The 57,671-nt window shown below is 48.5% G+C and carries 51 protein-coding genes (2 of these 51 only partly in view); 34 read left to right on the forward strand and 17 right to left on the reverse strand.

The window, feature by feature from the left end:
- The 4 genes from D0Y50_RS14930 to D0Y50_RS14945 all read left to right on the forward strand — a co-directional run.
- A protein-coding gene (locus D0Y50_RS14930; RefSeq protein WP_117317688.1) for an SDR family oxidoreductase crosses the window boundary here: on the forward strand, positions 1-604 show its 3' portion. The gene continues 71 nt to the left of window position 1, outside the view; 604 of the gene's 675 nt are visible here — the last part of the coding sequence; its start codon lies beyond the left edge, outside the window; the stop codon is at positions 602-604.
- 424 nt (positions 605-1,028) lie between these two features.
- Complete coding sequence (gene aceK / locus D0Y50_RS14935; RefSeq protein WP_408640701.1) at positions 1,029-2,747, forward strand: bifunctional isocitrate dehydrogenase kinase/phosphatase; 1,719 nt, start codon at positions 1,029-1,031, stop codon at positions 2,745-2,747.
- A 135-nt stretch (positions 2,748-2,882) separates the two neighbouring features.
- Positions 2,883-3,557, forward strand: a complete 675-nt coding sequence (locus D0Y50_RS14940) for a response regulator transcription factor (RefSeq protein ID WP_117317690.1) — start codon at positions 2,883-2,885, stop codon at positions 3,555-3,557.
- On the forward strand, positions 3,554-4,945 hold the full coding sequence (locus D0Y50_RS14945; RefSeq protein ID WP_117317692.1) for a sensor histidine kinase: 1,392 nt from the start codon (positions 3,554-3,556) through the stop codon (positions 4,943-4,945). The genes D0Y50_RS14940 and D0Y50_RS14945 overlap by 4 nt, the downstream gene beginning before the upstream one ends.
- Positions 4,946-5,331: 386 nt before the next feature.
- Here D0Y50_RS14945 and D0Y50_RS14950 read toward each other — a convergent pair whose 3' ends face one another.
- Positions 5,332-5,871, reverse strand: coding sequence for a DUF3833 family protein (locus tag D0Y50_RS14950; RefSeq protein WP_117317694.1), 540 nt, complete (start codon positions 5,869-5,871; stop codon positions 5,332-5,334).
- On the reverse strand, positions 5,868-6,386 hold the full coding sequence (locus D0Y50_RS14955) for a chalcone isomerase family protein (protein ID WP_108567493.1): 519 nt from the start codon (positions 6,384-6,386) through the stop codon (positions 5,868-5,870). Before D0Y50_RS14955 ends, D0Y50_RS14950 begins: the two co-directional genes overlap by 4 nt.
- A gap of 93 nt (positions 6,387-6,479) precedes the next feature.
- Between D0Y50_RS14955 and D0Y50_RS14960 the strand changes: the two genes are divergently transcribed.
- The 4 genes from D0Y50_RS14960 to nspC all read left to right on the forward strand — a co-directional run bounded on the left by D0Y50_RS14960 (position 6,480) and on the right by nspC (position 10,518).
- Positions 6,480-7,409, forward strand: coding sequence for a 1-aminocyclopropane-1-carboxylate deaminase/D-cysteine desulfhydrase (locus D0Y50_RS14960; protein WP_117317697.1), 930 nt, complete (start codon positions 6,480-6,482; stop codon positions 7,407-7,409).
- Positions 7,410-7,539: 130 nt separating this feature from the next.
- The gene (locus tag D0Y50_RS14965; protein WP_108567491.1) at positions 7,540-7,941 is read left to right on the forward strand and encodes a hypothetical protein; all 402 of its coding nucleotides are present in this window, start codon (positions 7,540-7,542) and stop codon (positions 7,939-7,941) included.
- A 228-nt stretch (positions 7,942-8,169) separates the two neighbouring features.
- Positions 8,170-9,372 (forward strand): saccharopine dehydrogenase family protein, encoded by a 1,203-nt coding sequence (locus D0Y50_RS14970; protein ID WP_108567490.1) that lies wholly within the window; start codon positions 8,170-8,172, stop codon positions 9,370-9,372.
- A gap of 15 nt (positions 9,373-9,387) precedes the next feature.
- Entirely contained in the window at positions 9,388-10,518 is a 1,131-nt protein-coding gene (nspC, locus tag D0Y50_RS14975; RefSeq protein ID WP_117317700.1) for a carboxynorspermidine decarboxylase, read from the forward strand.
- Between the two features lie 224 nt (positions 10,519-10,742).
- Here the strand turns inward: nspC and D0Y50_RS14980 are convergent, their stop codons facing one another.
- Together D0Y50_RS14980 and rsmI are read right to left on the reverse strand one after the other, a co-directional pair.
- Positions 10,743-11,009 (reverse strand): hypothetical protein, encoded by a 267-nt coding sequence (locus tag D0Y50_RS14980; protein ID WP_108567488.1) that lies wholly within the window; start codon positions 11,007-11,009, stop codon positions 10,743-10,745.
- Between the two features lie 53 nt (positions 11,010-11,062).
- A complete protein-coding gene (rsmI, locus tag D0Y50_RS14985) occupies positions 11,063-11,911 on the reverse strand; it encodes a 16S rRNA (cytidine(1402)-2'-O)-methyltransferase (RefSeq protein WP_117317702.1) in 849 nt (282 codons plus the stop codon).
- On the opposite strand from rsmI, the gene D0Y50_RS14990 reads away from it, so the two are divergent.
- From D0Y50_RS14990 to prpF, 10 genes are all read left to right on the forward strand, one after another.
- Positions 11,886-13,991: a penicillin-binding protein activator gene (locus tag D0Y50_RS14990; RefSeq protein ID WP_170145522.1), complete on the forward strand. Its 2,106-nt coding sequence runs from the start codon at positions 11,886-11,888 to the stop codon at positions 13,989-13,991. The genes rsmI and D0Y50_RS14990 overlap by 26 nt on opposite strands.
- Positions 13,992-13,994: 3 nt before the next feature.
- Entirely contained in the window at positions 13,995-14,339 is a 345-nt protein-coding gene (locus D0Y50_RS14995) for a YraN family protein (protein WP_108567485.1), read from the forward strand.
- 27 nt (positions 14,340-14,366) lie between these two features.
- The gene (locus tag D0Y50_RS15000) at positions 14,367-14,963 is read left to right on the forward strand and encodes a phosphoheptose isomerase (protein WP_108567484.1); all 597 of its coding nucleotides are present in this window, start codon (positions 14,367-14,369) and stop codon (positions 14,961-14,963) included.
- Between the two features lie 19 nt (positions 14,964-14,982).
- Entirely contained in the window at positions 14,983-15,561 is a 579-nt protein-coding gene (locus tag D0Y50_RS15005; RefSeq protein ID WP_108567625.1) for a BON domain-containing protein, read from the forward strand.
- 266 nt (positions 15,562-15,827) lie between these two features.
- The gene (locus D0Y50_RS15010) at positions 15,828-17,240 is read left to right on the forward strand and encodes an MFS transporter (RefSeq protein WP_232366274.1); all 1,413 of its coding nucleotides are present in this window, start codon (positions 15,828-15,830) and stop codon (positions 17,238-17,240) included.
- 695 nt (positions 17,241-17,935) lie between these two features.
- Positions 17,936-18,616, forward strand: coding sequence for a GntR family transcriptional regulator (locus D0Y50_RS15015; RefSeq protein WP_108567483.1), 681 nt, complete (start codon positions 17,936-17,938; stop codon positions 18,614-18,616).
- 7 nt (positions 18,617-18,623) lie between these two features.
- The gene (prpB, locus tag D0Y50_RS15020; protein ID WP_117317706.1) at positions 18,624-19,511 is read left to right on the forward strand and encodes a methylisocitrate lyase; all 888 of its coding nucleotides are present in this window, start codon (positions 18,624-18,626) and stop codon (positions 19,509-19,511) included.
- Positions 19,512-19,565: 54 nt separating this feature from the next.
- Entirely contained in the window at positions 19,566-20,687 is a 1,122-nt protein-coding gene (gene prpC / locus D0Y50_RS15025; protein ID WP_117317708.1) for a bifunctional 2-methylcitrate synthase/citrate synthase, read from the forward strand.
- Between the two features lie 59 nt (positions 20,688-20,746).
- Positions 20,747-23,347 carry a Fe/S-dependent 2-methylisocitrate dehydratase AcnD gene (acnD, locus tag D0Y50_RS15030; RefSeq protein ID WP_117317711.1) on the forward strand — a complete coding sequence of 867 codons (2,601 nt, stop codon included), beginning with the start codon at positions 20,747-20,749 and terminating at the stop codon, positions 23,345-23,347.
- 52 nt (positions 23,348-23,399) lie between these two features.
- Positions 23,400-24,575 (forward strand): 2-methylaconitate cis-trans isomerase PrpF, encoded by a 1,176-nt coding sequence (gene prpF, locus D0Y50_RS15035; protein WP_117317713.1) that lies wholly within the window; start codon positions 23,400-23,402, stop codon positions 24,573-24,575.
- Between the two features lie 41 nt (positions 24,576-24,616).
- Here the strand turns inward: prpF and D0Y50_RS15040 are convergent, their stop codons facing one another.
- From D0Y50_RS15040 to arcB, 3 genes are read right to left on the reverse strand one after another with little or no spacing between them, the layout of a single operon-like run.
- Positions 24,617-26,230 (reverse strand): PH domain-containing protein, encoded by a 1,614-nt coding sequence (locus D0Y50_RS15040; protein ID WP_117317715.1) that lies wholly within the window; start codon positions 26,228-26,230, stop codon positions 24,617-24,619.
- 15 nt (positions 26,231-26,245) lie between these two features.
- Positions 26,246-26,803, reverse strand: coding sequence for a PH domain-containing protein (locus D0Y50_RS15045; protein WP_108567477.1), 558 nt, complete (start codon positions 26,801-26,803; stop codon positions 26,246-26,248).
- A 5-nt stretch (positions 26,804-26,808) separates the two neighbouring features.
- Positions 26,809-29,169 (reverse strand): aerobic respiration two-component sensor histidine kinase ArcB, encoded by a 2,361-nt coding sequence (gene arcB / locus D0Y50_RS15050; RefSeq protein ID WP_117317717.1) that lies wholly within the window; start codon positions 29,167-29,169, stop codon positions 26,809-26,811.
- A gap of 1,089 nt (positions 29,170-30,258) precedes the next feature.
- Between arcB and gltB the strand changes: the two genes are divergently transcribed.
- From gltB to D0Y50_RS15095, 9 genes are all read left to right on the forward strand, one after another.
- Positions 30,259-34,722 carry a glutamate synthase large subunit gene (gltB, locus tag D0Y50_RS15055; protein WP_108567475.1) on the forward strand — a complete coding sequence of 1,488 codons (4,464 nt, stop codon included), beginning with the start codon at positions 30,259-30,261 and terminating at the stop codon, positions 34,720-34,722.
- A 14-nt stretch (positions 34,723-34,736) separates the two neighbouring features.
- Positions 34,737-36,152: an FAD-dependent oxidoreductase gene (locus D0Y50_RS15060; protein WP_108567474.1), complete on the forward strand. Its 1,416-nt coding sequence runs from the start codon at positions 34,737-34,739 to the stop codon at positions 36,150-36,152.
- A 284-nt stretch (positions 36,153-36,436) separates the two neighbouring features.
- Positions 36,437-36,817, forward strand: coding sequence for a hypothetical protein (locus D0Y50_RS15065; protein WP_108567473.1), 381 nt, complete (start codon positions 36,437-36,439; stop codon positions 36,815-36,817).
- A gap of 250 nt (positions 36,818-37,067) precedes the next feature.
- Entirely contained in the window at positions 37,068-37,652 is a 585-nt protein-coding gene (locus tag D0Y50_RS15070; protein WP_117317719.1) for a DUF2726 domain-containing protein, read from the forward strand.
- A gap of 143 nt (positions 37,653-37,795) precedes the next feature.
- Positions 37,796-38,497, forward strand: a complete 702-nt coding sequence (locus D0Y50_RS15075; RefSeq protein ID WP_117317721.1) for a 5'-methylthioadenosine/adenosylhomocysteine nucleosidase — start codon at positions 37,796-37,798, stop codon at positions 38,495-38,497.
- Between the two features lie 23 nt (positions 38,498-38,520).
- Positions 38,521-39,477, forward strand: coding sequence for a cobalamin biosynthesis protein CobD/CbiB (locus D0Y50_RS15080; RefSeq protein ID WP_117317723.1), 957 nt, complete (start codon positions 38,521-38,523; stop codon positions 39,475-39,477).
- An 83-nt stretch (positions 39,478-39,560) separates the two neighbouring features.
- Complete coding sequence (locus D0Y50_RS15085) at positions 39,561-40,292, forward strand: helical backbone metal receptor (protein WP_232366275.1); 732 nt, start codon at positions 39,561-39,563, stop codon at positions 40,290-40,292.
- Positions 40,293-40,446: 154 nt separating this feature from the next.
- Positions 40,447-40,857, forward strand: a complete 411-nt coding sequence (locus D0Y50_RS15090; protein WP_232366276.1) for a rhodanese-like domain-containing protein — start codon at positions 40,447-40,449, stop codon at positions 40,855-40,857.
- A gap of 145 nt (positions 40,858-41,002) precedes the next feature.
- Positions 41,003-41,386 (forward strand): DUF2721 domain-containing protein, encoded by a 384-nt coding sequence (locus tag D0Y50_RS15095; RefSeq protein ID WP_108567467.1) that lies wholly within the window; start codon positions 41,003-41,005, stop codon positions 41,384-41,386.
- Between the two features lie 94 nt (positions 41,387-41,480).
- On the opposite strand, the gene tyrS is transcribed toward D0Y50_RS15095, so the two are convergent.
- Positions 41,481-42,683 carry a tyrosine--tRNA ligase gene (tyrS, locus tag D0Y50_RS15100; protein ID WP_108567466.1) on the reverse strand — a complete coding sequence of 401 codons (1,203 nt, stop codon included), beginning with the start codon at positions 42,681-42,683 and terminating at the stop codon, positions 41,481-41,483.
- A gap of 190 nt (positions 42,684-42,873) precedes the next feature.
- On the opposite strand from tyrS, the gene D0Y50_RS15105 reads away from it, so the two are divergent.
- Both D0Y50_RS15105 and D0Y50_RS15110 read left to right on the forward strand, forming a co-directional pair.
- The gene (locus tag D0Y50_RS15105) at positions 42,874-44,193 is read left to right on the forward strand and encodes an OapA family protein (RefSeq protein ID WP_117317728.1); all 1,320 of its coding nucleotides are present in this window, start codon (positions 42,874-42,876) and stop codon (positions 44,191-44,193) included.
- 1 nt (position 44,194) lies between these two features.
- Positions 44,195-45,412: an anhydro-N-acetylmuramic acid kinase gene (locus D0Y50_RS15110; RefSeq protein ID WP_108567464.1), complete on the forward strand. Its 1,218-nt coding sequence runs from the start codon at positions 44,195-44,197 to the stop codon at positions 45,410-45,412.
- A 5-nt stretch (positions 45,413-45,417) separates the two neighbouring features.
- Here the strand turns inward: D0Y50_RS15110 and D0Y50_RS15115 are convergent, their stop codons facing one another.
- From D0Y50_RS15115 to D0Y50_RS15130, 4 genes are all read right to left on the reverse strand, one after another.
- The gene (locus D0Y50_RS15115) at positions 45,418-45,852 is read right to left on the reverse strand and encodes an SRPBCC family protein (RefSeq protein WP_108567463.1); all 435 of its coding nucleotides are present in this window, start codon (positions 45,850-45,852) and stop codon (positions 45,418-45,420) included.
- A 203-nt stretch (positions 45,853-46,055) separates the two neighbouring features.
- Positions 46,056-46,994: a transposase gene (locus tag D0Y50_RS15120; RefSeq protein ID WP_147318249.1), complete on the reverse strand. Its 939-nt coding sequence runs from the start codon at positions 46,992-46,994 to the stop codon at positions 46,056-46,058.
- An 83-nt stretch (positions 46,995-47,077) separates the two neighbouring features.
- Positions 47,078-47,296, reverse strand: a complete 219-nt coding sequence (locus D0Y50_RS15125) for a VF530 family protein (protein ID WP_108567450.1) — start codon at positions 47,294-47,296, stop codon at positions 47,078-47,080.
- Positions 47,297-47,635: 339 nt separating this feature from the next.
- Positions 47,636-49,408 carry a PLP-dependent transferase gene (locus tag D0Y50_RS15130; RefSeq protein WP_117317732.1) on the reverse strand — a complete coding sequence of 591 codons (1,773 nt, stop codon included), beginning with the start codon at positions 49,406-49,408 and terminating at the stop codon, positions 47,636-47,638.
- Positions 49,409-49,517: 109 nt separating this feature from the next.
- Between D0Y50_RS15130 and D0Y50_RS15135 the strand changes: the two genes are divergently transcribed.
- On the forward strand, positions 49,518-50,474 hold the full coding sequence (locus D0Y50_RS15135; protein WP_117317734.1) for a D-2-hydroxyacid dehydrogenase: 957 nt from the start codon (positions 49,518-49,520) through the stop codon (positions 50,472-50,474).
- Positions 50,475-50,810: 336 nt separating this feature from the next.
- On the opposite strand, the gene D0Y50_RS15140 is transcribed toward D0Y50_RS15135, so the two are convergent.
- The 3 genes from D0Y50_RS15140 to D0Y50_RS15150 form a co-directional block, all read right to left on the reverse strand.
- Positions 50,811-51,383: a glutathione S-transferase family protein gene (locus tag D0Y50_RS15140; protein WP_176582459.1), complete on the reverse strand. Its 573-nt coding sequence runs from the start codon at positions 51,381-51,383 to the stop codon at positions 50,811-50,813.
- 192 nt (positions 51,384-51,575) lie between these two features.
- A complete protein-coding gene (gene erpA / locus D0Y50_RS15145) occupies positions 51,576-51,920 on the reverse strand; it encodes an iron-sulfur cluster insertion protein ErpA (protein WP_108567462.1) in 345 nt (114 codons plus the stop codon).
- Positions 51,921-52,013: 93 nt separating this feature from the next.
- Complete coding sequence (locus tag D0Y50_RS15150) at positions 52,014-52,856, reverse strand: DUF6776 family protein (RefSeq protein WP_117317738.1); 843 nt, start codon at positions 52,854-52,856, stop codon at positions 52,014-52,016.
- A 105-nt stretch (positions 52,857-52,961) separates the two neighbouring features.
- Here D0Y50_RS15150 and D0Y50_RS15155 point away from each other — a divergent pair, with 105 nt between their 5' ends.
- The 3 genes from D0Y50_RS15155 (at position 52,962) to D0Y50_RS15165 (ending at position 55,373) form a co-directional block, all read left to right on the forward strand.
- Positions 52,962-54,638, forward strand: a complete 1,677-nt coding sequence (locus D0Y50_RS15155; RefSeq protein WP_108567445.1) for a chloride channel protein — start codon at positions 52,962-52,964, stop codon at positions 54,636-54,638.
- Between the two features lie 19 nt (positions 54,639-54,657).
- Entirely contained in the window at positions 54,658-55,083 is a 426-nt protein-coding gene (gene hemJ / locus D0Y50_RS15160) for a protoporphyrinogen oxidase HemJ (protein ID WP_108567444.1), read from the forward strand.
- An 80-nt stretch (positions 55,084-55,163) separates the two neighbouring features.
- Positions 55,164-55,373, forward strand: coding sequence for a hypothetical protein (locus tag D0Y50_RS15165; protein WP_232366277.1), 210 nt, complete (start codon positions 55,164-55,166; stop codon positions 55,371-55,373).
- A 19-nt stretch (positions 55,374-55,392) separates the two neighbouring features.
- Here D0Y50_RS15165 and D0Y50_RS15170 read toward each other — a convergent pair whose 3' ends face one another.
- Positions 55,393-56,046: a UPF0149 family protein gene (locus D0Y50_RS15170; RefSeq protein WP_170145523.1), complete on the reverse strand. Its 654-nt coding sequence runs from the start codon at positions 56,044-56,046 to the stop codon at positions 55,393-55,395.
- A gap of 340 nt (positions 56,047-56,386) precedes the next feature.
- Between D0Y50_RS15170 and D0Y50_RS15175 the strand changes: the two genes are divergently transcribed.
- Complete coding sequence (locus tag D0Y50_RS15175) at positions 56,387-57,580, forward strand: Nramp family divalent metal transporter (RefSeq protein WP_117317743.1); 1,194 nt, start codon at positions 56,387-56,389, stop codon at positions 57,578-57,580.
- Here the strand turns inward: D0Y50_RS15175 and D0Y50_RS15180 are convergent.
- Positions 57,572-57,671, reverse strand: the 3' end of a protein-coding gene (locus tag D0Y50_RS15180) for a MalY/PatB family protein (protein WP_117317745.1). The gene runs 1,037 nt beyond the window's last position; 100 of the gene's 1,137 nt are visible here — the last part of the coding sequence; its start codon lies beyond the right edge, outside the window; it ends in the stop codon at positions 57,572-57,574. The genes D0Y50_RS15175 and D0Y50_RS15180 overlap by 9 nt on opposite strands.

Consider the following 57,671-nt stretch of genomic DNA (forward strand, 5'->3'; position numbering starts at 1 on the left):
AGCCGGGCATAAAGTAGCCCTGACCGCCCGCAGCGACGATAAACTTACAAAGTTAGTAGACGAGCTGGGTAGCGATAATGCTGTGGCATTCGTGGCAGATGCCACCAGCTATACTGAACAGCAACAAGTGGTTAAACAAACACTGGAACACTATGGCCACATTGATGCGGTATTTGCCAATGCCGGCAAGGGAGTATCGCAAGCGGGTACGGAAAACGGCGACCCACAAGAGTGGGACCAGTTAATTGACATTAATATCAAAGCACTTTTATGGACTGCACAGCTTACCCTGCCCCATTTACGCAGCTCCGAGGGGCATTTTATTCTGACCAGCTCTGCGGCAGGTCGTCGTCCTATTGAAGGGTCTATTTACGGGGCATCAAAATGGTTTGCCTACGGTTTTGGCCAGAATCTGGCCGAAGAAATGAAACAGTGGGGTGGCCGCTGCACCACCATATGTCCTGGTGTGGTAAATACTCCTTTCTTTGAAGAAGACAAAGCTGACAAACTGCAGCCGCAGGATGTTGCCGATGCCGTGGTTTTTGCGATTGACGCGAATCAGCGCAATAGCGTACGCGAAATTTATTTAATGCCCACCCATTAGGCGAAGAAGCAGTGCAGGCACTCTCCTGCACTGCCCTTTCTCGCACCCGCTCTCGCCTGCATTATGCTGTGGTTACTATGGCCTTATTGCGCTGGCATACCGCATAGGTACTCTCAAGTCCTCACATACTTCGCCCTTGCTTTACCCTTAGCGCCAGGCGGCTTTATCGCCCCCAGACAACCCGCGCTTACGCTATAGGCTTGTTTGCTATGCGCAGGGTAAATGATTACGTCGCCATTGGATGCTGGCCTGCGATAGCCCGTTACACTAGGCAACAGCATGGCAGCGCGCTACAGTGAAGTATAAAGCGGATAACCAGACAATTGCGCTGGGTGTATTAAATCACGATGGAAAGCCTGAATGGGCGGGATTATACATCTAAAGGCTATCTGCTATCGCCCTACTATTACTGGTATAAGAAGGAATCAACGTGAGCGAACAAGACCTGGCCGGGCGTATTGCCTATCGGATTATTCAGCATTTTGATCAGAGCTTTCGCTGGTTTTCCCGGATTACCCGCGGCGCGCAGGAGCGTTTTGAAAAAGGCCAGTGGCAACAAACCCAAAGCGCGGTAAAAGAGCGCATTACTATTTACGAAACCAGCCTGGCCGATGCCGTAGCGGATATTTACCACGATGTGGCTGTGCAGCAACAAAATGATGCATTCTGGCAAGCTATGAAAGCGGCCTATGCCCGCTTGTTAGAAGGTCATCCCCAGTTTGAGCTGGCCGAAACATTTTATAACTCGGTTATCGGGCGGATATTCCGCCACCGCAAGATTGACGACACCCTGATGTTTGTACTTCCCAGCCGTTGCTTTTTACCGGGTCAGGATCGGCACAAGGTCATTAACAGCTTTGACCCGGCGACCACGGTAAAACAAATGTACGAGGCGCTCTTCAAGGTATACCGGTTTAATGTGCCATTTGAAAATTTTACGCGGGATTTAGCTAACCTGGAAACCGCCCTGCGCAAGCGGCTTTCTACCCAGCAGTTAGCCAATGTTACTGCGGTGGAGATGTTAAAGCCCGTTTTCTACCGTTCAAAGGCGGCCTATGTGGTGGGCCGTATTTGTATGCCCGATGAAACCTTGCCCTTTGTTATTGCACTGCAAACCAATCAGCAGCAGGCAATATTTGTCGATGCCTTGCTGACCGACAGGAAGGACTTAAGCGTAATTTTTGGTTTTGCCCGCGCTTATTTTATGGCCGATACCCTTCACCCTGCCGAGGTCACCGCTTTCTTACAAGAGTTACTTCCAAATAAAAAGCATTTTGAACTGTATATGGCGCTAGGTCACTTCAAACACGGTAAAACGGTTTTCTACCGTAATTTTCTGCGCCATTTAGAACGATCTGACGATACTTTTGAAGCCGCGCCGGGAATTCGCGGTTTAGTTATGATGGTATTTCATCTGCCGTCGTACGGCGTAGTATTCAAAATCATCAAAGATGAATTTGCTGAAAGCAAAAAAATTACCCGCCAACACGTGAAAGATTGCTATCGACTGGTGAAAATGTCCGACCGGGTAGGACGAATGGCAGATACCCACGAATACGTTAACTTCAGATTTCCACTTGATAGAATGTCGCCGCAACTGGTGGAAGAGCTTCAGCAAACCTGCGCCTCCAGTATCGAACTTACTGAGAATGAACTGGTCATCAAACACTTGTATATTGAGCGGAAAATGACACCGCTCAATCTGTATCTGGAGCAGGAAACCGATCCGGATAAAATACACAAGGCGATTGATGAACTCGGCTTGTGTATTAAACAAATTGCTCTGGCGAATATTTTTCCTGGTGACATGCTACATAAGAACTTTGGCGTGACCCGCCAGGGCCGGGTTATTTTTTATGATTATGATGAGATATGCCTGATGAAAGACAGGCACTTTCGCGCCCTGCCAAAATCAGACGACCCCTACGCTATCGACACTCTGTCAGTGGCCCCAAATGATGTTTTCCCCGAGCAGTTTGAACATTTTATTGTAGGCAAAAAACATCTGAAGGCATTGCTTAAATCGTTACACGGCGATTTGATGACACCCACCTACTGGCGCGAAGTACAATTGATTGCCCAGCGCGGAGAAGTACAGAACTTCACCCCTTACAACGCTAAAATGCGCTTTAGCCGAGAGTAGCTATAGCACCCAATAAGCCAGGCCCTGCCCCCTGTAATTAGTGTGCATAAAGTGATCGGTTTACACGCTTTAACATGTAGTACATATGACGAAGTACCCAAACGGAATGTTGGCCCACGGGAAGATTTACTAATCATGAAAGCGTTGATAATAGAAGATGACAAAACGGTAGCTGAACACGTTCACAATAGCCTCACAGGAGCCGGCCATGAATGCACTATGGTAACCGATGGCGCAACCGGCTTAGACACTGCGCGGTCCGGGCAATTTGATATTATAGTACTGGATATTATGCTTCCCGGGGCCGACGGTATAGCCGTTTTGAAAACCTTGCGTGAAGAAGAAAACCAAACACCGGTATTGTTACTCAGCGCCAAAAGCCAGGTAGAAGACAAGGTGCAGGGGTTGCGCTCGGGCGCTAATGACTATCTGACCAAGCCCTTTGCTGTAGAAGAGCTGCTCGCCAGAATAGAAGGACTAGCCGGCCGGGTACAGGATACCACTACCGCCCTCAAAGTAGGCGACCTGACCTTAGATCTACTGAACCGTAAGGTCACCCGTGGTGATACTGAAATTGAATTGCAGGCCAAGGAATTTCAGTTACTTGAATGCCTGATGCGTAACCGCGGTAAGGTTGTTACCCGCAGCATGTTACTTGAACATGTATGGAATTATCACTTTGACCCGCAAACCAATGTAATAGACGTACATATTAGCCGCTTACGGCAAAAAGTAGATAAAACGTTTAATGTACCGTTAATTGAAACCGTTCGGGGAACAGGGTACCGCATAGCGGAAAATCTGGCGTGATCGCCATACGCACATTTACCCGAAGCTCCAGTTTTCGGGTAGGTGCGCTACTGACATTGCTTTCCAGTGCTGCCATGGCATTTGTTGTTTATGTGTGGTCGCTATCGAATGAAGAAACCTTGCTACGTGAAGCGCGCGCAGCTGTCGATGCCCAGGTTTGGGGTTATCAGGCCTGGTATCAGAACAATGGCCGTCAAGGTCTGATAGACGCAATCAATAAAAACCCTTTCTCGGCCACAGCCACTCTGGTTAGCCTGCAAAGTGCCAATGGCGAGTTTTTGGCGGGTAATCTTAGCTCACTTGATGGTATTGCCGTACCGCAGAATACCGACTTTTTTCAGCTGGTTTTTAGTGCAGAAATGTTGGCTGGGGCTACCCAGGATACCGCGCCGAGAGCCGTATTATTTAAAGATGTCACCTTTAGTGATGGCAGCCGTTTATTCATTGCCCGAGACATCGAAGACTTATACACCGCACAATGGATAGGCCAGTCTTTTAGCTGGGTATTTGTGGCAATATTAGGTTGTATCTCGGGGTTGAGCTTCGGGGTGGCGATCTATGTGGTAAACCGGATTAACCGTATGTCGCAAACAGCGGACTCGATAATGCAGACGGGAAATCTAAAGGAGCGTCTGGATATCGATAGCAATTGGGATGACCTGAGTAAATTAGCCGTGGTACTTAACCGTATGCTGGATAAAATAGAGCACTCGGTAGAAAATATTAAATCTGTAACCGATAATATCGCCCACGACTTGCGCACCCCGCTAAGCCGGCTTCGTTCACGGCTTGACCGACTTCCAGATGGCGATATAAAGGGCCAGGCGCAAGCTGAGGCAGACAACCTGCTCGGTATGTTCAGCGGTTTATTACGTATTGCGGATATAGAAAGTAAACGCCAGCGTCAGGGATTTACCGATGTGAATCTGGCCGATGTGGTAACCGATGTAGTAGACCTGTACGAACCCTATCTGGAAGAGCACTCCATGCAACTGGTTACCCACATTACGCCGGTACACTTACACGGCGACCCCAATTTACTGTTTCAAATGGTAGCTAACCTGCTGGACAATACGGTGAAGTATGCTGGTGATGGGGCCAGGGTAGAAGTGCACCTTGGGGTAATGTCGCAAGGCTTTTACGTCAGTATCAATGATAGCGGTGTAGGGCTCGAGGATAAGCATTACGCCCAGCTTGCCCGGCGCTTTTATCGTGCCCAACAAAGCCGCACGACGGCAGGAAATGGCTTAGGTTTATCAATGGTAAAAGCAGTGGCTGACTTACATGATGCCAGCATTTATTATACGCCCGATCCGTTACTCACCGGCAGTGGTTTTGGGGTGACGGTATCCTTTGCATCACCCGCGCTACCTTTGCCCAGCGGGTAATTACTGATTCACTACTAGTCGCTAAATGAAAAGTGAATTACCAGGGGCGACGCGACTTGCTCAGTTACCTCTCACACACGTTAATCTTCAGCTCGGGAATCTCCAGTAAGTTAATCGTACGCAAGCTAACGCGGCGCCTTACATTGCCCACAGCTTCGTTCCCCTAGCTGCACGTAGATCTGGTCGCAACTAGCAAAGACTCCTGTGGCACCTGCCTAGCCAAATTAGCCGGGCCAGTACGTTCTAAAACGATAATGAACCGGCAGTAACCAATGCCTACACGCGCGCTAGTCGCGCGTTCCGCCGTAACCTGTTATTGCTATGACGCTTGGCAAAGTGGGCATATTGCCGGATATGCGACATAGAGCCAACACACCCGTGATGGCTTATTGTTTTTGCATAAAGATGGTGACTTCAGCCACCACAATACCGAACTTCTTAATATAAGAACGGTTCATCAGGGTTGTATCATCAAAGGCAAAGAACCAATCATCAAAACTTACATGGTACGTGGTGTCATCTACCGGTAAATCCATCTCGTAGGTGAAGTTAAATGCATTGCCATAGCTGATACCTTGCGCAGGCCCATCAATATCACCGGCTCGCCCCACATAGTTGTTAGCGCCCTGAGGCGTGATTTTCCAGGTTCGCTGCAGTGGGCCTTCGCCTACCCCGTAATTAAAGGTTTCACGCATCACCAGCGTACCGTCTTCCATCGCGCCATTTATATCCACCTTAAACCGCTGCACTACATCACCGCCCCGGTTTTGCGCTATCCCCCACGCTTTTACTTCTCCGGTGAAAAATGTTTCAAGATCTAGCGCCGGCTGAACCTGTTGGTATGTTTTGCCCTCCGGCCCGCTGGCGCACCCGCCTATTAATAACGCTCCCATCAATGCACTGGCCATAATCACTTTTGTTTTCATTGCTCTACCCCACTAAGAAGCTTTTGACGAAATTCCGGTTCTGACGTGTTTTCGCTCAACCAAATAGCAAAAAACCACCGCGTAAACTCGCTATCATCTACAGTGCCAATTAAATTACCATTATGGTAGAACCGGGTAGTTTGCGCCGAAACTGCAATACCCAGCAGTTCGTCGTCTTCATGCACATCTGGAAATATTTGCGTCATTTTCTGGCGCCATATTGCTAACTTCTCTGCATCGTCAAAACCTTGCTTCTTAATTTCGTCGATGCTGCGTTGCGCTATTTTCTCGCCTTTTAAATCCCGTAAATAAGTTAAATTCAATGCATAGGGCGGTTGGTTCTTCCACTGACCTTGAGGGCTGTATAAAGTGGCGTCGTACACGTCCCACAGATAATAGGTGAAACGAGCCTCCCCGATCTGCGCAGGCGCATTCAATGCATCGGCGACGGGGTCAGGTACCGCCGCAACATTATAAAAACTGACTAAACTGCATAACAGCAGGCTCCAGCGCATAACCTTTCCTTATTTTCGGTTTTCTTTGAATACCTTGGTAACTGGCCTTATGATCATGGATTACAAATTTGTAAACCTGGCGGTTTATCCGGTATGCCAAACCAACCTCTTCGTTCTTCTGTGTTTTCCTTCGGCGAGACTTGTTTGCCCAGCCCATTACAGCGTTTTCAGCCTGACTGGGTCGGCGCAGAGCAGGTAGAGCTATGGATTAAACGTGATGATTTAATCCACCCTATTGTGTCGGGTAATAAATGGCGCAAACTGTCCGCTGTACTGGGCAGTTATGCAGACCGGATGGGCGCTTTGCCCGCCCATATTATCAGTTTTGGTGGTGGGTTCTCTAACCATCTCCATGCCTTGGGCTTTCTTTGTCATACTGCCGATATTCGGTTTACGGCGATAGTACGGGGGCATTATCAGCATAACCCCACCCCGATGTTGCGCGACCTGATGCAATGGGGCACCGACTTATCGTATGTTAATAAGACCGACTACCGGCAACGCAGCGAAGCACCATATCTGGCGGCGCTGCAACAGCGTTACCCTGAGGCCCTGGTGATACCGGAAGGCGGCAGTGCCCAAGAAGCCCTCACGGGAATGAGCCAATTGGTTGAGGAAATTCGCGGGGGTCTGGCGACGTTTGATCATATTGCCTGCCCGGTGGCTAGCGGCGCCACGCTAGCCGGTATTGCGGCTGCATTGCAAGGCCGCGAACAGGCGTTAGGTATTGCAGTGCTCAAAGGCCAGAAATATCTGGAAACCCTGGTAGAAAACCTGAGCCCGCACGCACCCGCAAATTGGCATATAGATCACGCCCACTGCGGTCAAGGCTATGCAAAAACCAGCCCCGAGCTAACTCAATTTTGTAGCGACCTGCAGTGCCAGTATGCCCTTGCCGTAGAGCCGGTCTACTCGGGTAAGTTATTTATGGGTATCAGAAAAAAACTGGCAGCAGGCGATTTTACTCCTGGCAGTCGAATTGTTTTGGTGCATACCGGTGGTTTACAAGGGGCCAGAAGGTGATCTTAGCCGGCGTTTTTTTCGTTCAAAAGGGACGGCAGGCAAGGTGTTGTATACATCATGCGTTACCTATCAACTTATAACAGTTTTACCGTGCCACCGTCTGCCGGTGTGGGCACAGGAGGTTTTTCCCGTGATAAATGGTCCGACACAACTATCTCAGCCATTGCAGCTTTTGGTTACCCGTGCATTATCTTTGTGCGAGTTGATGCTTCCCCATTGTCAGGCAATTTATCCATTTGCAGCAATTTATGAAGACGGCAAAATTGGCTGTTTGTTTACTGATGAACAGCTTAAATATCAAAACGAAAGCTATCTGATTGAGCAGTTACAATGGCGAATTATCGACACCACCACTGATTCTCACAGTTATAGTGTGCTGGTATATGCCGCCACCGTGCAAACCGAGTATCACGAAAAGCTTGATGCAATTGCAATCAATGCGTCCAGCCCGGATGGCGAAGAAGTCATGTTGCTTTATCCCTACTTTCGGGTGGGTAAAAAAATTGTCGTATCTCCGCCATTGGCTAATTAGCCGTAACGCCCCCCCTGTCAAGCGAGGGGGGCTAAACGTTTGTGAGCCGGGATGGTTTCACACACCAGGTTTGTATAGGGTAAACTACGGCTAAGAGTGGCATACTCTGCCCTTACGGCAGGGCCCGCTGTCAATAAAAATTCATCGCCGCAGACATCAACTTTGCTTGCCAATTTAATGATGTCTGCTAGGATTCAGCGCAAATTTCAACACCTTGGGAACTGACTTATGTCTCGAGTATTAATCATTGGCGCCGGCGGCGTCGCAGCAGTAACCGTTAAAAAATGTGCCCGCTTACCGGAGCAATTTGACGAAATTTTCCTGGCCAGTCGTACTGTTTCCAAATGCGAAGCCCTGCAAAAAGAAGTTGGTGAAGATCGCGTTAAGGCGGTATTCGCTGTGGATGCGGATAATGCCAGCGAAGTTGAAAAGCTGATTAACGAGGTTAAACCCGATCTGGTAATTAACCTTGCCTTACCGTATCAGGACCTGCCTATTATGGATGCCTGTCTGGCTACCGGTACGGATTACCTGGATACCGCTAACTACGAACCGAAAGATGAAGCAAAGTTCGAATACAGCTGGCAGTGGGCGTATCAGGATAAGTTCAAAGACGCCGGCATTATGGCGCTATTGGGCTCTGGTTTTGATCCCGGTGTGACCAATGTATTCACTGCCTATGCAGCTAAGCACTACTTTGATGAAATTCACTATCTGGACATTGTTGATTGTAACGGCGGCGACCACGGTCAGGCCTTTGCGACTAATTTCAACCCGGAAATTAATATCCGCGAAATTACCCAACGTGGAAAGTTCTTTGAAGAAGGTGAATGGAAAGAAACCGATCCTTTGAGCGTGCGCGAAGATCTTGATTATCAGAATATTGGCGTCAGACCGTCTTATCTGATGTATCACGAAGAGCTTGAGTCCATCGTAAAACACTTCCCTACCCTTAAGCGGGCCCGCTTCTGGATGACCTTTGGTGATGCCTATCTTAACCATCTGCGGGTACTGGAAGGTATCGGCATGACCAGTATTGCGCCAATTGACTACCAAGGCCAAAAAATTGTTCCGCTGGAGTTTTTAAAAGCGGTATTGCCCAACCCCGGCTCGTTGGCTGAAGGCTATACCGGAATGACTTGTATTGGTACCTATATCACGGGTATGAAAGACGGTCAGGAAAAAACCATCTTTATTTACAACAATTGCGACCATGCCAAAACAAACGAAGAAGTAGGTGCCCAGGCGGTATCTTACACTACGGGTGTACCGGCAATGATTGGTGCAATGTTGATGCTTAATAAGGTTTGGAAAGAACCGGGCGTTTGGAACATGGAACAGTTTGATCCAGACCCGTTTATGGATGAGCTGAACAAACATGGTTTACCGTGGCACGTGCTGGAGTGTGACAGCAGCCCTTTTACCCGCTAAGGCAGGAGAATAGCCTTGACTGATTTAACCCAGCGCAGTGAGATACCGTCGCCGTGTTATGTACTTGAAGAAGCACGCCTGGTGGCGAATCTTGAGCTGATGAAGCGGGTGCAGGATGAATCGGGCGCCAGAATTATTCTGGCGCTGAAAGGTTTTTCCATGTGGTCGAGCTTTGAAATTATCAAACCTTACTTACATGGCGCCACGGCCAGCTCAGTATGGGAAGCCAAACTGGCTAGCGAGATGGGCAAAGAAGTGCATGCTTACGCGCCAGCTTATAAGCAAGCTGATATTGCGCAACTGGCCGACCTGGTCAATCACTTGTCGTTTAACAGCTTAAGCCAGTTCAGCGCTTATCGTGAGGCATTACCGGGCGTGTCGCTGGGCTTGCGGATTAACCCCGAGCATCAAGAAGCTGATACGCCGCTGTACGATCCGGCAGCACCAGGTTCGCGGCTGGGGATTCGGGCCAGCGAATTGAATGACGCTGATTTAACTGGTATCGAAGGTTTCCATTGTCATAATTTATGCGAATGTGATTCCTACGCCACAGAGCGTACACTTAATGCTATTGAGCAGCGCTTCGGACCGTGGCTCGGCCAGCTAAAATGGCTTAACCTGGGTGGTGGGCATCTGATGACACGCCAGGGCTACGATGTGGCTCATCTTATTGCGGTTTTAACTGACTTTAAGCAGCGCTATCCGCATCTGGATATCATTTTAGAGCCTGGCTCAGCCGTGGCTTGGCAAACCGGCCCCTTAATTGCTGAGGTGGTGGATATTGTAGAAAATGACGGAAAAATTGCCATTTTGGATATTTCTGCGACCGCTCACATGCCAGATGTACTGGAAATGCCGTACCGACCTGCGATTACCCATGCAGGCTTGCCAGGTGAGAAAGCCTACGACTATAAGCTAGGGGGTAATTCGTGCCTGGCTGGCGATGTCATTGATTTATATTCATTTGATGCCCCCTTACAACCGGGCGATCGTTTACAGTTTGAAGACATGATGCATTACACCATGGTCAAAACGTCGTTTTTTAACGGGGTGGAACATCCGTCAATTGGTATCTTGCGTGCAAATGATGAATTTGAGCTAGTCCGTCAGTTTACCTATGCCGACTTTAAAGCTCGGTTATCCTAAATCTTTACAATACGCTTTACGCCGCAGGCGTCATGCCATGGCGGCGAATTACAACGCATAGGCGCAGTAGCTGAGTAAGACAGTCAATGCATTGTTAAACCGTGTTATTAAGCTGATTAGCTACCCAAAAAAGCCACACCCAGTGTGGCTTTTTTGGGGCTATCTAACTTGGTGCGCAGCAAACCCGGCTGGGTATGCACAGGGCAATAGACGTGTTTCGATAATTACACTACGCCCCGCCCGTTGGCTACGCCGCTGTCCCCTACCTCACCTTCAGCTAATATCGCGTCATCCAGCGTTAATTTGTAGCGCGTACCCGCGCTGGCTACAATATTGTACTCAAGCGCTTGAAGGTGGTTTTCATCTACCTGTATTTGCGCCTCTTTGTGCGGGTGTAACAGCTCGTATTTACCATCATCATTATGGTCATCGATGACGTTAACCATCCAGGTACCGTCACTAATATCCAATTTCAGGGTACGTGCTACCATTGAAACCTCCAATTAATTATTCATCATTGGTACGCCCGCACCAGCAAAAATGTTTAGCCCGGATCATTATTTAACGTCAGCCCGGCTTGATACAGCGCATTCTTTTTTAGCTTGTAATGCGTGGCGACAATGGCGGCAGCTTTTTTAAGGGGTAGCTCTGCGCTTAACAGGGCCAATAATTCAAGCGCCTGGGGCGGTAACTCACTGGTTACCGGCGCAGCGCCCGCTACCATCAGAACAAATTCGCCTTTTTGCCGCCCAGGCTCTGCATCCATCCAGGCCATTATGTCGTCTGCTGTACCGCTGACAAACGCTTCGTAGGATTTTGATAATTCTTTGGCCAGTACCAGTTGGCGTTCTTTACCTAACACCGTATTGATATCAGTCAGGGTATCGTAAATACGTCTTGGGGCTTCATAAAAAACGCTGGTACAGGTGCGCTCCAGTAACAGCTTGAGGGCGCTACTACGGGCCTGATTTTTGGCCGGTAAAAAACCTTCAAAAATAAACCGATCGGTGGGCAGCCCCGATCCGCTTAACGCGGTAATAGCAGCGCAGGGACCAGGCAAGGGCACTACCTGAATATTATGTTCGCGGCATTTTCTCACTAACACAAAGCCCGGATCGCTGATCAATGGTGTACCAGCATCGCTTACCAGGGCGACGGACTCGCCCCCCTGTAACCGGTGAACCAGCATAGTGGCACGCTTATCTTCGTTATGCTCGTGCAACGACATAGTGCGGGTTTTTATACCGTAGTGTTGTAACAGCTTATGCGTATGCCGGGTATCCTCAGCGGCTATCCAGTTTACCGTTTCTAACGTCTGCAGGGCCCTGGTGGTAATATCGTCCAGATTGCCAATGGGGGTAGGAACAATGTATAAGGTTGCTTGGTCGGCCATACTTACCTGGTCAGTTAACGTGAAAGGGCAAAAGTGTAACACGCCTTATGGCCTGTTTATCGCGCCAGCCATAGATTTTCCTGTGTGTTCAGATAAACTTGGCTACCAATTGGTAAAACTGGCCCAAAAGGATTCCTGCGTGTATCAGGCAAGCCCTCTTAAATTGCTTTTAAAATGCGGATTTTTCGCTGGTGCTCTGGTACTGACAGCCTGTAGCAGCCCAACGGTACAGCGCTCTTCAGTACCGGCGCAGCCTGCTCCCCAGGTAGAAGAAAAAATAGTTACGCTGTCTGCCGACGCGCTTATTCGACAGGCCCGGGAGGTATGGCAAGAACGGGCGGATAAAATCCAGCGTGATGCACTGCTGCTTGATGCCGCTACGGCATATCTGCAGGAAGATGACCACAAACGTGCCCGAAAGCTATTGCTGATGCTAAATAAAACAGGCTTAGCGCCATCTCAGCAGGCCACAGCAAATACGCTATTGGCGCAAAGTTACAGCGATGCGCCAGATGCCAACCCGCAAGCGCTTATTGATTTATTGTTACCATTAGCCGAAAACCCTGAACTGCAAGCCAGACAGCGTCGCATCCTTACCGAACTGTATGAAAAACAGGCCGACTATCTGGCAGCGGCCAATAATTATGTCCAAATCATGACCCCATCGGGGGCCTCTGTGGAGCGGGTATGGCGGTGGATAAACCAAACGCCCGTCGAAGCGTTATCCGATGCGGCGCAAACCTACCCTGCACTACAGCCTTACCTGTCACTACACCAGTTACTTGCCCGCCATGGGCTTAACAGTCAGGCATTAACGGCAGAATTAAATCAGTTTCGACAGGTTTACCGAGGCTCCGCGCTGGTTGAATTCTTACCTGAAGAGGTTACCCAGGCCTCCCGATTAACATCCGTACGCATTACGAAGGCGGCGGTGCTGCTACCATTAAGTGGCCGGTTTGCTGCTACCGGCAAAGCCATTAAAGAAGGGATACTCGCTGGCTATTATGCACGTACTGGTCAAGACTCTTCTGGGTTTGCGCAGCAGTTAAAGTTTATTGATACCAACAACAAAACGGCTGAACAGCTAGCCTCAGCGGTGGGTGATACCAAATGGCTTATCGGCCCCCTTTTGAAAGAAAATATTGAAGGATTACTTCCCCTGCTGGCACCCGATACCCACCTGCTTGCACTAAACCGGGTAGATTTGCTTCCCCAGGCCAGTATAAGCGCGTCTGCCCAGGCCTTAATTCCTGAAGACCTATATATTGCGAATTTACTGCCTAAATATGCAGCCTGGTTTGCCCTTGCCCCAGAAGATGAAGCTTACCAGTTGGCCGATGAAATTTTTGCCAAAGGTTATCGCTCGCCCATCGTGGTGGCCGCTGATGGTGCTATTTATCAGCGATTGCTCGATGCGTTTCAACAACGCTGGCAAGCGCAGGTCAAACAAACTGGAAGAACCCAGGGGCACGAACTGGATGTAGTGCGTTATACCGATAGCGCATCGCTAAAAGAAGGGATTACCGAGTCATTAGGGGTAGCGCAAAGCAAAACCCGGATTGATCAGATTCGTTACATGGTTAATGAGAAGCTGCATAACGTTACCCGAAACCGCCACGATATTGATGCTATTGTGGTGTTCGCTTCGCCAGAACAAACAGAGCTGCTAAACCCGATGGTAGAAGCCAGCCTCAGCCCATTTGATGGCAAAACGGTGCCGGTTTACGCGACTTCTCGTTCGATGGAATATGACAGCAGCAATAACCAATGGCGGGATTTACAAAATGTTCGCTTCATCGATATGCCCTGGTTATTACCCGCACATCAGTGGCAAACACTTGAAAATGAAACGCGCCAACTGTGGCCGGTACGCAGTACTTCCCAGTCTCGGTTTTTTGCCTTTGGTGTCGATGCTTTCCAAATGTTGCCTTATCTGACCAATTTATCGATAGTGCCTCAGGCGTCTTTGCACGGCCTGACCGGCATGTTATCAATGAATGCTAACGGCGAGATAAAACGCGTGTTGCCACAAGCGATAATTGATAACGAAAGAGTCAAGCCTTTGGATAAAGGCGAATAATCCATGTCGCGACGGGCAGGACAGCTTGCCGAACAGCAGGCTGTTGCCTATCTACAGCAGCAAGGTCTGCGCTTTGTTGCTAGCAATGTACACAGCCGTTTTGGCGAGCTCGACATTATTATGCGAGACGGCGGTTACTGGGTTTGCATTGAAGTAAAAGCCCGCGCCAGTAACCAGTTTGGCCATCCGGCGGAAACGGTTACCGCCGCCAAGTTGGCAAAAATGACCGTAACGTTCGAACATTTTTTAATAGCCAGGGGTCATAACCCGAACCACACACCCATTCGATTTGATGTGGTAACATTTAATAATAATAGTCTGCAATGGTTTAAAAACATTGCAGGATAAGTACCCATTGCCGAGGTAGTCATCATTATGATTGAACAAATTAAAGCCAATTTTACCGAAAGTATTCAAACTAAAATAGCCGCATCCGAAATACTGCCCGAGGCCATAGAAAAGGCCGCGATCATGATGGTAGAAGCGTTGATCCGTGGGAATAAAATATTGAGCTGCGGTAACGGTGGCTCAGCGGGTGATGCGCAACATTTTTCATCCGAAATGCTCAATCGGTACGAACGGGATCGTCCAAGCTTGCCGGCTATTGCGTTAAGCACAGATACTTCCACCATTACCTCTATTGCCAATGACTATAGCTATGACGAAATTTTTGCTAAGCAGGTACGGGCGCTTGGCCAATCTGGCGACATTCTGTTTGCCATTTCTACCAGCGGAAACTCACGTAATGTGATTGCGGCTATGGAAGCTGCGTTGTCGCGTGATATGACCATTGTAGCGCTAACCGGTAAAGATGGGGGCGAAATGGCGGGGTTTCTGAGCGAGCATGATGTAGAGATTAGGGTGCCCTCCAATCGCACAGCGCGTATCCAGGAAGTGCATTTACTGGTTATTCATAACTTATGTGAATGTATAGATGATAGTTTGTTTCCAGCCGACCACGGTGAGGCATAGTAGAATGGTAGTACGCGGTATGAAGACCTGGAAGCTGGCCTGGCCTATCGCTTTTATGCTTGCATTGAGTAGCCTGCAGGGTTGCGTGGTGCTTGCAGTAGGCGCTGGCGCTACGGCGGCCAAAGTTGCTAACGACCGGCGCACTGTAGGTACGCAACTTGATGACCAGAATGCCGAAGGTAAAGTCTCATTTCGCTGGGCAGAAAATGCCCGGTTGAAAGACGAAACCAATCTGAATATCGATATCTACAATGGCGTGGCCTTAATAACCGGCCAGGTTCCTGAACAAGCGTTAATCAGCCAGGCAGTGGAGCAGGTAAAACAGGTAGAACACGTCAAGAAAATACATAATCAGGTGCGGGTAGCCGAACCTATCGGCGCATCAGGCCAAGCATATGATATCTGGCTGGCTAACAAAGTGCGGGCGAAATTACTGGCCAATGAAAACGTACCGTCGCTGCAAATTCGGGTGGTTGTGCAAAATTCAGAAGTATTTTTAATGGGCCGGGTTAACAACCAGGAAGCCACGTATGCGGTGGATATAGCCCGCAACGTAGACGGCGTTCAGCGCGTGGTCAGAGCTTTTGAGATTATCTGACGCTGTTTGTGACTTAAAAGCGCATCAGAGTATAGCTAGCCACTTTATATAATAGCATTGCTTAATTTCACTATTTAGAATCCCTGGCAAATGTTCTGACAGCTGGTTTTCACTGGCTGTCAGATTGATCTATCCTGCCCTGCCCGCATTATAGAATAAGGCGTTCAGGCCAATAGTGGCTGCGTTTTTTTCCGGTCTCTTCAGACGCCTTGCTAGGTACCCTGCCAAGGGGCTATAGCACAACCTATAAGACAGTTTCACAACCCATGCCGAAAATTGACAATAAAACAGCGACCGCACTTTTGGTTGCTGCCGCCTTATTCATGGAAATTCTGGATGCCACGATCATAACGACCGCCTTACCGGCGATGGCCAGAGATTTCTCTGTACCTGCGGCGCATTTGTCCGTTGGGGTGAGCGCCTATCTGGTGGCCGTCACGATATTTATACCCATAAGCGGCTGGGCAGCCGACCGTTTTGGTGCAAAACGTATTTTCTCGATGGCGATTATCGTGTTTGTACTGGCATCAGTATTATGTGGCTTTAGCACTACCTTGTACGAGTTTACTGCCGCCCGCGTATTACAAGGTGTGGGCGGGGCGATGATGGTACCCGTGGGCCGCCTTGTGGTATTGCGGCATTTGCCCAAAGAAAAAATCGTAAAAGCGATGGCTATTTTAACCTGGCCAGCCTTAGGTGCACCGTTGATCGGGCCGGTACTTGGCGGATGGATATCACAAAACTGGCATTGGTCGTGGATATTCTTTATGAACATTCCCCTGGGGGCCGTGGCGCTGATATTTACACACTTATTGCTGGATAATGAAAAGGGTGAGCACCAACGCTTTGATACAAAGGGTTTCTTACTAAGTGGCGCTGGCTTTGGGTTATTCATGGCCGGTCTGGAGTCGTTTAGCAGCCGGCCAGACAATTTCTATTTACCTGCTGGTATTATGCTCGTTGGCGCTATCTTGCTATTCATCACAGTAAGGCATATGTTGCTCACCCGCCAGCCATTGTTCTCCCTTGAAGCGTTAAAATTTCGAACCTTTCGGGCCACCATGATTGGCGGCTCGGTTATACGCATAACGCTATCCAGCGCGCCATTTCTTATCCCGTTGATGCTGCAGCTAGGCATGGGGTTCTCCCCGGTTCAGGCCGGCACGGTGCTATTGTGGTTATTTGCTGGTAATTTGGTGGTTAAACCTGCTACCACTTGGATTATGAATCGCTTCGGCTTTAAAAATGTGCTTGTTTATAATGCGTTACTCATAGCGGCCGGTTTTGCCGCTTTAGCGTTGTGTGATAATCAAACCCCTGCATGGCTATTAGGGCTGATATTATTTACCAGTGGGATGACCCGCTCAATGCATCTAACTGTCCTAAATACTTTAGGCTTTGCCGATGTTCCTCAACACAAAATGCGTGATGCCAATACGTTGAGCGCGGTCATTATGCAAATGACTCGTGGGCTGGGGATTACAATTGGCGCCCTGGCACTGGCAGTAGCGACATTTTATCTTGAAGGCACCACAGAAAATCCGGGTATTATTGATTTTCAGCTTACCATGTTAATTATGGCAGGCATCGCTGTGCTTTCAATTGTCGACAGTTTAACCCTACCAACTAACGCCGGAGACGGTATTTTGAATCGACGCCACCGTCCCTCCGGCACCTGATACCGTCTTAGTGCGTGGGTTTTAAAACTATGCCAACCCACGCTTTTTGCTATCTATTTGTGTAGGTTGGCGCCTCCCGCTCCCCCACCTTGCTTCGCGTATGTGGATGCCATTAACCCTGATGGGTGTCTTCGACCTTGGTGGGTGTCTATGACCTTGGTGGGTGTCTATGACCTTGGTGGGTGTCTATGACCTTGGTGGGTGTCTATACCCTTGGTGGGTGTCTATACCCTTGGTGGGTGTCTATACCCTTGGTGGGTGTCTATACCCTTGGTGGGGGTCTTCGACCCTGGTGGGTGTCTATGTCCCTGGGGGTGGCTTCGACCCTGGTGGGTGTCTATAACCTTGGTGGGTGTCTATAAGCTTGGTGGGTGTCTATAAGCTTGGTGAGTGTCTATGCCCTTGGTGGGTGTCTATGCCCTTGGTGGGTGTCTATGCCCTTGGTGGGTGTCTATGACCTTGGTGGATATCTATGGCCTACTAGCCATTAGCTAAGTAGTTTTCTGAAGATGCATGGATGGTGCTGGGTAAGCATTACTCCCTTCACACTGTGTGCTATTACTAACTTCCTCCAAGGCAATAAGTCACAATAAATATCTCGCCGTTGTCGACAATCAATCCATGCTTCGATTGACAGACCCTAGAAAAGCCCCTACATTGTCGACATAACACAGTTAATTTACATTTTATAAACCATGTCGTTACCTGTTGAAGTTGCGAAAACCAGTGCCGAAAAAACCTTCTATAGCCTGCGAAAAGATATTGTGGAAGGGCGCATACCATCGGGTGCCAAGCTCAGTGAAGCTGAGCTGGCCAGCCGCTATGCAGTAAGTCGCGCGGTCATTCGCGAGGCGATAAGTCGCCTGATGAGCTGCCATTTGGTGGAGCGCAAAGCCAACGTTGGTGCGAAGGTGGTAACGCTATCAAGTGCAGGGTTGATTGAGCTTTATCAGGTGCGCGAAGCTCTTGAAGGTATGGCGGCACGTCTTGCTGCCAGGCACATGAATGAGACCGAGGTGGACGAGTTGCAGCAATTACTTAGCCAGCACAGCGCCCAGGTAAAACACGGACAGTCCTACTACCAGGAAGCTGGTGATGTCGACTTTCACTATCGCATTGTTCAGGGAAGTAAAAACCAACACCTTATCAATGTGCTAATCGATGGAATGTATCATTTAGTCAGAATGTACCGGGTTCAGCTTGGTATGGCCGGGCCCCGCGTAACCACTGCTTTTGATGAACACAACCAAATCGCATTAGCTATCGCTAACCGTGACGAGGAACTTGCCGAAATGTTAATGCGCCGCCATATCTTGTATTCGCGCAATAACATTAAGAATAAATTATTAACGCCATCTCACTTCCCTACCAACTGAGGTTTTTATGCAAAGTGCAGGAAAAAAATTTCGACAGGCGCTGGCCGCCAACCAGCCACTGCAGATTGTGGGCACCATCAATGCCTACACTGCCATGATGGCGCAGCAAATCGGTCATCAGGCTATTTATCTGTCGGGCGGCGGCGTGGCAAATGCTTCATTTGGTTTACCGGACCTTGGAATGACGTCCTTAAACGATGTGTTAAGCGATGTGCAGCGGATCACCAGTGCCTGCGACTTACCGTTACTGGTAGACATTGATACAGGTTGGGGCGGCGCTTTCAATATTGCTAAAACTATCCGTCACATGGAAAAAGCGGGCGCAGCGGCGGTACATATGGAGGATCAGGTAGCACAAAAACGTTGCGGCCATCGCCCCAATAAAGAAATTGTGCCCACCAGCGAAATGGTCGACCGAATTACCGCTGCGGTGGATGCGCGTACCGATCCTGACTTTTTCATAATGGCCCGAACTGACGCATTTGCCCAGGAAGGTCTGGAAGCCGCTATCGAGCGAGCGCAGGCGTACGTTGCGGCAGGAGCTGACGGAATCTTCGCTGAAGCAATTCAGACTGAGGCGCATTATCGGGCATTTGCCAAAGCCTTGGATGTACCAGTTTTAGCCAATATTACTGAATTTGGTAAAAGTGAACTTTGGAATGCCAGCGATCTGGGTCAGTGGGGAGCGGCGATGGTGCTGTATCCGTTAAGTGCATTTCGCGCCATGAATAAAGCGGCCGAACGGGTTTATCAGCATATTTTAAAAGACGGTGATCAACAAGCGGTTGTCGGAGAGATGCAAACCCGCATGGAGCTGTATGATTACCTCGGTTACCACGAGTATGAAACCAAACTAGATACCCTATTTTCGGAACAAAAGACAAAAAATTCATAAACTTACTATAAATTTAACTATCTGTACCCTACAGATAAGCAGTGGAGATAGCTCATGGCAAAACAACTCAGTGGTGCTGGCCTGCGTGGCCAGGTAGCCGGTAAAACCGCCCTTTCTACGGTAGGCAAATCCGGCTCCGGCCTGACTTATCGTGGCTATGATATTAAGGACTTAGCCGATCAGTGTCAGTTTGAGGAAGTTGCCTACCTGATTCTGAAAGGTCAGTTGCCCACCCAACATGAATTAGCCCAATATAAAACACAGCTTAAACAACAACGGGGCCTGCCCCAGGCTTTAAAAGAAGTATTGGAACGTATACCAAAAGATGCCCATCCAATGGATGTTTTAAGAACGGGCTGCTCTATGCTGGGTAACCTTGAGACAGAACATGCATTTACTGAACAGCAAGCCGTTACTGACCGTATGTTGGCGTGCTTTCCCAGTATTATTTGCTACTGGTATCGCTTTTCCCACGATGGCGTACGTATAGAGGTCGAAACAGATGATGACTCTATCGGGGCGCATTTTTTACACCTGTTGCACGGCAAGAAGCCCTCAGCACTGCACGAACAGGTAATGCATGTTTCGCTGATTTTGTATGCAGAGCATGAATTCAACGCCTCTACGTTTACCGCCCGGGTCTGTGCCTCTACCCTTTCAGACATGCACTCATGCATTACCGGCGCCATAGGTTCGTTACGCGGTCCGTTGCACGGTGGCGCAAACGAAGCCGCAATGGAACTCATTGAGCAGTTTAGTTCTCCGGAGGACGCTGAACAGAAAATGCTGGAAAAACTGGCCCGTAAAGAAAAGATCATGGGCTTTGGGCATGCAATTTATGCAGATAGCGATCCTCGTAACGAAATTATCAAGCAGTGGTCCGAAAAATTATCTGAAGAAGCCGGCGATGATTTACTCTATGCCGTTTCAGAGCGCTGCGAATCGGTGATGTGGCGGGAGAAAAAACTATTTTGCAATGCCGACTTCTTCCATGCTTCGGCATACAATTTTATGGGCATACCCACTAAACTATTTACTCCCATATTTGTGATGTCACGGCTTACCGGCTGGGCCGCTCATGTTATGGAGCAACGCGCAGATAACCGAATTATTCGGCCTTCTGCTGAATATACTGGCGAAGCACCACGCAGCGTCCCGGCTATTGAGCAGCGCTAAAATCTCCCCCTACGGGCAGAGCTGTTACTGCCCGTGCATTATCCTTGCCGGAGGCAGGCATGAATACCCAATACCGTAAACCCCTCCCCCACAGTGGGCTGGATTATTTTGATACCCGTCAGGCGGTTAATGACATTTCACCCGGCGCGTATGAAAAATTACCCTATACCTTAAAAGTGTTTGCAGAAAACTTGGTGCGTAAGTGCCCACCAGACATATTGCAGCAGTCACTTGAACAAATCGTCTATGGAAAAAAAGACCATGATTTCCCCTGGTACCCGTCGCGCGTGGTGTGCCACGACATTCTAGGCCAAACAGCATTCGTTGACCTAGCTGGCCTGCGTGATGCGATTGCCAAGCAAGGCGGCGATCCAGCTAAGGTCAATCCGGTGGTACCCACCCAGTTAATTGTCGATCATTCTTTGGCCGTGGAGCATGCCGGTTTTGAACAAGATGCATTTGAAAAAAACCGGGCTATTGAAGATCGTCGCAACGATGACCGTTTTCATTTTATCGACTGGACCAAAACCGCCTTTAAGAATGTAGATGTTATCGGCCCGGGTAACGGTATTATGCATCAGATAAATCTGGAGCGGATGTCGCCAGTAGTTCATGCCACTAATGGGGTGGCCTTTCCCGATACCCTGGTCGGTACCGACAGCCATACCCCACACGTTGATGCCCTGGGGGTTATCGCCGTTGGGGTGGGCGGACTGGAAGCCGAGAGCGTGATGTTAGGCCGTGCTTCAATGTTACGTTTGCCCGACGTAGTGGGAGTCGAGCTAACAGGGAAACCCCAGCCCGGTATAACCGCCACCGATATCGTACTCGCGCTTACCGAATTTTTGCGCAAAGAACGGGTGGTGTCGGCGTACCTTGAATTTTTTGGGGACGGCGCTGGCCATCTGACCCTGGGCGACCGGGCTACCATCTCCAATATGACGCCAGAGTATGGGGCTACCGCTGCCATGTTCTACATTGACGAACAAACCATTAAATACCTGACCCTGACCGGCCGGGAGGACAAACAGGTGGCGTTGGTAGAAAACTATGCCAGGCATACAGGCTTGTGGGCAGATGCCATGGCTAGTGCACAGTACGAAAGAGTCCTTAGGTTCGATTTATCCAGTGTAGAGCGCAATATGGCAGGCCCCTCCACGCCCCATGCCCGATTGCCCACCGCTGCGCTTAAACAGCATGGTTTGTTAAAAGAGCTGCATACTGAGAGCGGAAAAATGCCCGATGGGGCCGTTATTATTGCCGCTATTACCAGTTGTACCAATACCAGTAACCCACGTAATGTCATCGCTGCGGGTCTGCTGGCCAAAAAAGCCAATGCTCATGGCTTATTACGCAAGCCCTGGGTTAAAACGTCACTTGCACCTGGCTCAAAGGCAGTAAAACTGTATTTAGAAGAAGCCAACCTGCTCGGTGAACTTGAACAACTGGGCTTTGGAGTGGTGGCATTTGCCTGTACTACCTGCAACGGCATGAGTGGCGCCCTCGACCCGGTGATACAACAAGAGTTAGAAGAGCGCGATTTATATTCGGTCGCAGTGCTGTCTGGTAATCGCAACTTCGATGGCCGCATTCACCCGTTCGCCAAACAGGCATTTTTAGCCTCGCCGGCGTTAGTAGTAGCCTATGCCATCGCGGGAACTATTCGTTTTGATATCGAAAAAGATGCCTTAGGTATTGATAAAAATGGTCAGCCCATCACGCTAAGCGATCTATGGCCCACTGATGAAGAAATTGATTCCATGGTGGAGCAATATGTTAAACCTGAACACTTCAAAAAAGTCTATGAACCTATGTTCGACCTGAAAGTGGAATATGGAAAACATCTGAATCCGCTGTATCAGTGGCGCGAAAAAAGTACTTACATACGCCGTCCTCCTTACTGGGAGGGGGCGCTGGCCGCCGAACGTACTATGCGTAACATGCGAGCATTGGCCATTCTGCCAGACAACATCACCACGGATCATCTGTCGCCATCCAATGCAATATTACCCAGTAGCGCCGCCGGGGAATACCTCACCAGCATGGGCGTGCCCGAAGAAGATTATAACTCCTACGCCACCCACCGCGGGGATCATTTAACTGCTCAGCGGGCAACCCTGGCTAACCCTAAAATTTTCAACGAAATGGTAATGGAAAACGGTAAAGTGGTACAGGGCTCACTTACCCGGCTGGAGCCCGAAGGTAAGGTGATGCGAATGTGGGATGCAATTGAAACCTACATGAAGCGCAAGCAACCTCTGATTATCATTGCTGGCGATGACTATGGACAAGGCTCCTCCCGGGATTGGGCCGCTAAGGGCGTTCGTCTGGCTGGGGTGGAGGTTATCGCTGCTCAGGGTTTTGAACGTATTCACCGTACTAACCTCATCGGGATGGGTGTGTTGCCCCTGGAATTTAAACCAGGTACTACGCGCCATACATTGCAATTGGATGGCACCGAAACATACGATGTTGAAGGCACACCTCATCCAGGCGCCGAGCTCACCCTGACGATAACCCGCCAGGACGCCAGCAGCACAAAGGTACCTATGACATGTCGTCTGGATACATTTGAAGAGCTATCTATCTATGAAGCCGGCGGAGTATTACAACGGTTCGCACAAGATTTTCTTAAAGCTGAAGAAGCCCAAGTTCAATAGTTTTTTTACTGTGCAGGGTGGCTCACGGCAGCCCTGCGTTAGGAGTTTACGCATGTCTTTTCCTCCCCAGCTACGCATACCGGCAACGTACATGCGCGGTGGCACCAGCAAGGGCGTGTTTTTCGCGCTTAACGACCTGCCGCTGGCTGCACAAACCGCCGGCAAAGCACGCGATAGCCTCTTATTAAGTGTTATCGGCAGCCCCGATCCCTATCACAAACATACCGATGGTATGGGCGGCGCAACCTCCAGTACCAGCAAAACCGTTATCTTGGCAAAAAGTGAACGGGCCGGGTTTGATGTTGATTATTTATTTGGCCAGGTCGCCATCGATAAACCGGTGATCGACTGGAGCGGCAACTGTGGCAACCTCACCGCCGCCGTAGGCGCATTTGCAATTAATAATAAACTGATAGATCCTGCCAGAGTGCCACAAAATGGGCTGGCTGTGGTACGTATCTGGCAGCTCAACATTCAAAAAGCGATCGTCGCCCATATACCTGTCACGGATGGGCAGGTACAGGAAACGGGCGACTTTGAACTGGATGGCGTCACCTTTCCAGCCGCTGAAATAAAAGTGGAATTTATCGACCCGGCCGATGCTACCGAGCCCCTATTCCCCACCGGCAATAAGGTAGATAAGCTAAAGGTACCCAATGTGGGCGTTCTCGATGCCACCCTGATAAACGCCGGTATACCCACCATCTTCATTCGCGCTCACGACGTGGGATGTACCGGCTGTGAGTTACAAGACGCGATTAATAACAACGTGGACGCGCTCGCTATGTTTGAAGCGATTCGCGCCCATGGCGCCCTTAAAATGGGCCTGATCAATAATCTGGGTGAAGCAAGCGAGCGTCAGCATACTCCCAAGGTGGCATTTGTCGCGCCCCCCGACCGATATACCGCCTCAAGTGGCAGGGTGGTAGAGGCTACGCATACTGACTTGCTGGTACGTGCCCTGTCTATGGGTAAGCTTCATCACGCCATGATGGGTACCGCAGCGGTAGCGATTGCCACGGCCGCGGCAATTAAAGGCACATTGGTAAATGATGCAGCGGGCGGCAAAGCACGCGAATCGGTGGTATTCGGCCATCCATCCGGTACGCTTGAAGTGGGGGCCAAAGCGACCTTCACAGAAGGCCGTTGGCAGGTCGATAAGGCAGTGATGAGCCGCAGCGCACGAATATTGATGCATGGCGAAGTTCATGTCCCTGCAAAAAGTTAACTGCGCCCTGTGTAAGCTGGCTTATGCATTTGCTAGCTTGCTTACATCCACGACCGGCTGGTACTTTCAGTTTCATAAACCAGCCGGTTAACCAGCGCCTGCGCTGCGGATTCAGGTAAGAATACAATCCGTACCGAACCACTCGCCAAGACCAGTTTCACGCTGGCTATATGCCGCCGTTTCATCATAAGACTTTGCGTAAATACCACCTGCTGAAGCTTGTACAGCGGCAATATTTGGTAATCAATACCAATACAGCCGGTGCGTACGTAAAGATACTGGTCGTCTATAGCATAGCCCCAGCGCCAATAACGCAATACCACAATAAGCATAACTATCAGCGTCAGCCCGCCCACTAATGCTAGCTCGGTATAACCCTTTGCATACCATGCAAACGCGCCCAATAGCAAAGCTATAGGAAGTAGCCGCACGACCAAATTATGCAGCAGATAAAAGCGGGTAATCGGGCTATAGGTCCGCGGATAAACCTGGCTGCCAGGCAACGCGTCAGCGGCAAGTTGTTTGGCTTGTTCGCAAGTTACCGAAGGCACCAATAGCTTATTCGGGGCCATTAACTCTTGGTTCGGCTGATGGCCGGTTTTGTTCTGCTCGAAAAAAACATTCGCCCGGCGCAGTAGCTTATCCAACCAGTCCTGTTTGATGGTGACCACCTGTACCCTGCTTTGCCGCATACTCACTTCCTGCTTGCTTAATAGCCCGCTGCGCCTGATGTACCGGTCATTCACTTTGCTCAGGGTATAGCCATAGTAGGTTAACAGCGCCCCGCCCACGGATAGCAGGCCCATTATCGCCATTATCACGATTAATACCGTGAACAGGTAAAGGCTCCATTGCCACCAGGCAATAGTGTCTGAGCCTACAATTTGTTCCAGCTGCAGCCCCTGCCGGCCTAAATAACTGCCAGCCATATCGGCCAGTTCATCAAAAAAAGGCGCCATCGCACCGAGCAATATCCATACCCGGTTATTGGTAATACCATGCAGAACCAAATCTTTGATAGAACGGGTGTTGATGATTCGTTCATCCGCCGCCGGCGTGGCGGTCGGCGTGGGTTCACTCATCTCCCCTTGGGCCAGATAATCAGAGCGCTCGTTGAGAATTTGAGCGCGAAGTTGTGCCGCATAATCCCGGGTCACCGCCACAATACTGGCTTCTTCATTCGCTGAGCCTGCAGTATCAAGAATTACCACAGCGAACCTGGACAAACGGTAATACACCGGACGTTCTATTTTAACATTCTGTATCCGCCAGAAAGGCAAATTAATATGCCGGCGATGAAATACTCCGCTTTTTATTTCAACGTGGCTATTACGTACTCTGAATTGATAAAAAAGATAATCAAGCAACGCATTAACAATAATGAGCGCACAAACCACACCCAATACTGGCAGAAACCAGCGGGACTGGGTAATGGACGTGGTTTGAAAGCTAATAGCAATGGCGGGAATAGCATACAAGCCGAACTGAACCAGCTTTTTCAGGCTACTGGCCACAAAATAAATGATGGCCACCGGCGCAAGACGACGCCACTGACGACCGGTATCTATTTGAACGGTATCAGTAGGGCTAACGTCAGACCCAACATCGGGCAGCACATCATTGGCCGGTTCATCCTGGGGGTTATTTATCGACATGCTGTTCGTCCAGGTTTACTTCGCATTTAACTCTTTATGGCTAAGAATAAACTGACGTAATTTTTGCGCCTGGACCACCGGTAGCCCCGGGATTTCGAATGTGTGCACTGCCCCACCCGCTGAAAATACCTGGAGGCGCGCGAGTCCGGCAAGGCGTTCTAATGGCCCACGTTTCAATTCAATATGCTGTATACGCAGCACAGGCTGGCAGCCAATACTTTTAAATATCAGCCCCTTATGCAACACCAAATCTTGTTCACGTAGGGCAAAACGAATACAGGGATCGGCCAGAAAGTGATAGGCCAATGCCCATACGGTACCCACCGCCACCGCTGTGACCACAAAAGGATAAGTAGCTAACAGGTTTGCCGGCAAACTTAGTAACGTTTGATACCTGACTATACTAAGTAGGGCTAGCAGCCCACACCCTATCACGGCAACGATCAACATATTTAACCACCGGTAGCGCGGCGACAATGCTTCAGTTTCAAGTGTCCACAGGTCGGGTAACTGCGCCGTGGTTACCGGCGCATTATGATAGTCAGTTTCAGGCGCGTCCAATGGGGCTCCCATTAGGGTTAATCATCAACCATCTGTGCATTCAGCCACTCCTGCAACGTTTTCATATCATGGGCCACGGCCATTTGCAGCTCTTCTACCCAGTCGTGCACATTCTGCCACCAGGCCGGGTGATCGCCTTGCTGAATCTGATTGGCAATACGTTGCACGCGGGCTAAACCAACAGAACCTGCAGCGCCTTTGATTTTATGTGCTTGCGAACACACTTCTGACTTTTCATCAGCGCTTAAGCTTAGTTGCAAAATCTCCATGTATTCAGGCATTTTATCCTGAAACACTTTGACACTAGCCCGCACCATATCTTCGCCAATAGTATCCACCAGCATCTGTAACAAATCCATATCCAGAATATTGCTAAGCGATTTAGTGGCATCCGGTTTGGCTTTGCGCTGTTCGACCTCAGTCTCTGCCGGCGCCGCGGGCTCAGCAAACAATGCATTAAATACTTCAATAACCCGACTCTTTTTAATCGGCTTGGCGATAATATCGTCCATGCCGTTTTCCAGATACTCTTCGCGTTTTTTAATCACATTCGCGGTGAGCGCCACAATAGGCGTCTGCATAACCAGGTCTTCTTCAATCAACACATTAGCGACATCAAAACCGGTCATATCGGGTAATTGAATATCCAGCAGGATCAGGTCATATTCATTGGCCCGGGCTTTATCTATGGCTTCCTGACCAGTCATGGCGACATCCACCGTTTGCCCGAGCTTTTCAAGTAAGGCTTTGGCTACCATGACATTCAGCTCAATATCTTCTACCAGCAAAATGCGCAAATCGGTAACCTGCAACTTCGAAATTTGCATGGGTCTGGTAGAAATTTGTACCGGCAGATCAATTTCAAACCGGGTACCTTTGTTAACCTCACTGGTCACCCGAATCTCACCGTTCATCAACTCGACCATTTGTTTACAGATGGCTAAGCCAATACCTGTCCCGGTGGCCGACTGGTGATCAGGATGATCTACCTGATAATACATCGCAAAAATCTTATCCAGCTCGGAATCGGGTATCCCTACTCCCGTATCCTGGATAACGAAGCTTACAATACTGCCGCCCTGCACTGGCTGGGTAGCTGAAACTGACAAGCTGACCTCGCCTTTATGGGTAAATTTCACGGCATTGAACAGAATATTCCACAGAATCTGGCGCAGTCGGGTGCCGTCGACTTCTACCATTTGCGGTAAAGGCTCATTAACGGTGGTCACCAACTCCAGGTTTTTATCTGCCGCTAGCAGCCGAATAATACTCGACAGCTCTTCCGTAAAATCGCGCAGCGAAACCGTTTTCAGGCTCAGTTCAAGCTTATCCCGATCCAGCTTATCTAAATCAACAATATCGTTGAAAATGTTCCCCAGCGTAATAGCGCTGGCGTAAATAGTACTTACCCAGCTAAATTGCTCTTTCGACAAGTCCGTATCGCGTAGCATACGGCTAAGCCCTACGATGCCGTTTAATGGTGTACGCAACTCATGGCTGATGGTGGCAATAAAACGTGTCTTGTCTGTACTGGCTTTAGCCGCCGCACTCTCGGCCTGTTTGCGTTCTGTCATATCCCGGCCAAAGGCCAGTAAGCCTAACCGGTTTCCTGCATTGTCGAAGAAAGGTACCCGCTTCATTTCGAAGTAGCGCCGACGACCATCGGCAAAGCGCAACCACAACTCTTCGGTCATACTGGCATTGGTTTCCAGAACCTCGCGGTCGCTGGCCACAATTTGCGACGCCAGGTCTTCTTCAAATACGTCGTGCAGTGTTAATCCCACCAGCTCTTCTTCTGTTTTGCCGGTCAACAGCTCGGCAATTCGATTACAGCCGGCAAACCGCCCTTCTTCATTACGGTAATAAATCAGGTCGGGTGACGCGTCAATAATAGAGCGAAGTAAGGTAGATAAACGCCGTGCCTGTTCTTCTGAGGAGGACTTATCGTCAATCTCGCGTTCAAGTTCTTTAAACACCGCTTCACGTTCTTCCTGCGCGGTCTTACGCTGTTCAATTTCGTGGTTCAGCTGGCGTATATTACTTTGCAGTTCGCGGTTTAAGAACACATCCTCTTCACGCAAGCGCTCTAACTGCGTTACCACTTCTTTTAAGTTCGTTCGCGAGTTTTCCAGCTGTTTAACCAATTCGCTGAAGAAATACAGTACCCAGGGCGCGGAGAGCAGCGTAATAATAATGGCTATGATGAAGTCGTCAGGCTGTACCGGCTTACCCAGACTCACCCGCACAATGTACGACCCACCCAGTGTGAACACCAGAGTCACCATGACAAACAGAATACTCAGCTTGAGTGTGCCGAACCGTTTTACAAACTGGGCAATCCGTATAGCCCACGAATCATTAGGGGAATCCTGATGCATAACACTTAATTCACTAATAAAATTGCGGTTATCCTAGCAGGTCTTATCTCTGCGGCAAACAAACCATGTGATCAGTTATGTGCTTTTTGCAAATAAAGTAGGAACTAAAACCGCTGCATGCCGTTATTGGCAACCTGTGCACCAATAAAGCGACAGTCTGCACTTCTATTGGTCACACGCAGGCAGATTTTGGTGTTGACAGTCGCATTGAGAGGAAAAGAAATTATAGAGAGAAAAAATAAATAGTGTCGGTGTGTATCTGGTGAAAGCTACCGGGATAACACCGACCAGCGTATTGCAGTACCGTGTAAAATGAGATTAACTCTTTGAACAACAAGCTATTTAATATTATAGCCGGGGACCGCGATTCTATCGATATCTTCTTCGTCGAACAATCTTACTTCTAACATAATTAAAACCTTATTTACTAATACGTCATCCGGGATACCTTACAGGCGCATATTATGCCTGTAACCAACGTGCCTGACGTTGAACCATTACATCTTCAACAGCACTCACTCATGATTAATGCAATTGCTTTACCACTTTTGTGCGCAACAATACTTTATATAAAAGCACATGCGTGAAGGGGGTGGCCTGTGGTAATTTAGAGTAGCGCGCAGATAATCATGCAGTGCTGCAGCAATAATATAAATATATAAACGTTTTTATTGTATTTTTATTCATTTTCAGGGCCTTTTTAATGTTGCGTCATTAGTATGAATATACTAAAAAGCACAGAAACGGGGACAATCCGGGCAATAGCATTCCAACCAATAAACCCGGTAACCTATTATTAATAAAGAGCTTTTCCTTTTTATTGATTTTTCTTTAATGCCAGACTCAGAATACCAATTGATTTTGTAATCTAATATGGGTATTTTGTACGGCCCGCTTAGCAATTGTGCATAAAAATGCGGACCACATGGCTGGTATCCTCTAATAATAAATAACGACGAAAACAGGCACGGCCAATAGACGAAAATTATTCTGCTATTGATAGATGCCTGAAAATGACTGTGTCACACGAACCTCTACGTGATGAGCACAGCGCGTACCTTGCCCAGTCGAAGGTTGAAGGAGTTAAAGATGAGTTTATACAATCCCAATGATTCCCGGGATAACTGTGGCTTCGGTTTAATAGCCCACACTCACGGGGAAGCTAGTCACCAACTGGTGGAAACTGCAATCCATGGCCTGGATAGAATGCAGCACCGAGGCGGTATTGCCGCAGACGGTAAAACCGGTGATGGCTGCGGTCTGTTACTGCAAAAGCCAGATGCATTTTTCCACGAAATTGCGCAGGAAAATGGCTGGAAGCTAAGCAAAAAATATGCGGTAGGAATGATTTTCCTAAGTCGCGACTCGGCGTTGGCTGAGCATGCCAGACAGGTGCTCAATGAAGAGCTGGAAAAAGAAACCTTGTCAGTGGTGGGTTGGCGCGAAGTACCGGTAGACCATACTGTACTGGGCGAGTTGGCGTTATCTGGCGTGCCACAGATTGAACAGGTGTTTGTAAATGCGCCTGCGGGTTGGCGTAAGCGCGATTTGGAACGCCGCCTTTATATGGTGCGTCGACGGGCGGAAAAACGCCTTGAGCAAGATGAAGACTTCTATGTAGCCTGTTTATCCGGCTTGGTTACTATATACAAAGGGCTGGTCATGCCAAAAGACCTGCCCGCTTTTTATGCCGATCTGGCAGATGAACGCCTTAAAAGCGCTATCTGTGTATTCCACCAGCGCTTTTCAACTAACACCTTGCCTCGCTGGCCGCTGGCGCAGCCATTTCGCTTTTTAGCGCATAATGGCGAAATCAATACCATTAAAGGTAACCGCGACTGGTCTTTGGCGCGAACGGGCAAGTTTGCTACCCCCCTTATTCCGGATTTAAAAGAGGCTGCGCCCTACGTTAATACCGAAGGTTCAGACTCTTCGTCGCTGGACAACATGCTAGAGCTATTTTTAGCTGGCGGCATGGATTTGTTCCGTGCCATGCGTTTGTTGGTGCCACCGGCTTATCAAAATAATAAAACCATGGATAACGATCTGCGTGCATTTTATGAGTTTAACTCGATGCACATGGAACCCTGGGACGGCCCCGCCGGTATCGTATTAACCAATGGCCGCCATGTGGCCTGTAATCTGGATCGTAATGGTCTACGTCCGGCTCGCTATGTGATTACCAAAAATGGCTTTATTACGCTTGCTTCTGAAGTTGGTATTTGGGATTACAAAGAATCGGATGTATTGGAAAAAGGTCGGGTAGGCCCAGGCGAGATGCTGGCAGTAGATACTTACACCGGCAAAATCTGGCGCTCTAACGAAATTGATGATGAACTTAAAGACCGCCATCCATATCGGGAATGGCTGGATAAGCACATCCGTCACCTCACTCCGGTGGAACAGGTTGATGCCAGTCAAATAGGCCAGCGCGCTTTTGATAATGACACCATGGCGGTGTACCACAAGCTGTTTAATTACAGCTATGAAGAAATTCAGCAAATTATTAAAGTGTTGGCGAAAGACGGCCAGGAAGCCGTAGGTTCGATGGGCGATGACACGCCAATGGCGGTGATGTCTTCCCAAACACGTACCTTATATGACTATTTCCGCCAGCAGTTTGCGCAGGTTACCAACCCGCCAATAGATCCGCTGCGAGAAAATCATGTGATGTCGCTGGCAACCTGTATCGGCCGTGAACAAAATGTTTTCAGCGAAACCTCAGGTTATGCTGACCGTGTATTGTTTGAATCGCCCATACTCATGTACACCGATTTAAAGCAGCTTCGGGAATTTAACCCTGAATACTATTATTCAGAAGTTATAGAGTTGCAATACTCGCAGGAAGAAGGCTTGCGTAAAGCCATCGAACGCATTTGTAACGAAGTTGAGTACCTGGTTAAGCAGAAGCGCGCGGCATTTGTTATTTTATCAGACCGTAATATTCGCAAGAACCGCTTGCCGATCCCCGCAGCAATGGCGGTAGGAGCTGTGCAGCGCCGATTAATCACCAAAGCGCTTCGTTGTGATGCAAATATTGTGGTAGAAACCGCTACCGCACGTGATCCGCATCACTTTGCTGTATTAATTGGCTTAGGCGCAACGGCGATTTACCCGTTCCTGGCGTATGAGACAATTGAGCAACTGTGCGAGAATGGCGAATTGCCAGTTTCGCCCATGGAAGCCACCCTTAACTATCGTAAAGGTATTAACAAAGGTCTGTATAAGATCATGTCCAAAATGGGCATTAGTACTGTGGCCAGTTACCGTTCAGCGAAACTATTTGAAGCGGTAGGCATTAACAACGAAGTTATGGAGCTATGCTTTAAAGGGGTGACCTCGCGCATACAGGGAGCTGGGTTCACTGATTTTGAGCAGGATATTATGAATCAGTCCAGAATTGCCTGGCTGAAGCGCAAACCGCTTAGCCATGGCGGACTGCTTAAATATGTACATGGTGGTGAATATCACGCCTACAATCCGGGTATTGTGCAGTCGCTGCAAAAGGCGGTAATGTCTGGCGAGTATACTGATTATCAGGAATACGCTAAACAAGTGAATGAACGCAGCCCTGCCCATTTACGTGATTTGCTTGGCTTACATAGCCAGGATGAGGCTATCGATATTGAAGAAGTCGAAGCGCCAGAAAAGCTGTTCCCACGCTTTGATACCGCGGCGATGTCGATTGGCGCGTTGAGCCCAGAAGCTCATGAAGCGTTGGCAATTGCCATGAATCGACTGGGCGGACAGTCCAATTCGGGCGAAGGTGGTGAACACCCTTCACGTTTTGGAACTGAGAAAAACTCTAAAATTAAACAGGTCGCATCAGGCCGTTTTGGGGTGACGCCCCACTATCTGGTGAATGCAAATGTCATTCAGATTAAGGTAGCACAGGGTGCTAAGCCCGGCGAAGGCGGCCAGTTACCCGGCGATAAAGTAAACCGGTATATTGCGACACTACGTTTTTCTGTACCTGGCGTAACCTTAATATCGCCCCCGCCCCATCATGATATTTATTCTATCGAAGATTTGGCGCAGCTGATTTTTGACCTCAAGCAGGTTAACCCCGCAGCGTTGATTTCGGTGAAACTGGTATCTGAACCTGGCGTGGGCACTATTGCTACCGGTGTAGCAAAAGCCTACGCAGATCTGATTACCGTATCGGGTTATGACGGTGGCACGGGTGCCAGCCCATTGACGTCGGTTAAATATGCCGGTAGTCCGTTTGAGCTAGGCCTGGCAGAAACCCAGCAAGCACTGATTGAGAACGGCTTACGACATAAAGTTCGCCTGCAGACCGATGGCGGTTTGAAAACCGGCCTGGATGTGGTTAAAGCCGCCTGTTTAGGCGCAGAAAGCTTTGGCTTCGGAACTGGCCCAATGGTCGCACTGGGTTGTAAGTACCTGCGAATTTGCCATCTGAATAACTGTGCTACCGGTGTAGCAACACAAGATGAAAAGCTGCGTGAAGAGCACTTTATCGGCTTGCCTGAAATGGTCATGAACTACTTCAGATTTATTGCTCAGGAAGTGCGGGAAATTATGGCTTCGCTTGGCGTACGCAAGTTTGACGATCTCATTGGCCGAACCGATCTGTTAAAAGTTATTGAAGGTATTTCGGCTAAACAAAACCGGCTTGATTTGTCGCCGCTATTGGCGCGTCCAAAAGCAGGTGAGCATACTCGTCTGTTCTGTTCGCAAACCACTAACCAGCCGATGGATAAAGGCGAGTTGAACGGTGAACTGTTTAAAGCCAGCCAGCAAGCCATAGAAAACGGTACGGGTATCAAGCTCAATTACCCTATTCGCAATACCGATCGCTCGGTAGGCGCCATGGTTTCAGGCGAAATCGCCAAACACTATGGTAATCACGACATGGAAGATAACCCTGTCGAAGTTCAGTTCGTAGGGACAGCCGGCCAAAGCTTTGGGGTATGGAATGCGGGCGGCTTGCACATGCGTATTGAAGGTGATGCCAATGACTATGTGGGTAAAGGAATGACCGGCGGAAAGCTGGTTATTTACCCGCCTCGTGATATCGGCTTTGATGCCCACGACAGTACTATTATGGGTAACACCTGTCTGTACGGGGCCACCGGCGGCAAATTATTCGCGGCCGGACGCGCCGGCGAACGCTTTGGGGTACGTAACTCAGGCGCGATCGCTGTGGTTGAAGGTATCGGCGATAATGGTTGTGAGTATATGACCGGCGGCATTGTAGCTGTACTGGGTAAGGTGGGCGTTAACTTTGGCGCCGGCATGACCGGCGGCTTTGCCTATCTGCTGGACGATGGCGACCTAGATAACCGGGTAAATAGTGAGCTGGTAGAAATTATGCCGGTAGATGATAAAAACATTCTGGTGGAGCACTTGCGTGGTCTGATCAACCAGCACTATGAAGAAACCGGCAGTGAGTATTCGTTGAGTCTGCTAACCGATTTTGCGAATACCCTGAAGCAATTCAAACTGATTAAACCAAAAACCAGTGATGTGAAAAACCTGTTGGGCCACATCAGTCGCTCCAGCGACGAACTTCGTATTCAGGCTCAGTAGGAGGATGGTAATATATGGCTAAGAATGTCTATCAATTTGTCGACGTAGAGCGTATCGATCCGCCGAAAAAGCCGATCCAGGTACGAAAAGCTGACTTTGGCGAAATTTATCAGCCGTTGTCTCAGTCACAAACGGAAGGCCAGGCAGACCGTTGCCTGGATTGCGGCAACCCATACTGTGAATGGAAGTGTCCGGTACACAACTATATTCCACAATGGCTGAGCTTGGCTAATGAAGGGCGGATTATGGAGGCAGCTGAGCTGTCGCATAAAACCAATAGTTTGCCTGAAGTATGTGGCCGGGTGTGTCCGCAGGATAGGTTATGTGAAGGCGACTGTACCCTTAACGACGAATTTGGCGCTGTCACTATCGGTAGTATTGAGAAATACATCACTGATACTGCGTTTAAAATGGGCTGGCGCCCGGATATGTCTGATGTGGAGTGGACCGATAAAAAGGTCGCTATCATTGGCGCGGGCCCGGCTGGGCTGGCCTGCGCAGATGTATTGATCCGCAACGGGGTAAAACCTGTGGTATATGACAAGTACGAAGAAATCGGCGGCTTGCTAACCTTCGGCATTCCGTCCTTCAAGCTGGAAAAAGACGTCATCAAGCTACGCCGTGAAATCTTCACCGATATGGGTATTGAGTTTGTGCTTAACACCGAGATTGGTAAAGATGTGCAAATTGATGATCTGATGGACAAGCACGATGCTGTATTTTTGGGTATGGGAACGTACAAATCTATGCAGGGCGGCTTCGATCACGAACAGGTAGAGGGCGTTTACGAAGCTCTGCCCTTCTTGATTGCCAATACCAACCGGGTCATGGGCATTGAAAAAGATCCTGCTGATTTTATCGATATGAAAGGTAAAACGGTAGTGGTGTTAGGCGGTGGCGATACCACAATGGATTGTGTCCGTACTTCCATTCGACAAGGTGCCAAGCGGGTTATTTGCGCTTATCGTCGAGATGAAGCCAGTATGCCTGGTTCACGGCGCGAGGTGCAAAACGCCAAAGAAGAAGGCGTTGAATTTATGTTCAACTTGCAACCTCAGGATATCAGTATTGATGAGTCGGGTGTGGCTAACGGCGTCAAGCTGGTTAAAACCGAAATGGGCCCGCCGGATGTAAATGGCCGGCGCCGCCCCGTCGAAGTGGATGGCTCCGAACATGTGCTTGAAGCTGATGCTGTTATTATCGCCTTTGGTTTTCAGCCTAGTCCATCAAACTGGTTTGCTGACTTTGGTATCGTGCTGGACGAGAAAGGCCGGGTTATTGCGCCATCAAAAGGCAAGTTTGCTTACCAAACTGCTAACCCGAAAATCTTTGCCGGCGGCGACATGGTGCGCGGTTCAGATTTAGTGGTTACGGCTATCGATGAAGGCCGTAAAGCAGCTGGCGGTATCATGGACTATCTTGGGGTGTAAACCCGATAGCGCGCTGGATGCGCCTGCTATTTTATATCGACAAATGCAAAACGGGCCTTGAGCCCGTTTTTTGCCTTTCTATTGTGCCAGATTTCATCATCCTCTGGTCAGACAAACCAGCTCATACATCCTTTGCAATACTGCTAACCTTAATCACCCGGCAAAACAGGGTTGATACCTTTTAATCAACTGGCATACGCAAACTGGACCAAGGTTGGTTGCCGCTTCCAGTGACATTTTCTATAGTATCGGTGACTTAACATTAACCTGGTTAAAGGCTGACTATGAAGCTGCTCCGCGCCCTGACATTCTTATCTACCCTAGCGGTTGCCGCGCCTGGAATGGCGGCTGGCAATATCTCTCAGCCTGCCATAGCGCCTTGCCCCGGCGAGTTTTATAATGTGTCTATGCCTCAAGGGGCTACTCAGTGTCAGCGCTTCGACGATGATATGCCAGCATCACTGATATTTCACACACCGCAAAGTACCGAATCAGTATTGCAGTGGTATCAACAGCATATGCCGCAACTTCATGTAGCCAGCCAATTCAATGGCCGGGTGGTGTTGACCGGTGCCCAAAATACTATCCGCGTAGTGGTCTCGCCTGACCATAGCGGGGCGCAGGTAGATTTACTAATACTCGATTCATTGCTCGCTAGTCAGTAACTCTTCGTCGCCATCCCCTCGCCGGTACCTTTAATTCCCTAATGTACCGGCTTGTTCGCCTGCCTATTTGCCTCAGTGCGCCACCCCTGGTGCCGATACGTTTCCCACCTTACACGTTCTATTGTTCCCGGTTTTTTCAAAAAACTATTGGTATTGGCACCCTGCTTGCTATTTTCAGGTACTGACGGAAAAACCTCCATTAAACGTCAGAAAAATGACATACCTAGATCGGTTTTTTTGAGGATCCATTATGGAACTGGCAATAATATTAATGATGCTGTTAATTGTGGTCGCACTGGGCGCCATAAAACTGTCAGATGGTGGCGTGGCGTTTCCGTTCAGACGCAAACCGTCGCTGTTCACACCAGTAGAGCATACATTTTTAAATTTAATCGAGCAGTCGGTAGGACGCGAGTTTCGCGTGGTATGCCGGGTACGCTTGAACGACCTGGTACAGGTGCGAAATAACACAGCTAAAAAGCAGGCCGGCGCAGCATTAAGCCGTGCTTCGTCCCGCCAGCTTGATTTTGTATTATGTGATAAAACCGATATGACCCCGGTGTTAGCGATAGATTTGGTACACAGAGGCGCTAAAGAAGGCTACAAAACGCAACGCGACTGGTTTGTATCTGGCGCGTTAGATGCCGCAGGCTTGCCCCACGCCCGGATCAAGGTTAAATCAGGTTATACGGTGGAAGAAATTCGGGAATGCCTGGAAACCAAACTGATACCTTACCGGCGCCGTCAGCAGAAAGTCAGTCAGGCTCCGGTACATAATCCTGAGCCACCGATACGCCCGACCCGGCCTCTTCGCTCTAGCCGCGCAGCAGCGTAAAGTTTAGGGGGAAAGCCGCCCCTCAAAGGCTTTCTCCCGTGTTTGTTTTGGTGACACTGTCAGTTTTGCGTATTTCGTATTACCATTAGTCTATTCAGCTCAATTTGCGTCACCGCGTGACGCCCTCAGTGTATAAGAAGCTTATGTCTACAATTGGAATTCTCGGGGCAATGGATGAAGAAGTCGCCTTGCTACAGGCGTCACTGAAAAATGCCACTACTCGCCAATGGCACCACTTAACCTTTATTGAAGGTAAACTTAACCACCACACGGTAGTGGTAGCCAAATGTGGTATCGGCAAAGTGGCTGCAGCGCTGGCTACCACCGCCATGATTCAGTTATACAGCCCGGATTACATGGTAAATACCGGCTCTGCCGGCGGCTTTGATCAAGAGCTTGAGATTGGCGATATAGTGATAGGCACCGCCATCAAACATCATGATGTGGATCTAACCCATTTCGGTTACGCCTTAGGCCAATGTGCTGGTGATATGCCAGAAGCCTATCATAGTGATACCACATTGGTTGACGCCGCGCGCACAGCTGCCAATGATATCGCAGGTATAAAATGTAAAGACGGCCTGATTTGTACCGGCGATGCATTTATCGGTAGTGATGAAGCGGCGCAAAAAATACGTAACGCTTTCCCTGATATGAAAGCCTGTGAGATGGAAGGGGCGGCCATCGCGCAAACATGCCATATGTTAAATACCGCATTTGTGGTGATTCGCTCGCTATCAGATATAGCCGGAAAAACCTCGAGCATATCGTTTCAGGAGTATCTGGAAGTAGCGGCTAAGCACTCTGCTCAGTTAGTTATCGCCATGGTAGCCGCATTGCGCTAACGTTAGCTGAGCTGTATTGGCCTGTGAACAATTACCCCTTCTTCAGCCAGCCTGAAATTCAAGCCCTGGCAATAGCATTACTGGCAATTGTCAGTGATGCTATATGGCGCTGGCCGCGGGCATACCATCCATTAACGCTAATGCGCTATCTGGCTGAGGCGATGGCAACCCGCGTCCGGCCCGGGCACAATGATACGGCATTTCAGCACAGTATCTCTGGCTCGCTGGGCGCGATAGTGTTGGTAGCGCCCTTGGTGATTTTATTGGCTATGCTGGTGTATATGGCCGAATACCCCCTCTTTTTCGAAGCGGTTATATTATTGTCTGTGCTGGATTTTGGTCACGACCGGGCTTGCTACAACCAAGTATTACAGGCCCTGGGAAAAGAAAAAAAGGTTCTCGCCCGTCATACGCTTAAAACGATAGTAGCCCGCGATACCGATAGGCTAAGCCCGGTAGGAGTGGCCAAAGCGGCCATCGAATCGCTGTTATTACGCTTTTACTATTTGTATTGTGGGGTGTTGTTTTGGTTTGTGCTGGCCGGGCCTGTGGCGGCGCTGACTTACCGGCTACTGTTACTGCTAAGCTGGCAATGGCATCGTCGGCGCCCCGGCTTTATGCGTTTTAGCCACCCGGTAACCCAGCTGGTTCACCTTGCCGCTATTATACCCTGTATCATAGGCGCAATTATCATGGCGCTGGTCACCCATCCCGTTAAAGCATTTAAAGGGGCTCGGAAGAGCCCGCCGAAAGACGGTAGTTCTTTGCTGTTGGCCATGTTTGGTAATGCAATGGGGATCCAGCTTGGTGGCCCAGCTATTTATCATGGTATTAAATTGCGCTATCCCCGGGTGGGCGGAGGGCGTGAGGTCAGATTTTCAGATCTTACTTATACCAACCGCGCCATCACACGGGCGGTTATTTTGTTCGCTACCCTTCTTTGTTTGTTTTATCTGGCGGTATACCGGCTTACCTTATGACCCCTGTATTATATGTACGTGTTATTCTATGCCTTTGTTTAACAGGTTTTTTGCCTTTCATAAAAGCACAGGCGACAACCATTGTGACATTGTCACCCCACCTCACCGAATGGGTTTATAGCCTTGGCCAGCAGGAGCAACTACTGGCGGTCAGTGCCCATAGTGATTACCCATTACAGGCCGCAAAGTTACCCGTGGTAGCCGATTATAATGGGGTGGATATAAAAGCAATTGTGAGACTAAACCCTGACCTGATACTGGCGTGGGACGGCGGCAATAAACCCCAGGATATCGCACGCTTAAAAGCGTTAGGCTTTAACGTGTTTTTATCTTCCCCACGGAAACCGGCTGATATTAGCCGGGAAATACGGCGACTGGGAACACAGTTAGGTGTTAGCGATGCGGCGGAGGCCGTGACCCGGCCGTTTGACGAGGGGCTGGAAGGGTTGCAGGAGCAGTATCAGCAACGTCCTTTTACGAAAGTATTTTATTATATGTGGGCCCAACCTTTGATGACTATTGGCAGCGCCGCCTGGGCGAATTCATTGCTTTCAGTCTGCGGGGCCGACACTGTGTTTAGTGATTCGCCGGTAGTCTATCCCCAGGTATCAATACAAGAAGTCATACGCCGCCAGCCCAGTTTTATCATTGCTGCAAGTGGCCGGCCGTTATCCGCTGAAAAAGCCTTTTGGGACAGCCACCGTTCTGTACTGGATACGCCATTGATTCAGGTAAACCCGGATATTACCAGCCGGTTTACCTTAAGGCTGCTTCCTGAATTAACCCGTATATGTGAAGCATTACACCCTGCCTAACACCTGTATTCGGCCCTTGCTATACGGTGTACCTGGCTAACGGTGACAGCATGTTGGCTTAACGCTATACTAATAATGGTATCTGGCAGCCTGTCACGCGGTATGTTTTTGCTGGTTGGGTAAATACGTTTTCTGCTGACCATAGGTCTCTGCTATGCGTTATATTATTTTAAGCTTACTGATGGGCCTTGGCCTTACCTTTAGTCTGTTAGGCGACTGCGATCCACGCGCGGTTCCCCCTACAGCGATATCGATAAATACGGCTTCCCACATGCTGGAAAAAGTGCGCGCAAAGGAGTGGTTATTGATAGATGTACGTTCGCCAGCAGAATATGCCGAAGGACACATCCCAGGGGCGATTAACATGCCGCATAATGAAATAGATCATTATTTGGCGCGGTTAGAGCAGCATGAGGGTAAGCCAATTATTATTTACTGTCGTTCAGGCCGAAGAGCAAAATTGGCTATGGAAACACTGAAAAAGCGTGCTTATCATGATGTTAGTCATTTAGAAGGTGATATGATGGGATGGCACGGCGCCGGCTTGCCTGTTGACAGAATGTAATCAAAAGCAGCCAGAAGGTACCCGCGTATTATTAACGTCCAGTTATGTATTCATGCATCCGCTGGGGTAAAGATGACAGCATTCTCGACAGGTGCTACCGTAAAATACTTGTGTAGTTATTTATAAGAAGCGATCCCAACCTATCATGACAATAGATATTGCCACCCCTGCGATGTTGTTCCCGGCCATTTCCCTATTACTGCTTGCTTATACAAATCGTTTTTTAACGCTGGCAACCATCATACGAAATTTTTCTAAGGAAAAATGGGACCAGAACACTGAAGCGCAGATCCATAATTTACGCGTAAGAATTCAGCTTATTAAATGGATGCAAATTGCCGGTGTTGTCAGTTTTTTCTTGTGCGTGTTATCTATGTTAGCGATTTATCTAACCTACCAGATAGCCGGTAACTGGATTTTCGCCGCCAGCTTAGTATGCTTGCTTTATTCGTTGTGGACATCGGTTCGGGAAATTTTAATTTCAGTAGAAGCACTTGATGTGCACTTGGATGGAATTAAAACAAAGTAAGCAAAACGCCCCTTTCGGGGCGTTAATTTATTGCGGGCCGGAAAACCACTCAGTTTAACTTAAATGGGCTACCGGTGATGACACCAGCCTGGAGCTATGCGGTAATAGTGATCCGTGCAAATTTACGTTTACCCACCTGATAGACCGCTTCGCCAGGTTCATTTAACTGTAAACGGGTGTCGCTAACCTTTTCGCCATCAATTTTAACCGCGCCTTGTTTTATCATCCGCATCGCATCGGACGTCGAGGCCACCAAACCAGCCTGTTTTAGCACATTGCCAATGGCTAAGCCGGCCTCTTCGAGGGCAATAGAAACCTCGGGCATGTCATCTGGGATAGCATTTTTTTGAAAGCGCTGAACAAAGTCGTTGTACGCGCTGGTAAAGGCCTCGTCATCGTGAAAGCGGCAAATTAATTCTTTGGCCAGTTCTATTTTAATATCTCTGGGATTTGCGCCCTGCTCAACCTGTTCTTTTAGTTGGGCAATCTCTTCCAACGGACGGAAACTTAACAGCTCGAAGTAACGCCACATCAATTCATCAGAAACCGACATGACTTTGCCAAACATATCATTCGGCGCATCGGTAATACCGATATAATTGTTAAGCGACTTAGACATTTTTTGTACACCGTCTAAGCCTTCCAGTAAAGGTACCATAATGGTCGTTTGAGGCTTTTGACCATTTTCTTTTTGTAACTCACGGCCCATCAGCAAGTTAAACCGTTGGTCGGTGCCACCTAACTCGACATCAGCGTTAAGCGCAACAGAATCCCAGCCCTGAACCAAGGGGTATAAAAATTCATGGATGGCAATAGGCTGGTTATTCGTATACCGTTTTTTGAAATCATCCCGCTCCAGCATGCGCGCAACGGTTTGGCTGGCGGCAAGTTTGATCATACCGTCAGCGCCTAACTTATCCATCCATTCCGAATTAAAGCGCACCTGTGTTTTAGCCGGGTCCAGGATTTTGAAAACTTGCTCCTGATACGTTTTTGCGTTTTCTAATACCTGATCTTTGCTTAAAGGCTTGCGAGTCACATTTTTACCTGTAGGATCGCCAATAAGTCCGGTGAAATCGCCGATTAGGAAAACAACATTGTGACCAAAATGCTGGAACGTCCGCAGTTTGTTGATCAATACTGTGTGGCCAAGATGCAAGTCGGGAGCTGTAGGGTCAAAACCTGCTTTTACCGTTAGGGTTTTGCCTGATTTTAGCTTCTCAATAAGATCGTCTTCAGGAAGTATTTCGTCTGTTCCACGTTTTATTTCAGCAAAAGCGGTTTGCCAGTCACTCATCGGTATTTTCCACACATCGGTAAATTGATTTGATCAGGGCGAGCATTTTACGCATGTGGGTGAACCAATGAAAGGTTTAGGCGTCAAAAACGGGATTATCGGCCTGCTTTCTTTTCCTAAAGTATAGCTTTTAAGCAAGCTTAAGTGGAAAGTAGGATTTGAACGAGATATTCTCAGGTCAGTTAGTAGGATGAGAATGAATTTGAAAGATAACGTGGTGTTTAAAACAATACGAAAACTTCCCAAGCCGCATCGCACCGGGTTAATGATTGGTAGCCTGCTGCTTGGCGGGTTAATCATGTTGCCGTCAGACCCAGTGGAAGCTAGCCGCCATCAAGAGTCTTTAGTACTTGATACTGGTGTACGCTACCCATTGGAATTGTCGGTGAACGATTCACCAGCAGTGGCGTTTGGCGAAGAAGATACGCAATGGCAATTATTCCAGGTTGGCGCGGGTGATACCCTGGCGAAAATTTTTAAACGTGCCGGTTTTTCGGCCCGGGACACCTATAATGTGACCGAAGCCGGGGAACTAGCCAAAATGCTGGTTACCTTGGTACCAGGCGATATGCTCTATCTTAAGGCAGATGAGTCAGGCGCTTTCAATGGACTCAAGTACGCCATATCACCACGCGAAACCTTGGTTATTACGCCTGCAGACGATGCCGGTAATATGATAGCCGACATTGATACTAAAGAAGTCGAAACCCGCTATAACTTTGCCCAGGGTGAAATTGATAGTAGCTTCTGGAAGGCCGGTGTAACAGCGGGGCTTACCAACAACCAGATTATGAACCTGGCAGCACTGTTCGGCTGGGATATCGACTTTGCGATGGAAATTCGCCAAGGCGATAGTTTTAATATGGTATTTGAAGAGCATTATATAGATGGCGAATTTGTAGGCTTCGGAGATATTGTAGCTGCTGAATTTACTAATCAGGGCGAGAAGTTTACGGCTATCCAGTATACCGATGGCAACTATTATACGGCGGAAGGCCGCAGTATGCGTAAAAGCTTCTTACGCGCGCCAATTAACTTCAAATACGTAAGTTCAAATTTTACCGGCAAACGCTTCCACCCCGTGCAGAAGCGCTGGAAGTCACATAATGGTACTGATTATGTCGCCGCTGTCGGCACCCCGGTAATGGCTTCAGGCGATGGCCGTGTTGTACAGTCTTCTTACAACCGCTTTAACGGTAATTATGTGTTTATCCAACATGGTGAGAAATACGTAACCAAATACCTTCACTTTAAAAAGCGAGCGGTCAAAGCGGGTGAAGTGGTTAAACAGGGCCAGGTTATTGGCTACCTGGGCAGCACTGGGATGGCGACGGGCCCTCATTTGCATTACGAGTTTTTGGTGAATGGCACGCACCGCAATCCACGGACTGTGGAGCTACCCAAGGCCGCGCCTATTGAAGCTTCACAGCGCGCAGCATTTATGGAATTGGCACAAAATCGGCTTACTCAGCTAAGCAACAACCGCCGTATCATGCTAGCCATGCAGTAATATGCGTTATTTTATTGGGCTGATGTCAGGTACCAGCATGGATGGCGTAGACGCCGTGCTTTGCCAGATATCAGCGGATAACTTTCAGACCTTGGGTAGTGTCAGCCTGCCCTTTCCTGCCGATTTATTGCTTCGTCTGCATGCATTATGTGCCCCTCAACCCAATGAAATAAATTTGATGGGTAGTGCTGATATTGAAATTTCTCATCTGTTTGCCCGGGCGGTAAAACTATTACTTGAACAACACAACCTGGCAGCCGACCAGATAGCGGCTATAGGATCTCACGGCCAAACTATCCGACATTTCCCCGACGGCTACGAACCCGGCTTACCTGGTTTTACATTGCAGATAGGCGATCCGAATACGCTTGCAGCGTTAACCGGGATTGCGGTAGTGGCCGATTTTCGGCGCAAAGACATCGCCCTCGGGGGCCAGGGCGCCCCGCTGGTTCCGGCCTTCCACCAAGCTATTTTTGGCCAAGACATCCACCCTGTCGACACCTTGCAAGACATCCACCAAAGCTCAATGGACAGCCACTCCACACCCGCGCAAGCCACCCATACTGTAGATCGCGATACCCGCCCAGACAGCCACCGCGCAATCGTAAACATCGGAGGCATCGCCAATATCAGTATTGTGGCGTTAAACACTAACCAGGTAAGCGGTTATGATACCGGCCCAGGAAATACGTTAATGGATTTTTGGTGTAAGGCCCATACATTACAGGCCTTTGATATGGATGGTAACTGGGCAGCCACGGGGAAAGTGAACAAACCCTTATTAAAGAAGTTGTTAGCTGACGCTTACTTTAAGCGTCAGCCGCCAAAGAGCACGGGCAGAGAATATTTTTCACCTCAATGGCTAAACGCTAAACTTGCCGGGTACAATTCAGTCTCCGCAGAAGACGTGCAGGCGACCTTGTGCGTTATGACAGCAAGGCATATAGCCGACGCTATCAACTCGCGCCAAGATATTGAGCAGGTATTTATTTGCGGCGGCGGGGCATACAATAAAACGTTAATGGCACACCTGTGCAACAATCTTGCTCAATGCCACGTCGCATCTACATTACGATTGGGTATTGCTCCGCATGAGGTTGAAGGTGCGGCCTTTGCTTGGTTGGCTTTTGCTTATATGGAAAGGCTAACGGCCAATGTACCCCAGGTGACGGGGGCTAGCAGACCCGCAGTACTCGGTGGATTATATCTACCCGACTAGGAATATCAGGATGCTTCACTTAGTCCGGTTAACTTAGCAAGTCGATCGAATCGGGCTAACCACTGGGCCCGCGCAAAAGCTATTTGTTCCGCGCCTTCCAGACCTTCATGGTTCAGATGTAGAGTACTGCTTCTACTATCAACAGATTCGAACCTAACATCTACGGAAGACTCGTATCCTTCATCTAGTTTGAGAGTAAAAAGAAGTTGTTCGTTTGCCCTTACCTGAGCAAACTCACCAGTATAGCGCCGCGCCATCTCACCATACTCATTGATAAAAACCATTTCAAATTCCGCACCTTCGCGTACATCTAGTACAACATACTTTAGCTGCATGTCTTCAGGCATAAACCACTGCACCAATAGCTCGGTTTTACAGAAACAATTAAACAGCCTGGTGAGTGGCATTGAAAATGACTGATGAAAAGACAAATTATTCATTCAGGTGCCTGTTATGTTGAAAGTTATCCATTCCATTACTTTAGTGTAAACCATTCGCCGGCCAGGCGCGATATGAACCCGGCCAAGGGGGCAGATTACAGTTGTTTCCTCCTACCGCGTTAAAACTTAACCAACCATGCGCGTTATTCAAACCGTTATCGTTAAGTCTTTGTAACCGGCGCTCTACGTTACCCGGCGGCGCGTTACGCCACGGTACAGTAGGTATTTAATGCCTTTTGCGTGCTTAGAGGAGCGCTCGCGGCCCCTCTAAAATGCTGTTCAAATTTTTGGGTAACCGATAGCCAATGCGCCTGGTCAACGTGAATACGTTCAAGAATGGGTAGCAGCGAAGCGGGTATGACTCCCTTCTTATTCGCCGCTATGCATCTGCCGGTATAGTCTACCAGGGTTATATAGTCGGTAGTGCTTAGTGGCAGATGAAGGCTGTTACTTATGCCGGTGGGCGGAATAAAAGGCATGAGCCTGGGCGGCTGTCGCCTGGTCTTAAATGCACGAATGCGGGCCGCGATACTGGTAAAGCGCGCGTCTTCGGGCGCGATAACCATGCCTGCCCGTAGTGGGTTCAAATCAACATAGACCATGCAGGATAACAACGCCGCTTCATCCAGTAAGGCTTGAGATTTAAACCTACCCTCCCAGAAACGCCCGGTACAGTCATCCTCTTTATTGGCCTGGCGGGCAATGTACTCATTAAGTTCTCGCATAAACCAGCTTATTGATTGAAGACGCTGCCGATAAACTGATACACAGGCATTGACCGTGGCGCGTTCAGCCTGCGAGAGTGTCGCACCCTGAGCATACAGCTGCGTGAGGCGGGTTCCCCGATGCAGTTTATGCCATTGTCGCAACACATGTTTGTTCGACCATTGCTGTGCCCGTTCAGTAGCCACCCGAAGCACCACATGTGTATGGTTGCTCATCACCGCATAGGCGCATAAATCTATAGCAAATACTCTGGCAAGAAAGTACAAACGACGCTCTACCCACCCGCGCCGATGTTCATAGCTTTTTCCTGTAAAGCTGTCTTTCCCGCACAAACAAGCACGACGGACACAGCGCGAGACACAATGATAATAGGGTGTTTGTTCTACACAGATAAGCTCTTTCCGGGGCCGGGGCATACACTGTTCGCAAAAATGAATTGAACGTATATTTTTACCGAACAACAACAGTTAATCTGCTGGTCCTAAGAAGGGTTTTTGTATTAATCAAACGTTCGAATATACAAGCTCTCGACTTTCTCCCTCGCCCAGGGTGTACGACGTAGAAATTTAAGGGAGGACTTAATAGAAGGGTCATTATTAAAACAGTTTATTTTAATCTCGTTATACAACCCTTCCCAACCATAATGCGCCTGTAATTTCACCACGACATTCTCGAGCGTAAGCCCATGCAAAGGATTGTTCGGTTGTTGCTGATTCATGAGACATCCACACTTGTTGGTTAATCCCGAAAGCATACCAGATTATTGATGTAGGCCTAATATGGGGATAGGACTTTTATACGTACAAAGTCGACTCACCTCATCTGCTATCTTTATTATATGCGAAAAAATATAGGTGGGTGTCTTTGCTACAACTTGGTGGGTGTCTTTGCTACACCCCCTGCGCTACCCCATTGAGGTTTATCGGTATTTTGCACAATCTCAGGTTTAGCTAACGTCTTGGTTATCTTACCGCGACGTTAGCGGATGCCCTACCGGTGTAAGTGTAAACTTAATACGCAGCGGATTCTTGAATGCAAAGGCGCGCGTATTGGCAGCCTATAGCATCGTTTCCAAAGGTGGCTGCCCTGAAAAGTGTTCGGCGCTCACCTGCGATGATATTTCTATAAATAACCTATCGATATCATGTGGGGGCATAAAGCCAGCGCAGAAACCTTGCTTATGAGGCTCGATAAAATGCTGCGCCGCTAGCATGAAATGCGCTATTAAATATTTTATATTATCGGTGCCCATCGCGATACGCATTGTGGTTAACTCAATCCCTGCGAGCTTTTGCTCTGAAGGGCTTAGCTCGGAATGCGATGTGAGAGCAGGACTGAGCACAATAGTATTAGTTTGCCCTATGCTTACCTGATGGCTAAATGCAGGCTCAAGCGCGTCAAAGAAACGGGTAAACACTTCTTTTGGTAACTCAGCCCGGGCCAGGTCAATAGTGAATAACGTACAGGGCCATTGATGGTTGTGCTGCTTGTTTTTAACTTTTGCATTGGGGTGGGTGTCTATAGCATGGCTGTTTACATGAATCGCAGGGTGAGCATCCAGAAACGCTGTAAACACCTTTGTATTGATAACTTTATTCATAAGGCGTAGTTCAAGCGTTTTTATGCCATTCAATACATCAAATGCTTTTTCGGAATCTAAAAATGCCCCTTTAATATAATAAACATCCCAAAACATTGTGCGGGACCACACTACCCCATTAACTTCGCTGCCTTTAGGTTGAAACATTCTGTAGCCTTCGCCGATGACCACGCCGGCAGTGGTAGCGCCACTTCCACATAGATCTTTGGTATAGCTGTGAACAATATAATCGGGTCGACAGGTCAATTCAGTATGTTGCAACGGTTGATGAAGTACTGGCGTGGCTAAAGTAGAATCCAGCATAACTAAACAATCATGCTGATGTGCATATCGTGATATAGCTGGCACATCCAGTACAAAGCCATGAGGATTGCAGGGCGATTCAATATACACGTGTAGATGGGCCCCACTATCGAGCCGCTCACTGTGGTCGGCACGTGTCTGGTCGAAAAAAATGATGAAATCTTCCTCTGTATACCCATCGAACCATGCTATTTGTATATCCATGCGGCGAGACTGGGCATAATAGTCATGCAGTAACTGATACACGCCGCCATACACATTTCTTGATACAATAAGTACATCTCCCTGGCCCAGTACATTGGCCAGTAGTGCATCTATTGCTGCCATACCACTATTGAAATTCCATGCCATATAGTCGGCAGCAAAGGGCCCTGCTTCCATATCTACAATTGCATTCGCTAACGAGATATTTGTAGGATTTAGCAGTCTTGAGTATATTTGATGAGTAAACTCTTTACCCTGAAACGCATCATCCACCCATTCTGTACAGGCATATACATAAGTGGCGGTACGGACCACCACAGGGGTTGCTGAAAACAGTGCAGTGACATTATCGAATAAAGGATAATGGTTGCGGCTCAGCTGACTACTCCCCAGACTCTGCCACGTTTTGCGAAAGGGATTTTGCAGGGTATCTAATATTTTGGCTAACTGAAAAGATAAGAACTTTTTCGCATTGAACCAGGCAACTTTATCTTCTCGATCCAGCTCTCCCAAAGTGGCTTCAGTAATTTCCCACAAGCGAGTCACATCAGTTTGAGCATGATACAGGTGCTTAGCAGTTGCAGCTAACGCCTCACCGTACGGGGTTTGCTTATCGATACCAAAGTGGGCAAGCTGTTCTTCCACTAATTCCTCTATTGTAGTTGACTGAGTAGTATTACGACGAGGGGAAAGACGGCGGGCGTGGTCGATAGAATAGCTCATCAAAGATTACTTCCATAAAAGACGATAGCCAGATTTATACATTTTATTAACATTAATTAAATAAAAAAGCTGGTTTTGCCGGCTTGCTGACAGGAAAGAAAAGTTTACTATGCACCAAACTAATGACTCTGCGAATGTTGTGATATTGAGCAAAGAATACGACGGCTATCACCGTGCTCTCAGTCAATATAATGCGCCAGCAGTACATATTGTAACGGCCACCGATGACCCCCAGCAGATTGACCTTGAATCCACCCAAGTAATGCTTGCTGATCCTGGCCTTGCCGCCAGCGTTATTGAGCAGTGTAAGAATATTAAGTGGGTTCAGTCTGGCTGGGCAGGGAATACCCCGCTACTTGAGAAAAGCAAAAGGGACTATTGGTTGAGCGGTGTGAAGGGTGTGTTTGATATGCAAATGCGCGAGTATGTCTTTAGCTATCTGCTCTATTTTTCTCGCAATATCGCGGGGTTTGACACAGCCAAAAAGCATAGTAAAAATAAATGGTGCAAACCGGAATTTAATTACCTAAAGGGCAAAACGCTAGGTATTTTAGGTGCTGGTTCTATAGGTAGCGCCCTGGTGCCTATTGCCAACGCATTCGGCATGCATGTAATTGGCCTGCGTAAAAGCGGGGCCCCCCAACCCGGTTTTAAAAAGGTATACCAAAACAAAGAGTTACTAACATTCGCCAGACAAAGTGATTTCGTTGTTAGCTTGCTGCCCGACACCCCGCATACCCGTGGAATAATAGATGCACAAGTTCTTGCTGCGCTGCCCCCTTCAGCCGTGCTGATCAACGCTGGCAGAGGTAACGCAATTGTCGAAGACGATTTGTTGCATGCTTTAGACACCCACCAGATTGCCGCAGCAGTATTAGACGTATTTGAGCAAGAGCCACTACCCGACGCTCATCCATTTTGGCAACATGACAAAATACATATTACTCAACACACGGCGGCAACGTCACTTCCTGAAGATGTAGTTGCGGTATTTTACGAAAACTACCAACGTTATATCTCAGGTTTAGCACCTAACTACCTGATAGACTTTGATAAAGGTTATTAAACCCTAACAATAGATATATAGACACCCACTTTACATCACCATATACCAGGCATTAACTATGCTTAGTATTCGGGGTGGGTGTCTTGAGACGTATTGCGAATAATAGGTGACCGCTTCAAAGAAACAGACACCCACTAAACTAATCTGCCTAAATCTCTCAAACCATTTGGTTAACTGAAGGTGGGTGTCTTAGCTCAGTCGTCATGATTCAGTCGCAAAATCCGCGCTGTACCTTTGACCTTAGGTATAACGTGGCTGTCCTGTAAACATTGCTTTTAGCGCCAGCCATTCCATTAGTAAATTGCCAATCAGAGCTAGGGGCAATTCGGCGCGCGGTTAGCGGCGAGGATCGGTAGCGGTTACTTCAATCCGGTCTACGTGCTGTTCTCGAAATGATTTCAACGCATCCAATCCTTCAAGTTTATGTAGCTCCCTGAATTCAATCCAATCGATAACGGTATAAAGACAAATAGCAGGATAATGCCAGTACGCAAACTCTCCTTGCGCCACCTGTTCATTCAGCGCTTTCAAACTTGCCGTAATGCGGTCTTTTTGCATTCTGATAAACAGCGCATCCTGATCGGCCTGAATATGCGAACGTTTTAGCATAAACAATGAAACAAACGAATCATTTACAGCATCGATAAGGGTAAGCTGATTTTCTTCATCCCACGAGAGTGGCGCATACTGAAACTTAGTGCTTAGATAACGCTGAATTACCCGCGAATCAAATACAACCTGATCTCCATCTTCCAAACAAGGCACTTTCATTGTGGGCGACTTACGGGCAAGCGTTTCACGCCCCTCGCCCTCAAAAATATTCAAGTTAATAAATTCGTGATCGGTCTGTGATAAAAGAATACGAATACGTCTGACGTAAGGGGAAGTTGTAGAGCCGTAAAGTTTCATAATCTGTCCTGGTAATCAGTATGAAAACTGGACGATCGCTAACTATCGTCCGCGTACCGCCAATCAATCCCATTAAATGGGATGAGGGGGTGTATCATAATACTTGTACAATAGGTAATTACAGCAGCAGAAAAAAGCAACTATCTGATGAAATACGATGAACCTACGGCTGGCAAAGACCAGCCGAAAACGCTATACGCTAAAGCTTGCCCCACAACCGCAGGTTGTTGTGGCATTTGGGTTTTCGACTAGAAATCGTGAGCCTTCCAGCCCTTCAACGTAGTCCACTACACCGCCCACCAGGTATTGTAAACTCATGGGGTCAACCACCAATGTGACACTGTCTTTTGCAATGGTCATGTCACCTTCATTTACCTTTTCATCAAAAGTAAAACCATACTGAAAGCCCGAACAGCCACCACCGGTAACATATACCCGAAGTTTCAGTTCCGGGTTCTCTTCCTCGGTCACTAATTCTTTCACTTTCGCCGCTGCCGCATCAGAAAATTCGATAGGCAAAGCCGTTTCTACAGACATATGAACCTCAATAACAAAAAACCGTAGGCTGATTAAATCAGCATCTAACGCTATTATCTTACAGACGACAGCGCCAATCAATGTCAGCCAGCATTATTGTGGGGGGGTATCATCGTCGGCCTCACCATTATTAGCAATGACCTGCTGCCAATCAACCTGCCAGCGATAATCTTCACGCTTCGTAGTGTATTGATAAACCTGAGAACTAAATAGAATCTGCTGCGCGACAAAGCCTTCCGGTAAGCTAAATTCCACCCGCACAGTTTGAAAAAATTTAAATCGATAGTCCACCGGGCCATCCGGCAACAATGTCTTACTGCCACTGCATATTTGCGCCGTTTCATTGGCCAGGCTACCTTTAATACAAATTTTAAGGTCACCTTTTATTACCGCCCGGCGGGTCAGGCGTTGTAACAGCACAAATTCCATCACGTAATACTGTGGCTGTCCGGTTATATCCTGTGGCTGTCCTGGCGTTGTTGTAGCATTTGCTGTTGCTTCGCTACCCTCTATATCGTTAGGGGCAGCTTGTCGCTCTGGCAGTGCATTGGCCTGTCTGATTTGCAGCCCATCAACCACAAAGCCTTCCTGCACACTTTCAGGGGCCATAACGTTACGATAAAAACTCACTGACGAACTGGTTTTCGCTAATTGTCGATGCAGCGCTGCCACCTGCTCCTGGTGGTCGGAGGCAGCTAACTCAGCAAGGGCCAAACGGGTTTCTAGCTGGTGCTTTTCTAATAGCAGGGCACTGTGTTCATTTTGTAAGGAGCTTAAGGTAGCCTGCACGTTACTAAGTTGGGCTTGCTCGCTGTTATAGTGATGTGTTGCCATAGCAAAACCTAACGCAATCATGGCAAGAATGATCACCCCCGCCAACACGCTAAGGCGAAACCCACCCAGTTTGTAAAGCCAATGTACCTGCTGTTTCTTCACGTCTTAATAACCAGCCATAATTATAAAAAATCAGATGCTTAGGAAATACCTTGCAATATGATAAGCTAATATCATGCTTTAGGTTACCCCTACCTGGGTCATTACATGCGTCTTCATGGCCTTCGTCAAGAACTTGCCCATCCGCGTACCTCTGTCCTGGTTTGTTTACTAGGCATTGTAGGTGGAGTAATTGCTGCTGCGCTGATTATTCTGTTCAGGCTGTGTTATGAATGGTTACACAACAGTGCATTAGACACCCTCACCAGCGTTATTCAACACGAATGGCTGGCGCGTTTTATAATGCCGTTAGCCGCGGTAGGCATGATTTTACTTATTGCCTTTCTTACCGGCTTTAAACATTACCGAATGGGCATTCCGTTTGTTATCCATCGGGTAAAGATGTTTTACGGCTACGTCCCCTTTCGTACCACTATCAATCAGTTTTTTGGCGGTATGTTTGCCCTGGCCGGCGGCTTCGTAGTAGGTCGCGAGGGCCCCTGCGTGCATATTGGCGCATCCGGAAGCAGTTATGTCGGGCAATGGCTTCGCTTACCGTACAACAGTATTCGGATTTTAGCGGGTTGCGGTATCGCGGCGGGTATCTCTGCTTCATTTAATACCCCATTTGCCGCTGTCATTTTTGTTATGGAAGTGGTGTTAAGAGAATACAAAATCCACATTTTTGTGCCTATTATGCTGGCCGCTGCCTGTGGTTCAGTATTAACTCGTATGGTATTTGGCGAGGTCAACGAACTTTCCTTTTTGTCGTTTGCCGCCTTTAGCGAATGGATGTACATCTATCTGGTGCTGCTGGGGATAGTTTTGGGTGCATTGGCAGCGCTATTTAATAATCAGTTGATGCGTGTCATGACCCTATTCCGCCCGTTTAGCATGATCTGGCGCCTGGTGCTGGCAGCCGTGATAACCGGTGGCATCAGTATTCTATTGCCGCAGGCCACCGGCGCCGATTTTGAAAGTATTGAAGTGCTCTTTACTCAGCAGCCTGGTAGCTGGTTGCTCCTGTCCCTGTTAGTGGCTAAATTTTTACTCGCGGTATTTGCCATCGGGCTGGGTGTGCCGGGGGGCATTATGGGCCCGGTGATGATTATCGGCATGCTAGCCGGCGCCTTGTTGTTAATGCCACTAAGCGGCTTTGTCGATATTAATGACTATACCAGCAGTTTTGCGCTATTAGGGGTGGCCGGTATGCTTACAGCCGTATTGCACGCCCCGCTGGCGGCACTTTCTGCGGTTATGGAGCTTTCTTATAGCCCGCAAATTATATTGCCCGCGATGCTGGTGATAGTGCCCGCTTATGTTACCTCTACACAGTTTTTAGGTAACCGCTCTATTTTTATTCGCCAGCTTGACTATCAAAACCTGCCATACGCCATCAACTCGATTCGCGAGGCGCTGGAAAAAACCGGTGTACTGGCAGCCATGGCGACAGACTACAAGCTATTTAAAGAAGCACCTGAGCCCGCAATTGAAAGCTTTTTAGCAGAAAACCCGACCACTATCGTATTACAGCAAAAGCAGCTTGAGCGCGAGATACAGTTTCGACTGGTGCAGTACGATGTCAGTTTGGATCACAATGCGCAGGCGTTAGACTATGTGACTATTGAAGGGCTTAATAGCCAGTGCACTCTGTATGAAGTTTATGAGAAACTAAAAAATGCTCGAAGCGGGGCTATCTACGTATACGATGACAGTGAACAGAACATTGTCGGTGTCATTACCTGGAATATTCTGCAAAGTTTCTTACAGCGCGCCCAGTACTAAAAAGGACGGATAATCCGCGATGATTTTATGGTTAAAAGCACTACACATATTCTTTATGGTGGCCTGGATGGCTGGCATTTTCTATCTGCCTCGCCTGTTTGTATACCATGCGCAGGCCAGTGAGCAGGCGGTAAAAGATCAATTCAAAGTCATGGAACGTCGCTTGTGGTTTTTTGTTACCCCCTTTGCTGTTTTAACGCTGGTGTTTGGGGTGTCTCTGATAGCAGTTTATGGCCTTGAGTGGCTAAAAGTATCAGGCTGGCTGCATGCTAAACTTACCTTGTTAGTTGCGCTTTATGCTTATCATGGTTACTTATACAAATTAGTAAAACAGTTTGCAAAAGACCAAAATACGCGGTCAGCCACCTTTTATCGGGTACTTAACGAGGCCCCGGTACTGGTATTGCTGGCCGTGGTTATTCTGGCCGTGGTGAAACCCTTTTAGAAATGTAAATACATTAGGCAAGTGCTGTGTGTTTGCTATACTCATTGGGAACTACCTAACCATGCTTCGCAGGACTGCGAATGAAGATACTGACCCGTAGGAACAACATGGACGTGAGCAACGAACGGCTGAAATTGCTGCTGGCCCGAACCGATGAAGCTTTCCAGGCGTTGCTTAAAGAGCCTGACTCCATTGAGTTGAACAGCGCGTATGATGCAGCAAAAGCAGAATTAGACGATTACATCGGCCGGTTACGCGCGGCGTTGTCAAAAAAAGCGCCCCACCGCTAGGCTGACTTATTCGTGCCTGCTAATTATTCTGCGTTTTCTGATAACTTTCAAACTGCTGCGGTAAAAACGGCGCCAGCTCGCCCGCCAGGGTTATATAGTCTTTTAGCATTGCAGGTAGCTGCTCTGCTAACCTGGGTAATTGCGCTTGTAACACTGTTGCCTGCTCAGCACTACGCTGGTGCATCGCCCCCTCCGGGTCCGCCAGTGTAGAGAATAATTTAAGGCATCGACTTAAACGTTTTTGCGGTGCTTCGCGCTTTATCCCGCTATCTTGGGCCGGCTGTGCTACAGCCTTATCCCACGCCTGCAACCATATTCCTTCTACTTGTTGATGTCCTTTAAGCAAACCCGTTAGCCATTGGGTCAAAGGTAGGCGAGCCGTCGTGCTGGTCTGCCATTGGCATGCCGGTGGTAAACAGGATTGCCCGGTGCTCATCAGTTGTAGTGTGTCACGAAGCGTTAGCATCAGGTGATGGGCAAGGTTATCGACCTGATCATCCGTTAATGGTTGTCTGGCCGAACTAAGTACCCACGGCATCCAGGTTTCGGGCATAGGTATCTCTGGCGCTGCCGCCACCGCGAAAATTATCCCCCTGACTTCCATTTGCGCCGGCAGAACTGCCGCCTCAGGGTAAGTTAAATAAAATGTGGTCAAACTATCATTAACAGACACAAGTGGATAAATCCTTATGAAACCTACCCTGAGCGTAACGTAACTGGGGCCAAAAAGCATTGTTCCCCACCCGCTTCCCACTAAAGAATCGCTTATTCACCCGGCGGCTTATGGCTTCGCCATATAAATCCCTGGCGGGTAAACAATGTGCGATAAGTCAGATTTTTCGTATTTTTTAGGCTATTTTGGTGTTCACCGACAAAAAAGTTTCAGCCAGCCCTTGGTTCATGCGATAGTTTTCTTTACCATCCGCCCCCCTTAAAATAATGGTCTGATAGCCGCGCTTTTTTTTCGTTAATCACTATCCGACCCCACGGTTTCGTTATACAGGTAGCCACATATGGCAAAAGATAAGTCTGGATACATCATAGCAGCGGCCTTCATCGGCCCAGGAACAGTAACCACGGCCAGTATTGCCGGGGCTAATTTTGGTTTTCACCTGGTATGGGCTTTATTATTTTCTATCACTGCCACAATGGTGTTACAGGATATGGCAGCGCGGCTTGGTATCGCCACCGGGCAGGGGCTGGCAACCAACCTTAAAGAAATAAGCCAAAACCCGGTTTTAAGGTTGTTGTTTTCATTGCTCATTGTAGCCGCGGTAGGTATTGGCAACGCGGCTTACGAATCAGGTAACCTAACCGGCGCCGCCATCGGGTTAGATGCTTTCTTTGCCATTGGTACAGGCAATTGGGCGATTATCCTGGGGGCTATTTCAGCGCTGCTGCTATGGAGCGGTAAATACAAAGTCATTGAGTCAGTGCTGGTGGTATTGGTTATTGCCATGGCGATAGTCTTTTTTGTGACCTTGTTTGCCGCCGGCCCCGAATGGACCGCCATGTTTTCCCAGGCTGCCACACCACAGCTTAATACCAGCACAATCAATATGGTACTGGCCCTGATTGGTACCACCATCGTGCCGTATAATTTGTTTTTGCATGCCAGCCTGACTGCACAAAATTATATCGGCGCTGACAAAGCCGAGGCTATCGCGGCGTCGCGCAAACAGTCTGTTTTTGCTATCGGCTTCGGCGGGCTTATCACCCTGGTGGTAATGGCTACGGCGATGATGGCGTTTTTCAACCAGGCTGCCAGTATGGATGCCGCCAATATGGGCAAACAACTGGAACCTGTACTGGGCGAATGGGCACAGTGGTTTTTTGCCGCCGGTTTGTTTGCTGCCGGCCTCACCAGTTCTATCACCGCCCCGCTGGCTGCCAGCTATGCTGTATGTGGTGCCTTTAATTGGCCCCAAGATATGCAGGGTAAGGCATTTCGAAGTATTTGGCTGGCGATTATTGTTACCGGTGTTGTTATTGCCGGGATGGGTTTTAAACCATTGTCAGCTATCATGTTTGCTCAGGCTGCTAATGGCTTACTATTACCGATTGTAGCGATATTTTTGCTGGTGGTAATGAACCGCAACGCTACGCTGGGGGAATTTAAAAATGGCACAACCAGCAACGTGTTAGGCGCGCTGGTTGTGGGTTTTGTAGTCTGTCTTGGCGTATATAAGCTGTATTCGTTATTTTGAAGCCAGTCTATCCAGTAATTGCGTTAACATTGCCCGGCTACAGCCAAAGTTAATCCTAAAGTGGTCGGGCGCCCCAAAGTCAGTGCCCGGC

This window comes from Salinimonas sediminis (assembly GCF_003429285.1).
GTDB lineage: Bacteria > Pseudomonadota > Gammaproteobacteria > Enterobacterales > Alteromonadaceae > Alteromonas > Alteromonas indica.

What these genes read in the sequence shown, in the direction of transcription:
- D0Y50_RS14940 (WP_117317690.1), top strand. Translation starts at nt 2,883, where the DNA reads ATGAAAGCGTTGATAATAGAAGATGACAAAACGGTAGCTGAACACGTT.
- D0Y50_RS14950 (WP_117317694.1), bottom strand. Translation starts at nt 5,871, where the DNA reads ATGAAAACAAAAGTGATTATGGCCAGTGCATTGATGGGAGCGTTATTA.
- D0Y50_RS14955 (WP_108567493.1), bottom strand. Translation starts at nt 6,386, where the DNA reads ATGCGCTGGAGCCTGCTGTTATGCAGTTTAGTCAGTTTTTATAATGTT.
- D0Y50_RS14960 (WP_117317697.1), top strand. Translation starts at nt 6,480, where the DNA reads ATGCCAAACCAACCTCTTCGTTCTTCTGTGTTTTCCTTCGGCGAGACT.
- D0Y50_RS14970 (WP_108567490.1), top strand. Translation starts at nt 8,170, where the DNA reads ATGTCTCGAGTATTAATCATTGGCGCCGGCGGCGTCGCAGCAGTAACC.
- D0Y50_RS14980 (WP_108567488.1), bottom strand. Translation starts at nt 11,009, where the DNA reads ATGGTAGCACGTACCCTGAAATTGGATATTAGTGACGGTACCTGGATG.
- D0Y50_RS14990 (WP_170145522.1), top strand. Translation starts at nt 11,886, where the DNA reads ATGTATAAGGTTGCTTGGTCGGCCATACTTACCTGGTCAGTTAACGTG.
- rsmI (WP_117317702.1), bottom strand. Translation starts at nt 11,911, where the DNA reads ATGGCCGACCAAGCAACCTTATACATTGTTCCTACCCCCATTGGCAAT.
- D0Y50_RS14995 (WP_108567485.1), top strand. Translation starts at nt 13,995, where the DNA reads ATGTCGCGACGGGCAGGACAGCTTGCCGAACAGCAGGCTGTTGCCTAT.
- D0Y50_RS15000 (WP_108567484.1), top strand. Translation starts at nt 14,367, where the DNA reads ATGATTGAACAAATTAAAGCCAATTTTACCGAAAGTATTCAAACTAAA.
- D0Y50_RS15005 (WP_108567625.1), top strand. Translation starts at nt 14,983, where the DNA reads ATGAAGACCTGGAAGCTGGCCTGGCCTATCGCTTTTATGCTTGCATTG.
- D0Y50_RS15010 (WP_232366274.1), top strand. Translation starts at nt 15,828, where the DNA reads ATGCCGAAAATTGACAATAAAACAGCGACCGCACTTTTGGTTGCTGCC.
- D0Y50_RS15015 (WP_108567483.1), top strand. Translation starts at nt 17,936, where the DNA reads ATGTCGTTACCTGTTGAAGTTGCGAAAACCAGTGCCGAAAAAACCTTC.
- prpB (WP_117317706.1), top strand. Translation starts at nt 18,624, where the DNA reads ATGCAAAGTGCAGGAAAAAAATTTCGACAGGCGCTGGCCGCCAACCAG.
- prpC (WP_117317708.1), top strand. Translation starts at nt 19,566, where the DNA reads ATGGCAAAACAACTCAGTGGTGCTGGCCTGCGTGGCCAGGTAGCCGGT.
- acnD (WP_117317711.1), top strand. Translation starts at nt 20,747, where the DNA reads ATGAATACCCAATACCGTAAACCCCTCCCCCACAGTGGGCTGGATTAT.
- prpF (WP_117317713.1), top strand. Translation starts at nt 23,400, where the DNA reads ATGTCTTTTCCTCCCCAGCTACGCATACCGGCAACGTACATGCGCGGT.
- D0Y50_RS15040 (WP_117317715.1), bottom strand. Translation starts at nt 26,230, where the DNA reads ATGTCGATAAATAACCCCCAGGATGAACCGGCCAATGATGTGCTGCCC.
- D0Y50_RS15045 (WP_108567477.1), bottom strand. Translation starts at nt 26,803, where the DNA reads ATGGGAGCCCCATTGGACGCGCCTGAAACTGACTATCATAATGCGCCG.
- arcB (WP_117317717.1), bottom strand. Translation starts at nt 29,169, where the DNA reads ATGCATCAGGATTCCCCTAATGATTCGTGGGCTATACGGATTGCCCAG.
- gltB (WP_108567475.1), top strand. Translation starts at nt 30,259, where the DNA reads ATGAGTTTATACAATCCCAATGATTCCCGGGATAACTGTGGCTTCGGT.
- D0Y50_RS15060 (WP_108567474.1), top strand. Translation starts at nt 34,737, where the DNA reads ATGGCTAAGAATGTCTATCAATTTGTCGACGTAGAGCGTATCGATCCG.
- D0Y50_RS15065 (WP_108567473.1), top strand. Translation starts at nt 36,437, where the DNA reads ATGAAGCTGCTCCGCGCCCTGACATTCTTATCTACCCTAGCGGTTGCC.
- D0Y50_RS15070 (WP_117317719.1), top strand. Translation starts at nt 37,068, where the DNA reads ATGGAACTGGCAATAATATTAATGATGCTGTTAATTGTGGTCGCACTG.
- D0Y50_RS15075 (WP_117317721.1), top strand. Translation starts at nt 37,796, where the DNA reads ATGTCTACAATTGGAATTCTCGGGGCAATGGATGAAGAAGTCGCCTTG.
- D0Y50_RS15090 (WP_232366276.1), top strand. Translation starts at nt 40,447, where the DNA reads ATGCGTTATATTATTTTAAGCTTACTGATGGGCCTTGGCCTTACCTTT.
- D0Y50_RS15095 (WP_108567467.1), top strand. Translation starts at nt 41,003, where the DNA reads ATGACAATAGATATTGCCACCCCTGCGATGTTGTTCCCGGCCATTTCC.
- tyrS (WP_108567466.1), bottom strand. Translation starts at nt 42,683, where the DNA reads ATGAGTGACTGGCAAACCGCTTTTGCTGAAATAAAACGTGGAACAGAC.
- D0Y50_RS15105 (WP_117317728.1), top strand. Translation starts at nt 42,874, where the DNA reads ATGAGAATGAATTTGAAAGATAACGTGGTGTTTAAAACAATACGAAAA.
- D0Y50_RS15110 (WP_108567464.1), top strand. Translation starts at nt 44,195, where the DNA reads ATGCGTTATTTTATTGGGCTGATGTCAGGTACCAGCATGGATGGCGTA.
- D0Y50_RS15115 (WP_108567463.1), bottom strand. Translation starts at nt 45,852, where the DNA reads ATGAATAATTTGTCTTTTCATCAGTCATTTTCAATGCCACTCACCAGG.
- D0Y50_RS15120 (WP_147318249.1), bottom strand. Translation starts at nt 46,994, where the DNA reads ATGCCCCGGCCCCGGAAAGAGCTTATCTGTGTAGAACAAACACCCTAT.
- D0Y50_RS15125 (WP_108567450.1), bottom strand. Translation starts at nt 47,296, where the DNA reads ATGAATCAGCAACAACCGAACAATCCTTTGCATGGGCTTACGCTCGAG.
- D0Y50_RS15130 (WP_117317732.1), bottom strand. Translation starts at nt 49,408, where the DNA reads ATGAGCTATTCTATCGACCACGCCCGCCGTCTTTCCCCTCGTCGTAAT.
- D0Y50_RS15135 (WP_117317734.1), top strand. Translation starts at nt 49,518, where the DNA reads ATGCACCAAACTAATGACTCTGCGAATGTTGTGATATTGAGCAAAGAA.
- D0Y50_RS15140 (WP_176582459.1), bottom strand. Translation starts at nt 51,383, where the DNA reads ATGAAACTTTACGGCTCTACAACTTCCCCTTACGTCAGACGTATTCGT.
- erpA (WP_108567462.1), bottom strand. Translation starts at nt 51,920, where the DNA reads ATGTCTGTAGAAACGGCTTTGCCTATCGAATTTTCTGATGCGGCAGCG.
- D0Y50_RS15155 (WP_108567445.1), top strand. Translation starts at nt 52,962, where the DNA reads ATGCGTCTTCATGGCCTTCGTCAAGAACTTGCCCATCCGCGTACCTCT.
- hemJ (WP_108567444.1), top strand. Translation starts at nt 54,658, where the DNA reads ATGATTTTATGGTTAAAAGCACTACACATATTCTTTATGGTGGCCTGG.
- D0Y50_RS15165 (WP_232366277.1), top strand. Translation starts at nt 55,164, where the DNA reads ATGAAGATACTGACCCGTAGGAACAACATGGACGTGAGCAACGAACGG.
- D0Y50_RS15175 (WP_117317743.1), top strand. Translation starts at nt 56,387, where the DNA reads ATGGCAAAAGATAAGTCTGGATACATCATAGCAGCGGCCTTCATCGGC.